This is a genomic window from Geoglobus acetivorans, assembly GCF_000789255.1.
In the GTDB taxonomy this organism is placed as follows: Archaea; Halobacteriota; Archaeoglobi; order Archaeoglobales; family Archaeoglobaceae; genus Geoglobus; species Geoglobus acetivorans_B.
On the sequence record NZ_CP009552.1, the window covers coordinates 824,265 to 877,851 of the forward strand.

73 protein-coding genes and 1 tRNA gene (2 of these 74 only partly in view) are annotated in these 53,587 nt (G+C 49.9%); 52 read left to right on the top strand and 22 right to left on the bottom strand.

Annotated elements, in window-relative coordinates; translation table 11 throughout:
• Positions 1 to 306, bottom strand: partial view of a winged helix-turn-helix domain-containing protein gene (locus tag GACE_RS04855; protein ID WP_048091645.1) — the 5' portion only. It extends 57 nt beyond the left edge of the window; only the first 306 of its 363 coding nucleotides appear in the window; the start codon lies at positions 304 to 306; its stop codon lies beyond the left edge, outside the window.
• 152 nt (positions 307 to 458) lie between these two features.
• On the opposite strand from GACE_RS04855, the gene GACE_RS04860 reads away from it, so the two are divergent.
• The 10 genes from GACE_RS04860 to GACE_RS04905 all read left to right on the top strand — a co-directional run bounded on the left by GACE_RS04860 (position 459) and on the right by GACE_RS04905 (position 4,199).
• Positions 459 to 656, top strand: a complete 198-nt coding sequence (locus GACE_RS04860) for a hypothetical protein (RefSeq protein ID WP_048091647.1) — start codon at positions 459 to 461, stop codon at positions 654 to 656.
• Positions 657 to 662: 6 nt separating this feature from the next.
• Positions 663 to 1,223, top strand: coding sequence for a hypothetical protein (locus GACE_RS04865; protein ID WP_148305932.1), 561 nt, complete (start codon positions 663 to 665; stop codon positions 1,221 to 1,223).
• A 2-nt stretch (positions 1,224 to 1,225) separates the two neighbouring features.
• The gene (locus GACE_RS04870) at positions 1,226 to 1,450 is read left to right on the top strand and encodes a hypothetical protein (protein ID WP_048091651.1); all 225 of its coding nucleotides are present in this window, start codon (positions 1,226 to 1,228) and stop codon (positions 1,448 to 1,450) included.
• Complete coding sequence (locus GACE_RS11675) at positions 1,447 to 1,632, top strand: hypothetical protein (RefSeq protein WP_048091653.1); 186 nt, start codon at positions 1,447 to 1,449, stop codon at positions 1,630 to 1,632. The genes GACE_RS04870 and GACE_RS11675 overlap by 4 nt, the downstream gene beginning before the upstream one ends.
• Entirely contained in the window at positions 1,629 to 1,907 is a 279-nt protein-coding gene (locus tag GACE_RS04880) for a hypothetical protein (RefSeq protein WP_048091654.1), read from the top strand. The genes GACE_RS11675 and GACE_RS04880 overlap by 4 nt, the downstream gene beginning before the upstream one ends.
• Entirely contained in the window at positions 1,891 to 2,214 is a 324-nt protein-coding gene (locus GACE_RS04885; protein ID WP_148305933.1) for a hypothetical protein, read from the top strand. The genes GACE_RS04880 and GACE_RS04885 overlap by 17 nt, the downstream gene beginning before the upstream one ends.
• Positions 2,215 to 2,345: 131 nt before the next feature.
• Positions 2,346 to 2,501, top strand: a complete 156-nt coding sequence (locus GACE_RS11680; protein ID WP_158413808.1) for a hypothetical protein — start codon at positions 2,346 to 2,348, stop codon at positions 2,499 to 2,501.
• A gap of 102 nt (positions 2,502 to 2,603) precedes the next feature.
• A complete protein-coding gene (locus GACE_RS04895) occupies positions 2,604 to 3,059 on the top strand; it encodes a hypothetical protein (RefSeq protein ID WP_148305934.1) in 456 nt (151 codons plus the stop codon).
• On the top strand, positions 3,059 to 3,544 hold the full coding sequence (locus tag GACE_RS04900; protein ID WP_048091661.1) for a type II toxin-antitoxin system HicA family toxin: 486 nt from the start codon (positions 3,059 to 3,061) through the stop codon (positions 3,542 to 3,544). The genes GACE_RS04895 and GACE_RS04900 overlap by 1 nt, the downstream gene beginning before the upstream one ends.
• 1 nt (position 3,545) lies before the next feature.
• A complete protein-coding gene (locus tag GACE_RS04905) occupies positions 3,546 to 4,199 on the top strand; it encodes a hypothetical protein (RefSeq protein WP_148305935.1) in 654 nt (217 codons plus the stop codon).
• Positions 4,200 to 4,212: 13 nt separating this feature from the next.
• Here GACE_RS04905 and GACE_RS04910 read toward each other — a convergent pair whose 3' ends face one another.
• Positions 4,213 to 4,641, bottom strand: coding sequence for a hypothetical protein (locus GACE_RS04910; RefSeq protein WP_048091666.1), 429 nt, complete (start codon positions 4,639 to 4,641; stop codon positions 4,213 to 4,215).
• A 190-nt stretch (positions 4,642 to 4,831) separates the two neighbouring features.
• Between GACE_RS04910 and GACE_RS04915 the strand changes: the two genes are divergently transcribed.
• The 20 genes from GACE_RS04915 to GACE_RS05000 all read left to right on the top strand — a co-directional run bounded on the left by GACE_RS04915 (position 4,832) and on the right by GACE_RS05000 (position 19,734).
• Positions 4,832 to 5,446, top strand: a complete 615-nt coding sequence (locus GACE_RS04915) for a hypothetical protein (protein ID WP_052400225.1) — start codon at positions 4,832 to 4,834, stop codon at positions 5,444 to 5,446.
• 63 nt (positions 5,447 to 5,509) lie between these two features.
• Positions 5,510 to 5,911, top strand: a complete 402-nt coding sequence (locus GACE_RS04920; protein ID WP_048091667.1) for a hypothetical protein — start codon at positions 5,510 to 5,512, stop codon at positions 5,909 to 5,911.
• A 198-nt stretch (positions 5,912 to 6,109) separates the two neighbouring features.
• The gene (locus tag GACE_RS04925) at positions 6,110 to 6,793 is read left to right on the top strand and encodes a hypothetical protein (protein WP_048091671.1); all 684 of its coding nucleotides are present in this window, start codon (positions 6,110 to 6,112) and stop codon (positions 6,791 to 6,793) included.
• Positions 6,790 to 8,592: a LamG-like jellyroll fold domain-containing protein gene (locus GACE_RS04930; RefSeq protein ID WP_084063666.1), complete on the top strand. Its 1,803-nt coding sequence runs from the start codon at positions 6,790 to 6,792 to the stop codon at positions 8,590 to 8,592. Before GACE_RS04925 ends, GACE_RS04930 begins: the two co-directional genes overlap by 4 nt.
• Positions 8,593 to 9,876, top strand: a complete 1,284-nt coding sequence (locus tag GACE_RS04935; protein ID WP_048091688.1) for a hypothetical protein — start codon at positions 8,593 to 8,595, stop codon at positions 9,874 to 9,876.
• A gap of 9 nt (positions 9,877 to 9,885) precedes the next feature.
• Entirely contained in the window at positions 9,886 to 11,541 is a 1,656-nt protein-coding gene (locus tag GACE_RS11210; RefSeq protein WP_052400226.1) for a S8 family peptidase, read from the top strand.
• 96 nt (positions 11,542 to 11,637) lie between these two features.
• Positions 11,638 to 12,066: a hypothetical protein gene (locus GACE_RS04945; RefSeq protein ID WP_048091690.1), complete on the top strand. Its 429-nt coding sequence runs from the start codon at positions 11,638 to 11,640 to the stop codon at positions 12,064 to 12,066.
• 27 nt (positions 12,067 to 12,093) lie between these two features.
• Positions 12,094 to 12,330, top strand: coding sequence for a hypothetical protein (locus GACE_RS04950; protein WP_318249303.1), 237 nt, complete (start codon positions 12,094 to 12,096; stop codon positions 12,328 to 12,330).
• On the top strand, positions 12,327 to 12,470 hold the full coding sequence (locus tag GACE_RS11685; RefSeq protein WP_158413809.1) for a hypothetical protein: 144 nt from the start codon (positions 12,327 to 12,329) through the stop codon (positions 12,468 to 12,470). Before GACE_RS04950 ends, GACE_RS11685 begins: the two co-directional genes overlap by 4 nt.
• The gene (locus GACE_RS04955) at positions 12,457 to 12,852 is read left to right on the top strand and encodes a hypothetical protein (RefSeq protein ID WP_148305936.1); all 396 of its coding nucleotides are present in this window, start codon (positions 12,457 to 12,459) and stop codon (positions 12,850 to 12,852) included. The genes GACE_RS11685 and GACE_RS04955 overlap by 14 nt, the downstream gene beginning before the upstream one ends.
• Entirely contained in the window at positions 12,842 to 13,567 is a 726-nt protein-coding gene (locus tag GACE_RS04960) for a hypothetical protein (protein ID WP_048091694.1), read from the top strand. The genes GACE_RS04955 and GACE_RS04960 overlap by 11 nt, the downstream gene beginning before the upstream one ends.
• Complete coding sequence (locus GACE_RS04965) at positions 13,564 to 14,982, top strand: hypothetical protein (RefSeq protein WP_148305937.1); 1,419 nt, start codon at positions 13,564 to 13,566, stop codon at positions 14,980 to 14,982. The genes GACE_RS04960 and GACE_RS04965 overlap by 4 nt, the downstream gene beginning before the upstream one ends.
• 95 nt (positions 14,983 to 15,077) lie before the next feature.
• Positions 15,078 to 16,010 (top strand): hypothetical protein, encoded by a 933-nt coding sequence (locus GACE_RS04970; protein WP_048091697.1) that lies wholly within the window; start codon positions 15,078 to 15,080, stop codon positions 16,008 to 16,010.
• 217 nt (positions 16,011 to 16,227) lie between these two features.
• On the top strand, positions 16,228 to 16,704 hold the full coding sequence (locus GACE_RS04975) for a hypothetical protein (RefSeq protein WP_048091698.1): 477 nt from the start codon (positions 16,228 to 16,230) through the stop codon (positions 16,702 to 16,704).
• Positions 16,685 to 17,929 (top strand): hypothetical protein, encoded by a 1,245-nt coding sequence (locus GACE_RS04980; protein ID WP_048091699.1) that lies wholly within the window; start codon positions 16,685 to 16,687, stop codon positions 17,927 to 17,929. Before GACE_RS04975 ends, GACE_RS04980 begins: the two co-directional genes overlap by 20 nt.
• Positions 17,904 to 18,773 (top strand): hypothetical protein, encoded by an 870-nt coding sequence (locus GACE_RS04985; RefSeq protein WP_048091700.1) that lies wholly within the window; start codon positions 17,904 to 17,906, stop codon positions 18,771 to 18,773. Before GACE_RS04980 ends, GACE_RS04985 begins: the two co-directional genes overlap by 26 nt.
• Positions 18,766 to 18,984, top strand: a complete 219-nt coding sequence (locus GACE_RS04990) for a hypothetical protein (RefSeq protein WP_148305938.1) — start codon at positions 18,766 to 18,768, stop codon at positions 18,982 to 18,984. Before GACE_RS04985 ends, GACE_RS04990 begins: the two co-directional genes overlap by 8 nt.
• Positions 18,975 to 19,118, top strand: a complete 144-nt coding sequence (locus tag GACE_RS11690; RefSeq protein ID WP_158413810.1) for a hypothetical protein — start codon at positions 18,975 to 18,977, stop codon at positions 19,116 to 19,118. The genes GACE_RS04990 and GACE_RS11690 overlap by 10 nt, the downstream gene beginning before the upstream one ends.
• A gap of 33 nt (positions 19,119 to 19,151) precedes the next feature.
• Positions 19,152 to 19,502 (top strand): transposase, encoded by a 351-nt coding sequence (locus tag GACE_RS04995; RefSeq protein ID WP_048091703.1) that lies wholly within the window; start codon positions 19,152 to 19,154, stop codon positions 19,500 to 19,502.
• A gap of 43 nt (positions 19,503 to 19,545) precedes the next feature.
• Positions 19,546 to 19,734: a hypothetical protein gene (locus GACE_RS05000; protein WP_048091705.1), complete on the top strand. Its 189-nt coding sequence runs from the start codon at positions 19,546 to 19,548 to the stop codon at positions 19,732 to 19,734.
• Between the two features lie 23 nt (positions 19,735 to 19,757).
• On the opposite strand, the gene GACE_RS05005 is transcribed toward GACE_RS05000, so the two are convergent.
• From GACE_RS05005 to GACE_RS05015, 3 genes are all read right to left on the bottom strand, one after another.
• Positions 19,758 to 20,837: an ORC1-type DNA replication protein gene (locus tag GACE_RS05005; protein WP_048091706.1), complete on the bottom strand. Its 1,080-nt coding sequence runs from the start codon at positions 20,835 to 20,837 to the stop codon at positions 19,758 to 19,760.
• On the bottom strand, positions 20,803 to 21,996 hold the full coding sequence (locus tag GACE_RS05010) for a tyrosine-type recombinase/integrase (RefSeq protein WP_048091708.1): 1,194 nt from the start codon (positions 21,994 to 21,996) through the stop codon (positions 20,803 to 20,805). Before GACE_RS05010 ends, GACE_RS05005 begins: the two co-directional genes overlap by 35 nt.
• A 137-nt stretch (positions 21,997 to 22,133) precedes the next feature.
• A tRNA-Ser gene (locus GACE_RS05015) sits at positions 22,134 to 22,216 on the bottom strand.
• A gap of 87 nt (positions 22,217 to 22,303) precedes the next feature.
• On the opposite strand from GACE_RS05015, the gene GACE_RS05020 reads away from it, so the two are divergent.
• Positions 22,304 to 23,110, top strand: coding sequence for an amidohydrolase family protein (locus tag GACE_RS05020; RefSeq protein ID WP_048091710.1), 807 nt, complete (start codon positions 22,304 to 22,306; stop codon positions 23,108 to 23,110).
• 3 nt (positions 23,111 to 23,113) lie between these two features.
• On the opposite strand, the gene GACE_RS05025 is transcribed toward GACE_RS05020, so the two are convergent.
• Positions 23,114 to 23,773, bottom strand: a complete 660-nt coding sequence (locus GACE_RS05025; protein ID WP_048091712.1) for a TIGR00266 family protein — start codon at positions 23,771 to 23,773, stop codon at positions 23,114 to 23,116.
• An 80-nt stretch (positions 23,774 to 23,853) separates the two neighbouring features.
• Between GACE_RS05025 and GACE_RS05030 the strand changes: the two genes are divergently transcribed.
• Positions 23,854 to 24,132: a MazG nucleotide pyrophosphohydrolase domain-containing protein gene (locus GACE_RS05030; protein WP_048091715.1), complete on the top strand. Its 279-nt coding sequence runs from the start codon at positions 23,854 to 23,856 to the stop codon at positions 24,130 to 24,132.
• On the opposite strand, the gene GACE_RS05035 is transcribed toward GACE_RS05030, so the two are convergent.
• The 8 genes from GACE_RS05035 to GACE_RS05070 are packed head-to-tail and all read right to left on the bottom strand — an operon-like array spanning position 24,106 to position 30,614.
• Entirely contained in the window at positions 24,106 to 25,422 is a 1,317-nt protein-coding gene (locus GACE_RS05035) for an AIR synthase-related protein (protein ID WP_048091717.1), read from the bottom strand. The genes GACE_RS05030 and GACE_RS05035 overlap by 27 nt on opposite strands.
• Before the next feature lie 4 nt (positions 25,423 to 25,426).
• On the bottom strand, positions 25,427 to 25,849 hold the full coding sequence (locus tag GACE_RS05040; RefSeq protein ID WP_048091719.1) for an EamA family transporter: 423 nt from the start codon (positions 25,847 to 25,849) through the stop codon (positions 25,427 to 25,429).
• Complete coding sequence (rlmB, locus tag GACE_RS05045; RefSeq protein ID WP_048091721.1) at positions 25,846 to 26,529, bottom strand: 23S rRNA (guanosine(2251)-2'-O)-methyltransferase RlmB; 684 nt, start codon at positions 26,527 to 26,529, stop codon at positions 25,846 to 25,848. The genes GACE_RS05040 and rlmB overlap by 4 nt, the downstream gene beginning before the upstream one ends.
• 35 nt (positions 26,530 to 26,564) lie before the next feature.
• Positions 26,565 to 27,002 carry an NUDIX hydrolase gene (locus GACE_RS05050; RefSeq protein WP_048091723.1) on the bottom strand — a complete coding sequence of 146 codons (438 nt, stop codon included), beginning with the start codon at positions 27,000 to 27,002 and terminating at the stop codon, positions 26,565 to 26,567.
• Positions 27,003 to 27,746: a hypothetical protein gene (locus GACE_RS05055; protein ID WP_052400227.1), complete on the bottom strand. Its 744-nt coding sequence runs from the start codon at positions 27,744 to 27,746 to the stop codon at positions 27,003 to 27,005.
• Positions 27,743 to 28,369 carry a MarC family protein gene (locus GACE_RS05060; protein WP_048091725.1) on the bottom strand — a complete coding sequence of 209 codons (627 nt, stop codon included), beginning with the start codon at positions 28,367 to 28,369 and terminating at the stop codon, positions 27,743 to 27,745. Before GACE_RS05060 ends, GACE_RS05055 begins: the two co-directional genes overlap by 4 nt.
• Complete coding sequence (locus GACE_RS05065) at positions 28,366 to 29,313, bottom strand: methionine synthase (RefSeq protein WP_048091727.1); 948 nt, start codon at positions 29,311 to 29,313, stop codon at positions 28,366 to 28,368. Before GACE_RS05065 ends, GACE_RS05060 begins: the two co-directional genes overlap by 4 nt.
• Positions 29,310 to 30,614 (bottom strand): phospholipase D-like domain-containing protein, encoded by a 1,305-nt coding sequence (locus GACE_RS05070; protein WP_158413811.1) that lies wholly within the window; start codon positions 30,612 to 30,614, stop codon positions 29,310 to 29,312. Before GACE_RS05070 ends, GACE_RS05065 begins: the two co-directional genes overlap by 4 nt.
• A 181-nt stretch (positions 30,615 to 30,795) precedes the next feature.
• Here GACE_RS05070 and GACE_RS05075 point away from each other — a divergent pair, with 181 nt between their 5' ends.
• The 12 genes from GACE_RS05075 (at position 30,796) to GACE_RS05130 (ending at position 41,106) form a co-directional block, all read left to right on the top strand.
• Positions 30,796 to 31,938: a DUF58 domain-containing protein gene (locus GACE_RS05075; RefSeq protein ID WP_158413812.1), complete on the top strand. Its 1,143-nt coding sequence runs from the start codon at positions 30,796 to 30,798 to the stop codon at positions 31,936 to 31,938.
• Positions 31,935 to 32,519: a hypothetical protein gene (locus tag GACE_RS05080; RefSeq protein ID WP_048091733.1), complete on the top strand. Its 585-nt coding sequence runs from the start codon at positions 31,935 to 31,937 to the stop codon at positions 32,517 to 32,519. The genes GACE_RS05075 and GACE_RS05080 overlap by 4 nt, the downstream gene beginning before the upstream one ends.
• The gene (locus tag GACE_RS05085; RefSeq protein ID WP_048091735.1) at positions 32,510 to 34,990 is read left to right on the top strand and encodes a transglutaminase domain-containing protein; all 2,481 of its coding nucleotides are present in this window, start codon (positions 32,510 to 32,512) and stop codon (positions 34,988 to 34,990) included. Before GACE_RS05080 ends, GACE_RS05085 begins: the two co-directional genes overlap by 10 nt.
• The gene (locus GACE_RS05090) at positions 34,987 to 35,904 is read left to right on the top strand and encodes a hypothetical protein (RefSeq protein WP_048091737.1); all 918 of its coding nucleotides are present in this window, start codon (positions 34,987 to 34,989) and stop codon (positions 35,902 to 35,904) included. The genes GACE_RS05085 and GACE_RS05090 overlap by 4 nt, the downstream gene beginning before the upstream one ends.
• Complete coding sequence (locus GACE_RS05095; protein WP_048091739.1) at positions 35,894 to 36,847, top strand: AAA family ATPase; 954 nt, start codon at positions 35,894 to 35,896, stop codon at positions 36,845 to 36,847. Before GACE_RS05090 ends, GACE_RS05095 begins: the two co-directional genes overlap by 11 nt.
• Before the next feature lies 1 nt (position 36,848).
• Positions 36,849 to 37,523, top strand: a complete 675-nt coding sequence (locus GACE_RS05100; protein ID WP_048091740.1) for a competence/damage-inducible protein A — start codon at positions 36,849 to 36,851, stop codon at positions 37,521 to 37,523.
• Positions 37,520 to 38,185 (top strand): 2,5-diamino-6-(ribosylamino)-4(3H)-pyrimidinone 5'-phosphate reductase, encoded by a 666-nt coding sequence (locus tag GACE_RS05105; protein WP_048091741.1) that lies wholly within the window; start codon positions 37,520 to 37,522, stop codon positions 38,183 to 38,185. Before GACE_RS05100 ends, GACE_RS05105 begins: the two co-directional genes overlap by 4 nt.
• Before the next feature lie 48 nt (positions 38,186 to 38,233).
• The gene (locus GACE_RS05110; protein WP_048091742.1) at positions 38,234 to 39,157 is read left to right on the top strand and encodes a manganese-dependent inorganic pyrophosphatase; all 924 of its coding nucleotides are present in this window, start codon (positions 38,234 to 38,236) and stop codon (positions 39,155 to 39,157) included.
• Between the two features lie 76 nt (positions 39,158 to 39,233).
• Positions 39,234 to 40,088: a universal stress protein gene (locus tag GACE_RS05115; protein ID WP_048091744.1), complete on the top strand. Its 855-nt coding sequence runs from the start codon at positions 39,234 to 39,236 to the stop codon at positions 40,086 to 40,088.
• Positions 40,085 to 40,543, top strand: coding sequence for an rRNA maturation protein (locus GACE_RS05120; RefSeq protein ID WP_318249305.1), 459 nt, complete (start codon positions 40,085 to 40,087; stop codon positions 40,541 to 40,543). Before GACE_RS05115 ends, GACE_RS05120 begins: the two co-directional genes overlap by 4 nt.
• Positions 40,533 to 40,766 (top strand): KEOPS complex subunit Pcc1, encoded by a 234-nt coding sequence (locus tag GACE_RS05125; RefSeq protein WP_048091746.1) that lies wholly within the window; start codon positions 40,533 to 40,535, stop codon positions 40,764 to 40,766. Before GACE_RS05120 ends, GACE_RS05125 begins: the two co-directional genes overlap by 11 nt.
• A complete protein-coding gene (locus GACE_RS05130; protein ID WP_048091748.1) occupies positions 40,759 to 41,106 on the top strand; it encodes a prefoldin subunit beta in 348 nt (115 codons plus the stop codon). The genes GACE_RS05125 and GACE_RS05130 overlap by 8 nt, the downstream gene beginning before the upstream one ends.
• Here GACE_RS05130 and GACE_RS05135 read toward each other — a convergent pair.
• The gene (locus tag GACE_RS05135) at positions 41,074 to 41,406 is read right to left on the bottom strand and encodes a hypothetical protein (protein ID WP_048091750.1); all 333 of its coding nucleotides are present in this window, start codon (positions 41,404 to 41,406) and stop codon (positions 41,074 to 41,076) included. The two genes, GACE_RS05130 and GACE_RS05135, sit on opposite strands and share 33 nt — an antisense overlap.
• A 35-nt stretch (positions 41,407 to 41,441) precedes the next feature.
• On the opposite strand from GACE_RS05135, the gene GACE_RS11695 reads away from it, so the two are divergent.
• Positions 41,442 to 41,609, top strand: a complete 168-nt coding sequence (locus GACE_RS11695; RefSeq protein ID WP_158413813.1) for a hypothetical protein — start codon at positions 41,442 to 41,444, stop codon at positions 41,607 to 41,609.
• On the opposite strand, the gene GACE_RS05140 is transcribed toward GACE_RS11695, so the two are convergent.
• Positions 41,578 to 42,126 carry a class II aldolase/adducin family protein gene (locus tag GACE_RS05140; RefSeq protein WP_048091751.1) on the bottom strand — a complete coding sequence of 183 codons (549 nt, stop codon included), beginning with the start codon at positions 42,124 to 42,126 and terminating at the stop codon, positions 41,578 to 41,580. The genes GACE_RS11695 and GACE_RS05140 overlap by 32 nt on opposite strands.
• An 80-nt stretch (positions 42,127 to 42,206) precedes the next feature.
• On the opposite strand from GACE_RS05140, the gene tmk reads away from it, so the two are divergent.
• A complete protein-coding gene (gene tmk, locus GACE_RS05145) occupies positions 42,207 to 42,821 on the top strand; it encodes a dTMP kinase (protein WP_048093677.1) in 615 nt (204 codons plus the stop codon).
• Positions 42,822 to 42,826: 5 nt separating this feature from the next.
• On the opposite strand, the gene GACE_RS05150 is transcribed toward tmk, so the two are convergent.
• Positions 42,827 to 43,672 carry a CBS domain-containing protein gene (locus tag GACE_RS05150; RefSeq protein WP_048093679.1) on the bottom strand — a complete coding sequence of 282 codons (846 nt, stop codon included), beginning with the start codon at positions 43,670 to 43,672 and terminating at the stop codon, positions 42,827 to 42,829.
• An 87-nt stretch (positions 43,673 to 43,759) separates the two neighbouring features.
• Positions 43,760 to 44,728 (bottom strand): replication factor C small subunit, encoded by a 969-nt coding sequence (locus GACE_RS05155; RefSeq protein ID WP_048091752.1) that lies wholly within the window; start codon positions 44,726 to 44,728, stop codon positions 43,760 to 43,762.
• Positions 44,729 to 44,844: 116 nt separating this feature from the next.
• On the opposite strand from GACE_RS05155, the gene pdo reads away from it, so the two are divergent.
• The 3 genes from pdo (at position 44,845) to GACE_RS05170 (ending at position 46,896) form a co-directional block, all read left to right on the top strand.
• Positions 44,845 to 45,531 (top strand): protein disulfide oxidoreductase, encoded by a 687-nt coding sequence (gene pdo / locus GACE_RS05160; protein ID WP_048091753.1) that lies wholly within the window; start codon positions 44,845 to 44,847, stop codon positions 45,529 to 45,531.
• 68 nt (positions 45,532 to 45,599) lie between these two features.
• A complete protein-coding gene (locus tag GACE_RS05165; protein ID WP_048091755.1) occupies positions 45,600 to 45,869 on the top strand; it encodes a hypothetical protein in 270 nt (89 codons plus the stop codon).
• Positions 45,870 to 45,921: 52 nt separating this feature from the next.
• Entirely contained in the window at positions 45,922 to 46,896 is a 975-nt protein-coding gene (locus GACE_RS05170; RefSeq protein WP_048091757.1) for an AbrB/MazE/SpoVT family DNA-binding domain-containing protein, read from the top strand.
• Positions 46,897 to 46,911: 15 nt separating this feature from the next.
• On the opposite strand, the gene GACE_RS05175 is transcribed toward GACE_RS05170, so the two are convergent.
• The 3 genes from GACE_RS05175 to GACE_RS05185 are packed head-to-tail and all read right to left on the bottom strand — an operon-like array spanning position 46,912 to position 49,595.
• On the bottom strand, positions 46,912 to 48,141 hold the full coding sequence (locus tag GACE_RS05175) for an ornithine cyclodeaminase (protein WP_048091759.1): 1,230 nt from the start codon (positions 48,139 to 48,141) through the stop codon (positions 46,912 to 46,914).
• A gap of 54 nt (positions 48,142 to 48,195) precedes the next feature.
• Complete coding sequence (gene trxA / locus GACE_RS05180; RefSeq protein WP_048091761.1) at positions 48,196 to 48,606, bottom strand: thioredoxin; 411 nt, start codon at positions 48,604 to 48,606, stop codon at positions 48,196 to 48,198.
• An 11-nt stretch (positions 48,607 to 48,617) separates the two neighbouring features.
• On the bottom strand, positions 48,618 to 49,595 hold the full coding sequence (locus GACE_RS05185) for a hypothetical protein (protein WP_048091763.1): 978 nt from the start codon (positions 49,593 to 49,595) through the stop codon (positions 48,618 to 48,620).
• Between the two features lie 135 nt (positions 49,596 to 49,730).
• On the opposite strand from GACE_RS05185, the gene GACE_RS05190 reads away from it, so the two are divergent.
• Genes GACE_RS05190 through GACE_RS05200 form a run of 3 tightly spaced genes read left to right on the top strand, consistent with a single transcriptional unit; the run spans position 49,731 to position 52,589 of the window.
• Positions 49,731 to 50,249: a GNAT family N-acetyltransferase gene (locus GACE_RS05190; protein WP_048091765.1), complete on the top strand. Its 519-nt coding sequence runs from the start codon at positions 49,731 to 49,733 to the stop codon at positions 50,247 to 50,249.
• Positions 50,250 to 50,298: 49 nt separating this feature from the next.
• Positions 50,299 to 52,047, top strand: coding sequence for a chloride channel protein (locus tag GACE_RS05195; protein ID WP_048091767.1), 1,749 nt, complete (start codon positions 50,299 to 50,301; stop codon positions 52,045 to 52,047).
• Positions 52,044 to 52,589 (top strand): UbiX family flavin prenyltransferase, encoded by a 546-nt coding sequence (locus GACE_RS05200; RefSeq protein ID WP_048091769.1) that lies wholly within the window; start codon positions 52,044 to 52,046, stop codon positions 52,587 to 52,589. The genes GACE_RS05195 and GACE_RS05200 overlap by 4 nt, the downstream gene beginning before the upstream one ends.
• Here the strand turns inward: GACE_RS05200 and GACE_RS05205 are convergent.
• Positions 52,571 to 53,587: the 3' portion of a phosphoglycerate kinase gene (locus tag GACE_RS05205; RefSeq protein WP_048091770.1), read on the bottom strand. Its footprint extends 222 nt past the window's final position; only the last 1,017 of its 1,239 coding nucleotides appear in the window; the start codon falls outside the window, past its right edge — the gene reads right to left on this strand; the stop codon is at positions 52,571 to 52,573. The genes GACE_RS05200 and GACE_RS05205 overlap by 19 nt on opposite strands.

Here is a 53,587-nt window from a genome sequence, read left to right on the forward strand (position 1 = left end):
AACTCCACTTTTGTAAACTCTCTCTATTTCCTCCAGCAGTTCCAGTATGCGCTTTCCTGTTTCTGTAAGCGAATACAATGCCCGAGGTCTCCTGACATTAGGATTCGGGTCTTTAACATATTCGACCTTAACCAATTTTAGATTTAGCAATTCGTTCAATCGCCTATTGAAATTTGATCTAACCAAACCAGATTTTTCCATGATTTCAGAATAAAAAGAGTTCTCACCTTCGGCTATTGATTTCAAAATTCTGAGGGCATAAGTGTCAAGATAGTCAATAAGTCCTTTTTTCTCTCTTTTGGGCATTACCCAATATTAAGAATTTTACTCTTTTTTAATATGTAGCACAAACTATTGATTTTAAGCACGGTTTTTGGTGTTTAAATCCCATAATCGAAACTTTTAAGTACTACCAATTACACCAATAATTGTACTAAAACACCAGAGGTGGTGCAAATATGGGTGCCGTAAAGGTGGAGATCCCGGACGGAATGCACAGGGAGATCAAGGAGCTGGTAAGACTGGGGAAGTACAGGAGCGTCGCCGACTTCTTCTACGTCGCCGGTCAGAAGGAGCTTGAAAGACTGAGGAACAACGGTGTGAGGTCCGTTCTCATCGACAGCGACGGTGACTGCGAGGTCGTTCAGGAGGGGTGATGTGGAATGAGGCGCGCTGCAAAGGTCGGGTTGGCTCTAATACTGTCTGCAATTCTTTTAACACAGCTGGCAGCCGTGCCTGGAGTAGCAGAGCATGGAAAAACCACCAAGAGGTATTTGAAACTCTTCGTCCATGAAAGCGGGAGAAATTACGCTAAGTGGTATAAGATATACATAGAGGATCGCTCCCTTTTGAGTTTCCTGCGAAGCACGAATTACGTAATCGAGCCGAAATCAACAGATCCAAAGGATTGGGTATATACTCTCAGAGAAAAAGGCCCTATTAGGATATACAAGATAAGTCGCTTTCTGGTATTCGAGACTACTGAGATAGTCTACGATGGCCCGTCATTTGACTATATTTCACCTACAGAGGTTCGCTCACGCACTATAAAGATAGATAACTTGCTGACTGTGAAAATTGAGCCGAGTTTAAGGACGTCCTGCTGGGTACTCTTGAACGGGAGGTACAAACCAGTTACTGGCGATGCTGTTGCCGTTATAGAACATCCTGAGTACTTCAAAGTCCGCGGGAGCATATACAAGAAGACCCTCGAGGAGGGTTAGACATGGAGGGTTCGATCGCCGAGAAAATAGCCGTCGAACTCGAGAAGATCTCCAAGGCCCTTGAGAACATCCCGACCCAGGGTTTCATGAGGCAGCTGCTGATCATCTACCTGAAGGAGAGGACCGGTCTTGGCAAGGGAAAGATCGAGGCCGTTCTTGACGGCATTGCCGAGTTCACGAAGGAGTTGCAGAAGGAGTTTCAGACCGGGGAGGTGCAGAATAGATGAGCTCTGTCGCCATCCCGGTGTCGAGACCGCAGCCCCTGACGGGCGAGCAGTTCGAGAGGCTCGCGAGCGAGTTCATCGACTGGCTCGAGAGGATCCCTGAACCGCTGAGGTTCAGAGAGGAGCCGGAGATGGTCGCCCTGATGTACGTCGCTTACAGGTTCAGAAGGGGGGAGCTGACGTGATCGCCGTCCCCCTCGACGCCATGCTGAGGAAGGTCGTCCTTGACGTCTTCAGATGCAGGGGCTGCAACGGGGAGGGAAAGGTCAAGAACCCCTATTTTGAGGTCTGCATGAGGGACGGGGACTGGGAGGACTGGGACTGCGACTCCTGCTACTACCGCGACGGCTGCCGTGACGGAGAGGTCCTGACCTGCCCCGACTGCCAGGGGGAGGGCTACGAGAGGCTGGACTGGAAGGAGTTCCTCAGGAGGCTGACTGAAGATGCAGACGACGAGTGACTTTAAGTTCGACAGAGACAAAGTGTACCTCGTCTATTTTGAAGAGATCCTCAATGAGTACTGGGAGACTGTAGATTACTCAGAATACTGCAGAGAGGAACCGAGGTTTACGTGGGAGAGGTACTTGAAAATAGAGTGTTTTGAGAGAGAAGGGGAGGCACTGAACAGAGCTGCTGAGCTCATTCATCTCGTTGACGGCGATTACAACATACAGTTCATAGGGGTGTTTAGGGGGAACAAGATGGTCTACGGTTCTGAGTACGTCCATAGAGTTGCTAATGAGCTATATCATGAGGTGACCGCCTGATGCCGCGGTGCCACAGCTTCACCGTCTGGAGCCCGTTCAAGTGCAGGCTCAGGAGGCCGCAGAGGTGCAGGCACTTCGACGCTGCTGAGGGCGTCTGCTCCCGGCCATGGAGGAAGAGGGTGGTGGTCTGAGTGCTCGTATGTCATGCGTGCGGCAACGTCGGCTGCTTCGAGCCGATTGACTTCATCCGGTTCGCCTGCTGCACCTGCGGGAACATAGTCGAGGTTCCCGAGCCCCTCAGGGGGGATGAGCATGCTCTCGAAGGGGGTAAAGATGTTTCTCCTTAATTTCGGTTTTTCCTGTCCGGAGATCGAGAAGGACATGGTGGGCAGAATGGTCTGCCTGAGCGGGGGACTCTGTGCCCCCTGGAACTGCAGGAGGTGTGGAAGGTGAGGTTCCACGTGGCCATGGCCCGGGCCGGCGCGGTCGTCGGCTACCGGGAGAGTGAGATATACGTCCACGTTCCGAAGTGCAGGCTCTCGACCTTTATGGCGGTCTGCAGGGCCGTTGTGGAGGAGTTCGGTGTTTCCGAGGACGACATCACGGTCACCACTCACGATTCTCGCGACTCATGGATCAGGCTCACGGTCCCGCTCGGGGCCGGGAAGGAGGTGATGGGAGAAGAGGAGGTTAAGGCCGCCTTGCGGTTCGACGGAGTTACCGACCTCGTAGCTGAGCCCAGAGTTGTGGAATCTGGGAGCGAGAAGGGCGAACAGAGCTACGTGAAGCTCGAGAAAGAGGGGAACAGGAAGGTCCTGGTGAAGAGGGACGGCAGCGTCTCGGAGATGAGGGACAAGCTCTCCGTAGAGAGGGAAGTGATAGGGACGCCGTGGGAGGTGGGCTGATGCAGGACGTTGACAGGCTGGTCGAGGAGCTGGTGCTCGCACTCCAGCCGGTGATCCTCGTCCACCCGATGCACCACAACCAGGAGCTGCCGGAGTGGCTGGTCAGGGAGATCAGAAGACAGAGGCTCATCGAGCTGGTGAGGAGGGAGGTGCACGGTGAGACTGTGGAGGAGGTCAGCGACGCCGAGGTCGTTGCCTACCTCTACACAGCCTCCCTTGCGGCACCACTCAGGACGGAGTACGCCAGGATATACCTGCACCTCGCCAGGAGGTTGCTCGGCGACAGGGCCAGGGACATCGACGCCCCGGAGAGCCTGACCGACTACGAGCTCGGGCTGCTGAGACGGCTGAAGAGGGAGCTCTACACCGCCAGGACGAGGAAGGAGAGGGAGATGCTCGGGTTCGTCAGGGCAGACAGGCTGCTGAAGGAGAGGGGAAGCGTGTTCTGTCCGAAGATCGGGTATTACCGGGTTGTGAGGTTATAGGATGGACACGGTTCAGTCCAAACTGAACTGGGATTTCTCAAGTCAAAAACCAAGAAAGCCCGTCCGATGCAGAGCGTGCAAGTATTCAGAGTATGTAGGAGTGAAGCATAACCCACAATCAAGAATAATATTGCTTTCCGAATACCAGGTATTCAGATGTAAGAACCCGAGCTCTCCAAACTACAGCAGACACGTCAGCGAAGAGGACATGTGCCAAGAAGGAGATGAGTTGGACTACATAAAATCAAAAGATGATCGCTGCCGAGTGTGTGGTAGGAAAACTCACACTCCACCATTCTGCGGACCTTCACATTACCACATTTACCTCGAGGAGCTGAGAAGGTGTGAGAACTGCAGGTACCTTGATGGAGGTGAATGTTCGCTCGGCAATGAACCCGACGATTGCAGCGATTTCAGAGCTAAAGATCTCTGCAAATTCATTCAGCGATTTATAGATGCTCACAAACCATTATGGGACAAAGTCGTCAGGAAGGATGAACTTCGCAGGTACATGGGTCCGAAGTGGGCGAGGGTGAGGCGTGGGGCAGTGGTCAGGCTAGTAGCCGTCGTGAACGGGAGGATCGGGGTTTTCAGGTACAAGGGAGAGGTGGTCTGGTGTCCGGTGAGGTTGCTGCACAGTCTTCAGAAGCCATAAACCTCTTTTCAGGCTACCTATTTTTGTGAGTCCACCATCGTCGTAGGATTAATACAAGGACAACTCCTATGGTGCCAAGTCCCACAAAATGCACGAACGATTGTAGCAAGCTTAATGCATTCAACACCCAATCATTCGAAAGTTTAAATGACTTCCCTCCAAAAAGAACCGCAAGTCCACCCATAATCCCTGCAATATAGCTAATAAAATATTGCTCCAACAAATCCTCTTTCCCAATTTTAATGAATTCTCTTTTTGCCTCTTTGTACAATAAACCAAAAAATATTAGCACAATACCAAGCAATCCAATTAAATTTACTGTGATGCCCCAACGGACTAATAGAAGATCATAATGGGTGATACCTAACCGGCTCATGAAGATTCCTGAGAAAAACACTATTAAAGAAAGAGCTATGGTCAAATCAGTCTTCCAACGATCCATAATTTCCTTCCTCTATGTCAAATATTAATCTTGCTCCTTCACTGGAACATGTCTGTTTAAAAAACCCAGACCCTTCATTTCTAAGCATAGAAATGTATGAAACCCCCAACCAGGAAACAGCAGAAAAGTCATAAGCTGACACCCCCGACCTTTTCAAGCCTTATTAACCTACATTTCTCAAGAGAATTGTATGCTGAACAACCTTCAGCCCATCCTGATCGAGCCCCCGGACGACCCCAGGTACAGGAAGAGGGAGGGTAAAAGGCCGAGCCACAAGCGACCCTTCAGAATTCTCAGGCCGATTGAGTACGAGCTTCTCAAGCAGGGTGCCAGAAAGAAGGAGAACCAGCTCAACCTCGATGTCTTACTGCTCACAGGACTGAGATACGAGGAGGCACGCAGGCTCCAGCAAAATCCGGAGTGGTTCGACGGCAACTTCATCAGGATCCCGGAGATGAAGGTGACCAGGCAGAGAAGGCAGAGGCAGAGGTGGGTCAGGCTCAGCCTGATAGGCAAAACCATCCTGCCGTTCTTCTTCGACAGCAGACCTCTGCCCGATCCCCACGTCTGGAAGGAGAACCTGGTCAGGTGGGCTGAGAGGGCAAACCTCGACCCTTCAGGGCTCGGGGCGAAGACCACTCGAAAAACATGGGAGAGCTGGCTGGTGTTCTGCTACCCACACAGGCAGATCGAGATAATCCAGAGCCAGGGGCACGGCCTGCTGACGGCCATAGAGCACTACATCAACATGCCGTTCACCGAGGACGACAGGAGAATGATGGAAAAATATTTGCATGGGTGGTGATATTTGAAGCAAAATTCTGATTTGCTGTAACATTTATATTTGTGCAAGGGAAAACAAAAATTCGTGAGTAAATCGGAGGTATTTAAAATTGCAATTTCAGCATTTGGTATTGGCCTTGGTATGGGTTTTGGCCTTCCAAGCTCGTACCAGATAATCGGATCTGTTATATTGTCTACAATAAATCAGATCATTGTGCCATACTTTTCGTTTTGGCTGGTAGCATTTTTATTATATGTTACAATCTTCATTTTAATATACTTGCATTATGACGAGACTTTTGCCACATTATACAGGATTTTCTGGATATGGGGCCCTACAGGATCCTTTAGCTGGATCGGTGGTGTTGTGGCGTCTCACAACCCCTATATTGGAATTCTGTTATTGTTTTTAGGAGTTCTTTTGGGATTAGCATTTAGATGGGCTGTCCCTCCTATAACAAAATACCTCATCTGGAGAGAATTTTGAGCCAGTTCACACCCCCCACCTTTTCAAGGCTTAAATACCTCCTTTTGACATAAATTGTCTGAGTAGCTGAAAAAAGCCGGGGAAGCGAGACCATGTTGGCCAGCGAAGACGGGTTGCCTGGCGTAAACTGTTTTGGCGTCTGTGGCCACCCTGGACTACCGCTGTTCTCCGAACCCCCGGCTTTCGGGAGGTGGTCGGTTGGATAGGGAAAAGGGTAACGGATTCCGGGAGACTCTGCCGGGCTGGCTTCTCCTCGCACTGATGGTCTCGTCCGTGATCACTCCTGTCGCCGCGGAGGATCAGGGATTCTTCGGCAGGCTCAAGCTGGCCTTCGACTACCTGAAGGACCCGGGCCTGCTCGTCAGCTACATCAAGAACGAGTTCATCAACCCGCTGCTCAAGAAGGACCCGTACAGCAGGTACAAGAAGATCAGCACTTCAGGCTCCGGCTCCACCTCAGCCGAGCCACCCTACATGAAGGATGTCAGGGAGAGGCTTAACGGCTACTTTGCCAAAATCGATGGCTACACCCTCTCTGAGAGCCAGCTGAAGACAATTAAGGACTCGGGCGTGAGGGACGTCACGCTCGCGGTCATGGACAGCAAGCGGACCTACTACGTCAAGCACGTCTACGTCTCCGGCTCGACGGTCAAGGTGGACGGTAAAGCCACCAGGAACATGGTCTCCATCACACCCAAGGCAGCCCACGAGCTGGTCCTCATGCTGGACAGCTACCTCGAAGACGGCAGCCTCAGCAGCGCCGAGCTCAAGAGCCTCGGCAACTGGGGCCTGCAGAAGTACAGGAGCGGGGACATCTCCGGCAAGAAGTCCCACATCGAGGCGGTTCTGAACTTCCTGCTTTCCGGAGGTGGTGAGGGTTGAGAAAAGCGGTCGCCCTTCTTCTCGCCCTCCTGATGCTCGTCAGCCCTGCACTGGCGGCGACGGTCGTTGTTCCGGGGCTTCCGCCCGTCGTCGTCCCAGACTCGCCGTACAGCGGTGCGGTGCTTCACCTGCCGATGGATGAGGGGACTGGCAATGTCACCTACAATGCGGTGAATCCGACTCTCAATAATGGCACATTGGTTGATGGAAACTCTACCAACACAGACGGCGTAACATTGCCAACTTGGGTTCCAGGAAAGCTAGGATATGCTTTGCAGTTTGATGGCGAGGATGATTACGTAGTTATTAGTGATTTCTCAGCTTCCGACCCGCAAAATGCAATCACTGTAACTATGTGGGCAAATCCTGCAGAAGGCACCACTCTTCTTAACAGAAGATCGGGTAATTTAGGAAGTATATCTACAGGTTGGGTTCACTGGGCTATAGGATACGGCTCTGACACAAAGTTTTATTTCCACCTTACAACATGGGATGGGACTTCGTCTGGAGGAAAAAGGACTATATCTTCGCAACCACATCAGCCGAACAACTGGTATTTTATAGCTATGTCTTATGATAGTACAACTGGGGAATTTAAAGGCTACATTAATGGAAAACTCGAAGCAAGTTTAGTCATTCCTGCTGGTGAGAGGATAATCTACTATGACTACAACGATCCCAATGCTGGAGGCATTGATAGGAGATTGTTCATAGGCGACTTTGACGGGTCTTATAGAGCTCCTGGTAAGAAGACAATCGACGAAGTAATGATCTTCAACCGCGCTTTAAGCGACGAGGAGATCCAGCTCCTCTATCAGCGCGGCGCCTCACACCGCTTCGACACCAACATCTCCATCAACCTCAGGCAGATCAGCGTACCGCGCCTCGACCTCGGCAGGGGCTCTGCTGCTGTTGAGGTCAGCTTCGATGTGTCAGCCGATGCCACCAACGTCTGGATTCCCGTTCCTGCGGCAGCAACGGACCTCAGCACCACGAGCTTCGCCTACGGCATAGACGGGAAGGTCCTCACCATAGACGACAACCGCTATGTCAACGCCTCATCTGTGAGCTTTAAGATCCCGATACGCATCGATTCTGCCACAGAATCCGAGCTGCCGGGCGAGCTCTACCTCGATAGCGATTCGAAAACCTTCGAGTTCAGGAAGAGCGTCCGCATCTACAATCCGAGCGACATCAGCATCATGGCGACCCTCAGCATCGACCCCTCGGCGATAGGCATCGCCAACGCGTACCTGGACGGCAGCCCCATGAGCCTCTACAACGGCTCGCTGATCTCCTCCGTCATGCTGAGCCCCAGCGAGTCCAAGGTCATGGAGCTGACCGCTTCGCTGCCGGTAAGCAAGCAGGAGATTGAGTTCCGCTCAACCCTCGACGACTTCCTGGAGATAGACAGCTTCGACGAAGCTTACAGAATGGCCCAGAGCGTTGCTGAAGGCAAGATCGACACAATGACAAGGGTGATAGCAATCGAGACCCTGGACTTCAGGAGCTTCGGCAACCGCAGCGTCGTCATCCCGCTTGATGTCAAGGCGAAGGACATCATCGAAGCCAGAACCCTCACGGGCTCGAAGGAGCTCCTGGAAATCAGGGAGGGGAAGGACGGCAGGGCGGAGATAGTCGTCCCGGCAACCGCCTTCAACGGAACGGCCTTCGACATGCATCACGCCGAGGTCAAGGTCATCTACAACAAGAAGCCAGCCTGGTGGGAGGGCATCCCGTTCCTGAAGAGTTTGAGCGGATTTTTTGAGTTTCTGAAAAAGCTGTTCGGAGGTGGATGAGTGGTGAGGAAGATGTTGGTGGCCCTTGCGGCCGTTGCGATGCTTGTGTTGGTGCTGCCTGCGGGTGCTGCGACGATAAGCTACAGCTTCGATCAGGACACCATCGTGCCGACCGACTTCGGTGAGGAGATAATCAACGGCAACGCTGCGAACCTGACCATCACGGTTCTGACCAACAGCAGCAAGCCCTTCACAGCCAGCTCGTTCTCAGATCCGGCAAACACGACCATAAACGTGACGGTGCAGTTCCTCGACTCCCTCGGTCTCGCCGTGGACGTCACGGGCGATGGCGTCGAGGACACCTTCACCGCAGCAGAGAACGCAACCAGCCCCGGGACTTACGAGGTCTCCCTGAACCTCTCCGCAAGGCCCGGTGAGTACACCATGTCCATAAGGGCCTCTGCCACGGACTCCAGCACCGGGACTGTGCTGGAGGAGGGGAGACTGGATGTTCAGGTGTACATCTCTGAGCCCTACTGGGTCACGGTGTGGGCGGACGAGGGAGAGAAGCTGACCCTCGGCTCCCTGAGCTTCGAACTCGATACCGTCAACGACAGGGGTGCAGTTGTGGTGCTCGGCAGCAATCTCGTCACGCTGAGCCCAGACAGCACCACCGGGGAGATCTTCACCAAGGTGGACATCGACGGCGATGGAATTGCGAGCGACTGGATGTTCATCAAGAAGACCGACAGCGGTCCGAGCGAGGTCAAGTTCTACAGCAGGAACGACATCCTCCCCCAGCTGGAGGATACCATAAAGGTGAGCGGAGACAGCGTTACCAGGGACGCATGGCTGAAGAACGGCAACAGCTACCGCCAGCTCATCCTGTGGGATCAGTCACCGCTGAGCTGGATCAAGGCGGTTGACTACTACATAATCCCGTCCAAGAACGCCAGGGACTGGAAGGAGGGCTGGGGTGCAGGGTACTCGGGCAAGGTGACCGTCATCAAGAGGACCACGTGGCTCGGGCTGATCAGCAGCGATGAGGAGGTGTTCGAGGGCAACATGTTCGGCAGGAACGTCGGTGACGAGGTCATGAAGCTGTTCGGCAGGTGGGCAGGGAACAAGGCAAGGTTCGGCTGGGGATGGGAGGTCGTGCAGGGAATTGCCAGGATGGTCTACCCGAGCAACTACGAGCTGAAGTTCAGAAATGCAGCCATTCCGGCAGAGCTTGAGTTCAGGGGCAAGTTCGTCATGCCGACCCTCTTCGGGGAGGGTGTGGACTGGAACGCCCTGATCGTCGGGGACGACACATCAGGCACAGGAAACACCACCAGCACGTGAGGTGGGAGCGTGAGACTCCTCCCAATTTTTTTAATCCTGCTGCTCGCAGCCTACCCCGCGGCGGCGTTCGATTTCTCGTCGGTATTCAAACCACTTGACGACCTCTTCAGGAAGCTGAACGAGCTGTTCTACAGGAACGAGATCATAGAAAATCTCGAGATGTTCAAAACCAACTACGAGCTTGTAAACGGCATATACGTTGAAAAGACGTCGTGGGGCATAATCTCAGGCTCATCCGTCAATTTTACCGATCCCGATCTGAGCACCCTCGCCGCCCAGCCCGAGGTGGGTGTGATAGTCCAGTTCAAGAGGCTGCCCTCCCTGGACACGATCTACCAGATAGCCGCCATCCTCGGAGCTGAGGTCTACCACATAGACAGGGGCATCAACGCCGCCATCTTCAAGCTCGTCGACAAGCCGAAGCTGAAGCAGTTCATCCTGCAGAACGCCAGCAGGTTCGACGTCGCGAGCGTGTACGTCGACTTCGTCATGAGGGTTCCCGAGAGGCCCAACCCTCCGAACCCGCCTGCGAAGCCTGAGAGGCCTGAAAGGGCTCCAGATAACAGGACCAACAACACCATCGAGAGGCCAGACTACCGCCCCTGGGTCGGCAACCCACACAGGCCTGTGGAGCTCCCACCCCAGGCGGAGGGTGTGAACAGAACCGTCAGGGAGGTTGTGATTGAGAGGAAGCAGGCCGAAAATGCCGTGTGGAACGACAAGCTGATCGCAGCCTCGGACCTCTGGAAGGAGAACATCACGGGCAGGCAGGTCGTGATAGCAATCCTGGACACGGGGGTCGACGAGAACCACCCGATGCTGAACGGCTCTGTCATAGGCGCGATAAGCTTCGTGGAGGGTGAAAGCCCGCATGACTACAACGGACACGGGACGCATGTGGCGGGAATAGCTGCAGGCAGGCCGGTGCAGATAAACAAGGACGGCAGGCTCGTGTGGGTGAGCGGAGTCGCCCCAAACGCTGCCATCCTGAACGTCAAGGTCCTGGACAGGAACGGTGCGGGCTCGCTGAGCACGGTGATAAAGGGGCTGGACTACGTCGCCGAATGGCACGACAGGCACCCCGACGTCCCCATAGTGGTCAGCATGAGCCTCGGGACCCCGTTCGGCAACCCCTCTGACCCTGTCAGCCAGAAGGTCAACTGGCTCGTCAGGGAGAAGAGGATCCCCGTGGTTGTCGCTGCTGGCAACGAGTTCCTGGTGATAGACAGCCCGGGTCTTGCCGAGAACGCCATCACAGTAGCAGCAGTGGACAGCCAGGGCAAGGTGGCGTCGTTCAGCGGTAAGGGTCCGGGGACAAACTGGAAGGACATCAAGCCGGACATCGCCGCTCCTGGCGTTAAGATCCCGTCGGCGAGGGCGAACTCGAGGGACCTCATCGAGATGTCAGGAACGTCGATGGCGACTCCGCACGTCAGCGGCGTCGTGGCGTTGATCCTGGAGGAGAACCCCGACCTGAAGGACAAGCCTGAACGCATTAAGGAACTGCTTGAGGCTACGGCCAAGGACGACCCATCACAGCCCGAGATCTGGGAGGGGGCGGGCATAGTCGATGCTTACGCTGCCGTGAAGAAGCTGCCGAAGAGGACGGGCTTCGCCCTCAGCTCCCCGCTCGACTGGGTGAAGAGCCTGTTCGGAGGTGGGTAGGTTGTTTTGGTTAGTCTTGTACATTCTGCTGCTTCCCATAGCAGCTCTGAGGGATCTGAAAGAAAACGTGTCTAAACTTTGCAGGAGGTGGAAGTAATGGAGTTGGATTATGGTCTGGTGTGGGGGTACGTGAGCAAAACATCGGCATTTTCTGCACTGTCTCTCGGAGGTATTGTTAGCGTGGTCTGGGCCATTGCCCTGCTTGTAGCACTGTATTATGTCTGGAGCAACGGAGTTCTGTTGAATTACATAATCTATGGCATACTGAACTTGGTCTTCGCGATTGCTGGCGTGGTTTTAGCAGTAATTGTAGGGCTGGTCCTGTTGATACTCGGCCCACTGGCCATCTTGGCAGCGGTAGTCGTGGCCACCCTCCCGGTACTGTGGTACAGAAGCAGACTGACAGACTCATGGGTCATGGCGATCTTGTGGGTTGGAGCCACCGGGATTGCGTCAGTGATAGGGCTATCGCCACTCGTGGATGCGTTCTTCTTCGTAAACTTTGCAGACGGGGATTACTGGTGAAAGGACATGCTCTTCGTGGGGTTGCCCTTGCCAGCGAGACTGATAATTGCACTGCTTTATGACTTAGTGGACGCGTTAAACATGGTATCAGTTCTCGGTGATATCGGTGAGGGCTTTGGTGGTGGGCTGGTAGGGTTCCTACTCACAGGCAATCTCAAGGCCACCCTTGCGGTGGCAATTGACGGGATCCTGCCACCCCCATTTGATTTCTTCCCCACAGCCACGACGATAGTCATAGCAGATGAAATGGGGTGGTTGGAGTGAGGCTCGTACTCATACTGTTGATCGCCTTGCTTGTACTTGCATTTCTGATTAAAGGCCCTGAAACGACTATTGAGAACATCATCACGGCACTTGTGATAGCGCTGATTGTGAGGGTGGTGATAGCACTTGCCGACGATTGATTTGTCTCTGGTTTTGCTTGCAGTCTACATAACAGCAGTTATAATGACTGGAATATTCAGCAGCTGGGAGTATGCAGCATTTCTATCTATAGTTTTCTCGTTCCTACCGCTCCTGTTGATACCGAACGAGTACATAGCCTTCCTGCAGATTCCCCTGATCGAGGATAAGTTATTCGTCGTGAACAACCTCACGGTGCTGCTGCTGTTCAACTCCTTCATAATAGCATACGCATTCAGCGCATGGGTCAGAACGCTGTTCGTGCTGATTTTCGTTCTGACAGTCATGCATTCGACAGGCTTATTGCAGAGCATTCTTGGCCAGATACTTCCTCTCGAACTCATAACTGACTGGGTCAAGGAGGCGATCCAGAATGGCCTATAATGCTGAGTTATCCTCAGCGACATCTGATGGAATGCTTGTCTGGAGCCTCGTCATCACAATCTTCCTGGGCCTCTACGGGAACTTCAGGTTCAGGGAGGGCGATGCCGCTGAGGCCGTTATCTCGATCGGGGCCGCCACTCTCATCCTCCTGATCTCCTGGGCCACCGACTACTACAGGGCCGTGTGGATAGGAGGGGCGATGCTCGGTGTGAGCGTCATGATGTACTTCACCGCCCACAACGAGGGCTTGCTCCAGCCCCTGCTGTTCTGGACGGGTGCGGGCCTGATCTTCGTCTCCGTCATGGGCTACTTCGCCCCCGTAACCCTCAGCTCGGACACGAACTCGTTCGTGCTCGGCATCGCGATAATTGGGGCGATCATGCTCGTGGACGTGAACCTGGACCGCTACATGCACTCCTACGAGCTCGTCCTGATCTTCGGGCTGGCCGTTGCAGGGGCGGCCCTGGCGGTCTTCACCTACGGAATCCACCACGCGTGGTACGGTCTGGCGATGATGTACTCCGCCTTGGCCCTCGCCCTCCTGGGGGTTTACACCAAGGTGGTTGACCCGCTCTTCATGGCAGGGTTCATCATCCTGCTGGACGACCTCGTCGGCCACAGCACCGTGGATCCCGAGCCCGACCTCACACCGCTGTGGTTCCTGCTGGGCTTCGTAGGGGCTTCGATCTACCTGGTCTGGAGGTGGAGGGAGTGAGTATCGGAAAATTTAGTTTTTATTACAGAGTATGCGTGACAGGCTTTGTATTGTTGTGGTTGAGCATGATGACATCTACTGCAATTGCAGATGACTCCATTCAGTTGTATCCCCCATTCACGATTCCGAACCAAATAGTTCTCGACAAAAAACCACAGCATCTGTACATCGTTGTATTTGGTGGAACTTACACAAGTGGATCAAGCAAGGTCAATCCCTTTTCAACTAACTTGGGGGCAACAGCAATGTACAGAATTTTTGATCCGAAAGGTGGTGTTATAGCCTCTGGTCAGCTTACGTTTAACGACTCCCTGAGCGCATTTGTTGGAGAAGTTAGCCCAACACTGTTCAGAGTTCCAGGGGCATACAGAATTGTGGCAACAGTATCGGCAGATGTTGATGGAGACGGGCAAATTGAATCTTCCACATCCGAGTCGTCACTTAAGGCACTCTTCAAGTACGGAGCTTTTATAAGACTTTCTGAAAACGGAGTTAATGCAGTTGCGCTCACTAATAGTGTTCTCAAGGTCAAAAGAGTTGGACCATCGAGTGTAACGTTCGAACTCTCCGGTAGAGATATTACGCTTAACCCCGGACAGAGTTTGGATTTGAGCATCTCCAAAATGCGGGCAACATTAATCATAGATAGCATAACATCCTCGAACGGAACCCACTATGCTTTGGCAACCCTCACGTATCCTGTGGAGTTAGACTTGTTGAGCTTGATCAGCTTGCCAGTAAACACGAGTACGAGTCATCTAACATTGAGAGACTCTGATAGAATGTTCAGATATGAAGAAAAGCATCCCATTGTAGTCCTGTCGAAGGATGGAGGTTCATTCAGGGCAAGATTATCAAAAGATGGGGCAGTTGAGTTTTCTCAGCTACTATATTCTGGATTGTTCGGCCTGATACAAGTATTTCAGGACTTCCGAATTGAGCCGCCTTCCGCGAATGTTAAGTGGTACGTAACAATGAGGGCAGGAATCAGTTTTGCAAATTGGGCAGCGGCAGGATTTCCGCTTGGGTTTACAGAGGCGCTCGACGCACTGATTGTCTGGGAGAGCGAACCGCACATACAGGTTAACTGGAAGGCAGAAAAATGGAGGCAAATCGTCATCTTTGCCACTAAAATAGCGGAAAAAGTGCGCGAATACGTTGATTTGATAGTTCCAGATATGATAGAGGAGAGTTACTTTAATTTCAATATTGTGGGTGGTTATTGGACAAAACTCTTCGCAGAGCATTATGATGAGGCTGTATCAGCTTATGTAGTGGCTGCCAGCTGGACTATTGGAGATATAGAAGGGCTGGAATTCAATTGGGACCAGATGTGGAGTGCGTTAAGGAGAGGTGAGATTATCGTGTCGGTTGATTTCATAATAAAGGAGGTCGCACTTGAGTTCAGGATGTGAGTCCCAGATGGTGGTCTAATGGCGAGGCTGAACGGTAAGACCGCCTACTTCAGGAGGATATCCGGCAGAAGAAGAAAGAGGGAGGGGAAAAACGTATGGAGGATATTAGAGCGGAGCTTGAACAGCGAGTAGCCGAGGAGAGCAGGATAAACGCCGTAGCGAGGTGGATATACAGGCACAGCAGGGCGGTGTTCAGCTTCATTGCAGTCCTGTTCACCTTCAGCGTCTTCTTCCTGTTCAACCCTGAGTACACTGCCCAGGGTCTGGGGGCGTTCGGGGAACTCCTGGGACAGCTCCACGCCGAGCTCGCGGAGAAGAGGTTCAGCGTCTACCAGCTTGCCGCGTTGATGGTCTTCCTCGCGTTCATGACCCTGATGGTGATCGAGTCCGCGAGGGCCAGGACGATCAGGATTATCTCTGCAAGAAACCCGGAGCACGAGCTCTACGTCAGGGTCAAGCCCCTCATAGGGGTCAAGCTCCCCTTCGTCCCCGAGAGGAGGAAGATCAAGCCCATGATCGTCGAGACCGAGTACGGCTACATCGTCTACCCGTCGAAGTCCCTGCTCAACGCCCAGTGGAACGGGGAGAAGCACTTCATCCCGAAGCATGCGAAGCTGAGCTTCGGGAACGTGTGGGTAGTGGCGGCGAAGCTCCCCGACAGGCCGAGCTGGGTCGAGAAGATCGAGACCGCGAAGGGGACTGTGGACGTGGACTTCTACCAGTGGGAGTTCGACCCGCTCGGAAACCTGCTCGCCGAGAGGGCTCAGAAGGAGATCGAGACCCTCCGCAACACCCTCGAGACGATAGAGAAGCAGCTCGAGCAGGGCTGGAAGCTGGCCAGCAAGATCGCAACCGAGCCGGAGGAGTTCTTCGACAGGATCAAGGAGAAGGAGAGGAGGAGGACGGTCGAGATCATCGACGTCGTCGGCTCGACGGTGTTCAAGGAGATAACGCAGACCATCAGGCAGGCCTACCGCTACGCACAGGCGACGCAGAAGAGGGAGAAGGAGGCTGAGGACTTCACCTGATCACGCTCCTCCGGCCCCATCCGCACAGGCGGGAAGGCGGGGCCGGTGGGGAAAAAGCTTCAGGAGGTGGTCGCCGGGCCTTCGGAATTCGGGACCGCAGGGCTGGTGTGACCGTGTGAGAAGTGAGTGAGTGTTAGCAACCCGGAGGTGATGCGGAATCGAGAAAAAAGGTAGCCTGGGCTATGTTTCGGGAGAGAAGTTCATCGAGCTTGCCGAGTTGGATGAGGAGGCATTCAGGAGGCACGTGGAGGAGTACGGCAAGCAGGTGTTCGCCGAGGACAAGATCAGGATACTCGAGCAGGCCCTCGAGTACGCGACGAGGGCGATCGATCTGTACAAGAAGGCGATAAGGGTGCGTGAGGACAGGGAGGGTGTGTACAGGGAGCTCAGGGCGATCTTCGACAACAGCACGAACCAGCGCGTAAAGGTGGTGATGTTCCTGACCGCGACGGACAGACCGCAGTCCCTCACGTCAATATCGAGGGCCGTTTTCGGCGACGAGAGGAAGCTCTCTACGGTCGTGGACATCGTCAGGGTGCTGGAGAGGCTGGGGGTGCTGGAGGTCAGGAACGGGGACAAGGGGAAGGCCATCTCCATGGACCCCGTGCTGAGGGACGCCCTGCTGTCCCTGTTCAGGGCCACTTTCATGCAGGCACTCGAGGAGGTGTGCGGGGATGCTGACGGTTCTGCATGACACCCTTTACAGGAGGGGCAACACCCCACCCGCGGACGTGGAGCGGGACGACGGCGAGTCCGGAAAGTCAGCGGTGGGCATCAACGAGAGGGGGAGGTTCGTCAGAGTCAGCAAGGAGGTGAGGCACAGGGCGATACTCGGGGTCACGGGGGCGGGCAAGACCACTCTTGCCCAGACCCTGAAGGAGGTCGACCTGCACAGGAAGAGGAAGGTCGTGGAGATCGAGCCGAGCCTCGAGGCCAAGTGCGAGGGCATCTTCATGAACCTGCCGAACGGCGACCCGGAGATGGTGAAGATACTGCAAAGGGACTTCGACCTCGAACCGAGGCCCTTCAAAACAATCGCATACACCCCTCCGACCCAGCACTACCTCGACTTCATCGAGGAGTTCCCGGAGATGGAGCGGTTTTTCAGGCCCATAAGGTTCACCGAGGAGGAGATGAAGCAGGTTCTGACGAAGATACTGCCCGGGGGACCGATCGAGAGGATGCTACTGAGGACCTACCTGGAGAGGCTGGAGGGCGAGTCGCTCGAGAACATAATAGACTTCCTACAGGGCGACGACGTCCCGGGCTACATGAGGTCCACTGCAACCAAGATCATGTACATCGCCAGCCTCGGGGTCGTCTCGGAGGAGGGCGTGTCTCTGAGGAAGGTTCTCAGCGGGAGGCACGCGAGCGTGATCACGTTCGCCTTCGTCGAGGATCCCCTCGACCGCTTCATGTGCTCGCTCATCTACCTCACAGCCATCTACGAGACCTGGAAGGGGATGTCCCACAGCACCATACTCAGCTTCTTCGTCGCGGATGCGAACCTCTTCGCCCCCTCCAGGAACAAGGACCTGCTCGACAGCCTGTCGAGGTACCAGCAGAGGGCGAGGGCACAGCTTCAGATCTACGCGAGGATCAGCAGGGCGCAGCGTGTTGCCTGGACCCTCGACTTCCAGAGCTGGCAGGATATCGATGACGTTGTGAAGGAGCAGATGACCGAGCGGTTCTTCAAGCGCTCGTGGAGCGAGGAGGTTGCGAAGATCCTCGGTCTGGAGCAGTCCGAGCTTCGCAGGCTCGGCAAGCCATACGCCTACTTCCACAACATGCGCTACCTCCAGAAGATAAAGATCCGCCCTCCAATGAGCAGGAAGGCGAGGGAGGGGCAGTACACGCCGTACGATTTTGTGAAAGAATACAGGAGGTTTGAGGATGAGGACGCTACTTTTGATATTTAGTCTGATTGTTGCGGCTCTGTTTGCTCCTGCCATTGCGGAGAACGTTACGGAAGTGAACAATACCTCGATCAACGTTACCGCAGCTGAAAATCTCAACGTGAGCCTTGTTAATACCACGGTTCCGATCAACGCAACGGGCAATCTGACCGCCCTCAACGGCACCGTCGCGGTAAATCAGCATAATCAGACCGTGAACCGGACCGCCAACACCTCGGTTAACCGAACCGAAGTCGAAAGCAATGGCAATCAAACTGCTGAAATGAGCGTCGAGGAGCTTGTAAATATCCTCCAGTCACAGCTTGAGGAGCTTAAAAAGCAGAACGAGATCCTGAGGGAGGAGAACAAGAAGCTCAGAGAACAGATTGCGAACCTCACAAAGAGGCTCGAGGAGCTCGAAAGAAAGCCGATAACCTGGGAGGATGTGGAGCAGACCGTTGATGAGTACTACATACAGTTCGCGTACTGGACCGGATGGCTCTGGCCCACGCTGACGTTCTTCCTGATATACAGGTACAGGAGGCCGGCGAGGGAGGAGGAGGCGGAGAGGATACAGGAGGCGGTAGAGAAGCTGACCAGGGAAAAGCAGAGGGAGTGGTACAGCTTCCAGATACGCAGGAGGGGCATCGAGTCCGTAGCGGAGGACGAGACCGAGCTGGCGATATTCAGGGCGCTCGGCGTTCACACAGTCGGAGACCTGCTGAGCATGAGCGAGAGCGAGCTGGTGGAGGCGTTTAAGAGCAAGTACCAGCCGACAGCAGACCTGCTCGAGCACTTCAGGAGCAGGCTCAGGGAGATAAGGGAGCAGCTTAGGAGCGAGGTCGAAGGAGGTGAAGTGCATGCTTGACCTGATCTTCAGCGTCGCCTTCGTTTCCGTAAAGGTTTTGGGGGTCGTCCTGGCGCTGCTCGGGGCAGGCTACCTGATATTCGACAACCTCTTCCTCTCAAGGATGGGCAGGAGGACGGCGGTCAGGGTCGTCGTGGAGGGGAGGGTCAGCAAGAGGGAGATCGTGAAGGCCATAGAGGAGAGGGGATACAGGGTGGTGAAGTGGAAGTGACACGGGAGATCCTCCTCGATATCCGGCTGTGGTTCATCGTGGCGGGACTCCTCATAACCGCATGGCTGCTCGGAAGGGGGCGGTCCATCGCATGCGATGACACCACCACCATTTTCAAACTTCAAATTTTGTAACACAGCAACGTCTCTCTGAGAGGGTGCTGGCGGATGGTCGTGGCAGTAAGCGAGGGTGAGCTGAAGCTCATCATACACGCGGTCCGCGACGTCCTTGGGGATGTGAGGAGGGAGCGGAGGGGGAGAGGTAGAAAGCCACATGACCCCGTGCTGCTCACGGCCCTGACCTACATGATGATCCGCAACGGGTGGAGCCTGAGGCAGGCGGAGAGGTGGTGCAGGGAGAACATGGAATTGCTGAGGCGGTTCGGTTACGACAAGGCCAACCCGCCGAGCTACGTGGCGTTCAAGCGCACGCTCGACTCCATGGATCCGAAGATGATACAGAGGATTTCAGCTAAAATCAAGTACTTGAAGGGGGAAGTGAGGACATTGTGGTTTTAGTAAGATAAAGTTATTATATTCAAATTGCTGAGTGTGGTATGACATGAGATTCAAAATCTTGAATTTAAAGGTATTCAGCAGATCCCTTAGTGGTGCAGAACTAAAGGACTTGATGGCAGAGGATTTCGATTATTTAAATGATGAATCTTTTGAATGTGAAATTGACGAGAAATATATTATAAAACGAATCAATGAGGATTTTATAATCAATGGTGCCACAGGCTATGAGTGAGTTTATTTTGAGATTTGGCTTGTCTAAAACTCCCTCAGCGCCCCGAGCACCACATCCGAATCGTACCTCTTGTAGACGTACCTCGTCTTGCCCCTGCCCTTTCTGTCGAAGATGAAGTCCACCAGCCTGAGCCTCTCCAGCTTGTTCAGGATCTCGTAGAAGCGCTGGTAGCTCATCCCGACCTCCTTCTGGAAGAACCTGTAGAGGTCTCCCGCAGCGACCTCCTCGTCGAGAAGGTAGACGATCTTCAGCACCTCCCTCTCGTCGGAGTTCAGGGCGGAGAGGGACTTTGCGAGGAATATCTTTGCCCCTCCGGCGTAGACGGCATCGACGTCCTGCACCTCCACCCTCCTGCTGCCCCTCCTCTCGGCGTTGAGGCCCGCGGCCCTCAGCAGGTAGATGCCGAACCTCAGGTCTCCAGAGTCGCTGGCCAGCTCCACCACTCTCTCGAAGGCCTCGTCGCTGAACGCACCATCGGCGAAGCCGTGCTCCACCCTCCACCTGAGTATGTCCCTCATCTCCTCCCGGCCGTAGAGCGGGAAGTGGACTGTGGTGTAGTGGAATATCGCCCCCACCTCCGGGCTCAGCGCGAGGGGGAACTTTATGTCCGTGGCGATCGCCACTACCCCGAGCTTGACACCGTACTCCTCGGGGGCCTTCAGCAGCAGGTACAGCAGCTCGTTGACGACATCGATGGAGATGAAGTTCACGTCGTCCAGCACGACGACGAGCGGGCGGTCGAGCCTCTCCATGGTCTTCTGGAAGAGCTTGATGTACGGTATCCCTGTCTGCGGGGCCTGATGGCCGCAGACGTCCTCGAACACCTTCGCCATTATCCTGTAGGCGGTCGCAAAGGCAGGGCACCTCACGTATGCTGCCCTGACACCCTCTGCCTGTGAAAGGACGTATCTGACCGAGGAGGTCTTGCCCGTCGCCGGAGGTCCGAGGCAGAGCGTGTGGACCGGGCTCCCTCCCCTCAGGGCCGGCATCACGCTGGCTGTCAGCTGGCTGAGCTGGCCCTCCCTGTGGAGGAGAACGTCCGGGATAAAGTCAGGGTCGAACACGTCCTCACTTCTGAAGATCGTCTCGTCCCACCTGAGCATTCTTCCTCAGCTCCTTGTAGATCTGCTTGATCATCTCAATCTCCTGCATCATCGACATAAACTTTGCCAAAAATTCTGGGTTGGAGAGGAGCTTCATCGCCTCGGCCTTCTGCCTCTCCCACTCCTCGACCTCCTTCAGAGCATCCTCGTTCAGCGGCAGTCCGCACCTTGAGCAGAACCTCGACTCCGCATCGTTGATGAAGTCGCACCTCGGGCACTTCCTGACCTCCAAATCTTTGCTATCATTCTCGGTCTTGAGGCCATAGAGGTTGAGGATCGCATTTTCCACGTCCTGATCTGCGAGGTGTATGTAAACCCTGGTCATCTTTGTCCCGGGAACCCAACCCATAAATTTTGCACCGACAATTTCCGGAACCTGTTGAAGCAGCCTGGTGGCTCTCGTATGGCGGAAGAGGTGAGGGTAGATTCTCTTTTTGATGCCTGCTCGTTTGGCTATTCTTTTAAGCTGGGCTCTGATGTCATTGTACTCTACATGTTGCAGGCGATTCTTGCCGCTAAGCTTTACCCACAATGGGGCCTCTGGATCGTCTTTCAGTGGATGGTCCTTCAGCCACGCCGCGAGATACTGTGCGGAGAAAACTACTCTCAGCTTTCTCCTGTGCTTCTTGCTCGAGGTGTTCCGAAGAGAGAACCAAACCACAGCCCCGTATTCGTCGAAAATCACGTCCTTAATTTTCATGCTTCCGATCTCACCTATTCGAGCACCTGTCTCGTAAATCAAGGATAGAAAAGCCCTATCCCTCGAATTCTGACAAGCGCTCAACATCTTCTTGAATTCCTCTTCGGTAATCAAATCAGCAGGAGACAGCTTATTCTCCACATTCCCAAGCGAAAACCAACTTACGAGCTCCTCCTTACCCAACCATTTGAAAAACTTCTTGAGAGTTTTCTTAACTTCAAAAACAGTGCTGTCGGAAAGGTCTCCTCTGTTACATAGAATCTGATAATGGTTTATAACTCCTCGAACGTCCGATTTGTCGAATTCAGTAAGCTTTTTTCCTTCTGCTATATCCCTGATGCGCTTCAAGTATTCAACATAACTTCCGATTCGGAGTTCCGATAGCCCTTCTGCAAGCAGGTCGTCTGAAAACTCTTTAATTACATCATATTCATCCGGATAGTGTTTCTTGAATCTCATTAAAGCTGCTGATAGTTTTTGATCAGAGTGAAAAGGCATAATAACACCTCGGCTCGAAGAATATCAAAATATACGCCTCTCTTGAAGTCATGATGATGATGTTCTTAGAATTCTGGGATATGAACCAGAAGAGAATACGCCGGGGCTGGGACTTGAACCCAGGAGCCCGAAGCGGGCACCGGCTCTCAAGGCCGGCGCAGTGCCTCTCTGCAACCCCGGCTCAATCTGCCATTTAATGAATATGGTTTATGAACGTTTTGGTTAAAATTCGAATGTTTTTTATTTTATCGAAGATGAAAACAGAATAATGAATATTGACTTCCACGTGCACGTTTACGAGACCGCCTGGCACCCATGGGTGATGGAATTTTTAAAGAGATCAAATCCAAGCTTCGATTTCAGCAGAAAAATCACAAGAGAAAGGCTTCTAAAAATACTGGACGATGCTGGAGTGGATTATGCAGTCGTCCTGGCAGAAAATGCCCCATCAGTTACAGGAATCGTCAGAAATGATTTCGTGGCAGAATTCTGTAGAGAGAGCGAGAAACTCATACCCTTCGCCTCGATTAATCCCAACACCTCCCCAGACATGGTAGATGAGCTTGAAAAAGCCTTTGAAATGGGATGCAGAGGGCTCAAACTTCTCCCATCATACATGTATTTCTACCCCAACGAGAGCAGAGTTTACAGGCTTTACGAAAGGTGTGCTGATCTGAAAATTCCCGTAATGTTCCACACAGGCACATCCGTGTTCAGAAACGTCAGACAGAAGTTTGCCGATCCGATTCACCTGGATGATGTCGCCGTTGATTTTCCTGACCTGACCATCGTGATGGCACACTCGGGAAGGGGAATATGGTATGATACTGCCTTCATGCTTGCAAGGATTCACGACAACATTTACCTTGAAATCTCGGGCCTTCCACCGAAAAAGCTCCTTGAATACTTTCCAAGACTGGAAGAAATTGAGGACAGAATAATATTCGGCAGCGATTTTCCTGGCGTGGACATAAAAAGAAACATTGATGGAATTCGCTCCCTTCCAGTAAAAGAAAAAACGAAGAGAAAAATCCTTGGGCTCAATGCCGCAAAAATTCTGGGGCTGAAAAAATAGAGGTCAATCTCTGCCAGGGATGAGTGAACTCAGCCATCCAATGTAGTCTGACACCGATCTCGTCTGAATCCAGACCTTTCCATTGCCTTTAAATTTCGCCACCAGACCTTCCCCGCTCAGTATGGTCGCCTTCAGCCCGCCCGACCTGGAAATCGTGAAATCGAGACCTGACTCAAACGCAACTATATGTCCCGTATCGATAACCATTTCGCCATCGACCTCCAGCTCCTCAATGCCGCCAAACGATGAAAGGAATGCTTTGCCTTCACCCTCGATTTTCAGCAGTATCATGCCCTCACCGGCAAAGAATGACCTGGCCCCTCCCCACTTGCCTGTGATGTTCAGACTGGGAGAGCCGGCAAGAAATGCCCCGCTTTGAGCATAGAGTGTTCCGTTAACATCCACAGCCACCACATCTCCCTGATATGGCGGAGCGAGTCCGAGAACTGCGTTATCCTTCTCCGCGACGAATCTGTTCACAAAGAACGATTCTCCACCTATTGCCCTTTTTAATCCGCCAAGCAGACCTCCTTTCATCTCGGTTTTCAGTTTTACGCCACCCATAAAAACCATTGCACCGGTTTCAGCTATTACCTCCTCTCCCGAATCAAGCACGAGCTTCAGGAGAGAATAGCTGGGTTTTGAGAGAATTTCGTACTTCATCAATCGGTTGTAACCCCATCCATATTTAAAGTTATGCGGAGACTCCAAATGTTTATTTTCTTCAAGGTGAGCATTAAAACATGGATTTCAGAGAGATTCTTGAAAAAATCAGGAAAAGGTATTACGAAACAGACCTGAAGTCCAGCGAGCTTTTCCTTCTTGCAGTTTTCTTCGAAGAGGCTGGAGAGCTTGCTGAAGCCGTGAGGAAGAAAGATGCTGAGTCCATAGAGGAGGAGCTTGCAGACTGCCTGTTTATGATTCTGAGTCTTGCAAATTACTTCAATGCTGACGTCGAGAGAAGGCTGATTGAAAAATACATAGAAAGCGATCCATCAGGAAGATGGGACCTTCCTTCTTAGCCTCTCTACAACCCTTTTTCTTTTTTCCACCGCTTTGTGAAACGCCAGATCCACCCGGGCTTTCATTTCTTCAAAGTCCTCCGGATACTCTTCTCCAACGAGTTTCTTTATAGGGGTGTATGCGGATTCCCTGAATCTCGGTTTAAGGGGTTTTGTCTCTCCGTCCTCCACCGCAAAGGCTCCCTGGCCAGTTTCAACCCATCCGACGACATCCGCATTCACTCCCGCTTTTCGAATGATGCCAAGAACGTCCTCTGCAAGACTTTCCGGACAGATGACCATCAGAGAGTCAATGGATACACCCATGAAATCTATTTCGAGCTTTTCAAGCATCTGAAGCACTCTCCCATTGATCAGGCCTCTGATTTTCTCAGTGTCAAAGTACAGGGCCGTTCCGCTTGTTTTTGAGATCTCCTCAGCGTCCCCCCTTATTCCCCCATTGGTAACATCGGACATCGCATGTATGCTCCCCACAACATCAGACTCTATCAGTGCCATGGCGGCAAAGATGAAGTCCAGATTCACGGTTTCCTCAACAACCTCATGCATTCCGTAATAAATCGCAGCCGTGGCGACTGTTCCTCCTCCGGCTCCCTCTGTTAGAATTATCACATCTCCGGCTTCAGCATTCCTTCTCGGAGTTATGTGCTTAGACACGCCAACACATCCCACTGCCCCGGTCATTCTCTCCCCAATGACCATGTCACCCCCTATCCTCAATGTGCTCCCTGCAACGAGCGGTACGTCAGTAAGCTCGCTGACGGCGGTTATACCTGCGAGATGATCGAAGATTTTGGAAACGTCACCATCGTCGGCCACATGGATGTCGGAAAAGAGAGCTACTGGCCTTGATCCCATGACCAGAACGTCCCTCATTGCGGCCCTCGTTACATGAAACCCCGCAATGAAGGGAAATTCCGAAAGCCTTGAGTGAATACCATCTATGGCAACCGAAATGTAGTAATCCCCTGCTCTCACAACACCCGCATCATCCAGGTCCTTTGAGCTCACGACCGCATCGCCGCACATTTCGGCGATCTTCGAGTGAACGTAGAAATCTCCAGTTCCCCTGCTGCCCACTCCGAATTTACCCATTGAAACGTTGCTCCTGTAGTAATCCAGCAACCAGTCAGTTCTTGAATAAGCGTTCTGCACCTCAACAATAACAGCTCTGGCAAGCCTAACCGCACCTTCCTCACTGATGTCCTTGAACTCCATGATGCGTTCCGCCAGCTTTCTCTCAAGCTCCGGGTCATCAATGTGTTTTCTTGCATAACCCTCGATATCCATTTTTTCACCTCTGAATCAGGATTAAACCTGCCACGATAAGCAGAGTGCCGAGAATCACATTCTGAAAGTTGAAGCTCTCTTTGAGAAGCATGGCTGAAAAAATTACGGTGAAAAGCGGGTAAACTGAGGTTACCGGAATGGTCTTGGAAACGCCGATCTTCTGTATTGCCGTGAAGTACACTATCATTGCGATGCCTCCAGCTATCGCTCCTGCGGCAAAAAGCAGTGAAACGCTCCTGGCGTTCAGTTCCTGCGCTTTGAACTCTCCCGATGCTGCAAGAACGAGAGACATGACAATAACAGCACCGATCGACCTGATCAGAGTTGCAGTGTAAATGGACATTCCCTCAGATATGCCGAGCTTGTCCAGTATTGGCACAAAACCCCAGAGAACTGCCGCCATGATGGCATAAACGATTCCGTTCATTTCAACCTCCTCCTGAACTCATACATGAGTACTGCAGATGCAGATGATAAATTCAGACTTCCCACATTTCCGTATCCCGGTATTTCAACAATTTCCTCACACTGCTTTTTGACAGGGTTTGAAAGTCCCCTGTCCTCGCCTCCAACAGCAATTGCCAGTGGTGGGCCCATAAAAGCATTTTCAATTTTCTCGCCACCGATTTCAGCACCCACCGCATGAAATCCCTGTTTTTTCAGGTTTTTGATTGTGTTGGCAAGGTTTGCAACCCTTGCGATGTCGGCATGAAAAACCGCTCCGGCGGAAACTTTCACAACAGTCTCGTTTATCTGGGCGCTCCGCCTTTTGGGTATAATCACTCCTGAACATCCGAAAAATACCGCATTTCGTATGACTGCTCCGAGGTTCTGCGGATCCTGAACAGAGTCAAGCAGCAGCAGAAAGCCGCCCTGTCTGACGGCTTTCTCAGCCACATAATCGACATCCCTGTATTTTATCGGAGATACTTCCGCCACAATTTTATTTTCGATATTTTTAACGGCGTAAACAGGAACACCTGCTTTTTTTGCTGTTTGGATTAGCTTTTTGAGTCTTTCAGATTTGAAATCCGGATCGAAATAAATTTTGTTGACCTTTCCCGCTTTCAGGGCCTCTGAAACGCTGTTTATCCCAGAAACACGCATACAGAATAATTACCTGAACGGATATTTATACTGTGCTATCTCAAATACGTCCCGGTTACAGCCCCCTCAATTTTAGCGGCAAGTTTTTTGACAAAGTCAACCACATCAACGCTTTCAATGTCGTCAAGCTCAACCCAGGCAACTTCCTCGGCATCGCTCATGGCTCTGGGTTCCCCGGTTATTTCCGCAAAGAAGTCAATTATGACGTAGTGGTACTCAACCACCCCATTTTCGTCAAGTATGACTTCATCCGTAACACAGGCAACGTCCTTTACAACCACTTCCACACCAAGCTCCTCTCTTATCTCCCTCTCAAGGGCTTCTTCAAGCCTTTCGCCCCTCCTCACAAGGCCACCTGGCACGGACCACTTGCCCTTATTCGGCTCATTCGCCCTCTTAACGAGAAGTATTTTTCTGTCCCTGACAATTACGGCCCCAACACCAACCAGCGGTCGCTCAGGGTAACGTCTCATTTAAATCACCGACGCAAGAGCTATTGCTCTGGCAAAACCCTCAGACGTCTGACTTCTGCTCGTATCCACCAGCCGATACGGGATGTTGAAGTACACCGCACCATATTCCCTTCCGCTGCCAAGATAGCAGAGACTTCTGAAAATCAGGTTTCCGGATATGCCATCCGGTGCTATAACCACACCCTCTCTGACAGCCTCCTCCAGTTTTATCTCGTAATTCCTGCCACCAACCAGTTTTGCGACCAGTTCAGCTTCGGCAAGAGTTCGATCAACTCGCTCACTCCTGCCCAGATCTCCGTACCTCCCACCTGCAAGAACCGCAACGCCGGCATTCAGTCCGAGCTTTTCTGCAAGTTCTCTGGAAAAACCGGCCAGCATCACTTTTTCCCGAACGCTTTCTCCCTCATCAACGCCAACGGGAGACAGCAGAAAGAGATAACCGTCTGCATCTTCAAGAACCGCTACCCTCATGGGACTGAAGCTTTTCCTGAGCAGTCTCAGAAGTGAGGACGCTCTTGCGGTGCCCCTGACGGCAGAATAAACCCTCCCCTTCTCGAGCAATTCGATAAGCTTCCTTTCCGTCTCCTCACCCTCATCAACCACAACAACATCTGCAAATTCAGAGGCTAGATCAACCGCATTCAGGACCCTCTCCTCACTTGTGCTGTCAAACCGGTAAAGTCCTATCGCCACCCTCTTCCTCCTGTCCAGCCTCTCCCTGATGAGAGGGTGAAGATAGATCATAACCCGCTCACCTTGCTTATTATGCCGTCGAGAATGTACTCAACGCTGATTGCTGCAAGAAGTATTGCCATCACTCTCGCAATTATGTCTGAACCGCTCCTGCCGAGTATTCTCATCAGGAGAAGGGAATAAACATGCGTGAGTCTGACTATGACATAAACGAGTACCACCGCGAGAACCACCAGCATTTTGCCAACCAGGTCTACCCCGGACGAGAGAACAACAACCGCTGTAATCGCCCCCGGACCACTGTAGAGTGGAAGTGCAAGCGGAAACACCGCAATAGAGTCTATATCGGCGCTGCTCTTCCCTTTCTCCTCATAAATTTCTCTCGACTTCCTGCCAAAGAGTATGTCAACGGAAATTATGAACATCATCAAACCGCCGGCTATTTTCAGAGCCTCAATCGAAATTGAGAAAAACTCCATTACTGCCCAGCCGGCAAACACGAATATTATGAGGATGACCGCACCGATGAGCGTTGCTTTCTCGGATATCCTTTTCACAAGCCTTGCGTCCATGCCCTCCGTCAGAGCCATGAATGTGGGGATGTTTCCGGGCGGGTCGATTATGATGAAAAGTGTGGTAAAAGCAGTTATGAAAAACGCAAAGTAGTCTGTCATAGCAATCTTCTCGCCTCGTTTATATTTTCAAGGAGTTTCACCGCATGCTCCTGAGACGGAAAGCTGAAGAGTCCGCAGTCCGGTCCGATGTACTTCAGTCTTTCACCAAAGAGTCTCTGAGCTTTGAGTATCCGCTCCTTTATAACCTCAGGACTTTCGATTGTGTCAATCGCCTTCAGTATCTCATTTTTATCCTTCCAGGCATTGCTCCCTGTCCTTGCGTTGTATTCTGCAACTATGCCATCAATATCACTCCTTGCAATGCCAACACGTACATACTTGTCGGCGGATTCAAGCTCCTCTCTATCAACAAACTCCATTGCCCTCTCATCTTTCGCCGATTCAATACCCACCACATTTATGGATTCAATACCCAGAATTTTGGTGTAGTAGAGCGGCGAATGGAGATGTATCTGAACGTCTCCATCAAAATTTATGTTTTCATAGGCAATCTCAAGCTGGTCTTCGGTTGGCTGCAGTTCAGGGTTTGTTCCGAGACTTGGTTCATCGAGGCTGATGCACCTCACCACAGCTCCATCAAGGTTTTCCACAAACCTCCCTACAGAAATGGAAATCTTTTCGAGAACGTCATCGTAAATTACCGGACCGAACTCACGATAATACAGCTCAAACGGCCCGGTTATGCAAACTCTCAGCTTGTCAACGTCCATTTCCAGTAAGGCCTCGACCTCTCCTATCCTGGCAAACTCCTTTTTGATCAGATATACATCCTCCTGATACTCGGGATTCTTAATTAAATCGAGAAACATCCGGTTCATATCCCTGAACTGAGGATACGTGGGAAGGTCAACACCGGCGTTAACCTTCATCAGAAACGCTCTCCTCACCATCTCGGCATACTCTCTGGAATGAAGGTTTTCCCCAATCCAGTCGCGAGATATTCCCTCGGGGAGAGGAAAACTTCCGATTTCATCGAAAATCATTTTTCCACCTCCCTTCTGCTTTTTATGTCCATGATCAGGGCCCAGGCAACCTTGGGGTCGATGGTATCATGGTCGAGAGATATCGAGTCCTCTGACCCCCACACAGCCTCGAAAAATTCCTTGGCCTTCTTTGCCAGTGCAGGGTTTTCGGCATAAAAACCTATTTCATAGTTCTCATAGAGCCCTGTCTGGGACAGGTTGGCGGTCGTTACAAGAACCTCCCTCTCATCAACGATCACCATCTTTGCGTGAATGTTGTCGTTGAGCTTGACACTTCCCGGAGGGAACATCTCGAGGAACCTCTTAAGTGTGAAAAACTGTTTCCTGTCCTCCTGAACATCCTCAACGTTTTTGTAAACGTCTCTTCTGTAACTGGGCCAGGTTACAATTCTGAATTTCACGCCCTTCCCCATCAGGGGCTGAAGTTCTGCAGTGAGCCAGTCAGTGTAGTAAATGTGCGGAGAGGTGATCAGAATTTCCTTCTCAGCATTACGTATCATTTCCTTCATTTTGGATAGCAATTCTCCACTCCAAGGAGGGTTCTTGACGATATCATGCCTTTTCAGCCTTTTTTCGATTCTGAGGTTGTAGTAAAACAGCCCAGTGAAAGCAAGAACTGTGAGAGCGGCACCCATGATGTTCAGGAGGTAAAAATTCGGCACCTTTTCAAAGGTTACATAGACGCTTATCTGATCGGGTGGGTTTATGAAGTCCCAGTCAATGCCGTCAATCCTGTTCAGTGATTTGTAATAGAACTTTGAGTTGGAGGAGACGGTCAGAATGTTGTAATTTGAGAAGAGCGAATCGGGAAAGTCAAGGAATATTCTGAACCTCTCAACATTGTACCCGAATCCCCTGAAATATGAAGGGAATTCATAGGTTCCAAAAGAGTACGTGTTTTCGCCCAGAGCTTCCAGTGCGTTTTTGAGCTCCCTCTTTATGGTTATCTGATATTCCTCAAAAGGTCTCAGCGTTTTTTCTATCTTTATGACGGCATATCTTCTCCCGTTCTCATCCGTAGTACGGGTGAGCTTGTAATAACCAGAAGGTTTCTCGTTAACCCCGACAACCTTGGCCATGTCAGATTCAGGAATGGTCAGAACGAAATTCAGCACCTCCACCTGATTTTCGTTGGTGTTCTTGAACTTCAGGGTAAACTCGTCCTCAACAAGGTCAACTGAAATCATCTTGTAGGTTATTTTCGCATCCACTGTTATATTCTGGCCCTTAACAGGAAATGCAAGCATGGCCAGAACAACTGCAGCGAGGATAATCCAGTCCATGTTCCGGAGAGATCTCATCACCACCACGAATAACATAGAAAATGTCCAGTATTTTATATTTACCATGTAAAAATTGGACTGACAGGAAAGTGATACGGGATTTATTCAATCAGAAATTCAGCCCTCTTAAAGAATCCGGTTAACCCTGACAACGTTATGTCAAAAGATTTATCTGCTTTTTTTCAAAAGTATGCTGGAGATGCAGATCATCGAGAAAAAACTCATGGAGTCTCTGATCGCAGTAATACTTCTCTCGGTCCTCGTCATATCGGAAAAATTACTCTACCTCGCAGTAATACCCGCCATATTTTTCCTGTTTCCCGCCAGGATGCTCGTGAGGGTTGAGAACTTTCATTTATCAGGTCCAGTTTACGTTGGTGACGAATTCCACGTACGGGCAGATTTCACAGTCCTCGGATTCGGATACGTGAGGATAAAATACGATGTGGAAGACTCGAGTGAAAACCACTCTGATCATGTTACGGGAGGATTTGTCCCGTTTTTCAGAAAATTCAGTCTAACCTGCAGGGGAAAAGTTACCAGAAGAGGGTTGAGAAACTTCGGAAAATTCAGTCTGGTTTTCGAGAACCCGTTTTTAGTCAATCGAAGAGAGGACGTTATCGACCTGGAAAAATTTGTAGAAATTAAGGTCAGAGTTAGGAAAATCAGAAAAATCGGAGCCAGAAGGGTGAAAACGAAAAACAGCATACCGGACATAGACAGATCAAAGATAGGTGTTCCGGGTACCGATTTCAGAGAGGTCAGGCTTTACCATCCCGGCGATCCTGTAAAATTCATCAACTGGAAGGCTACGGCAAGAAAGGGAGAGGTGCTCGTCAATGATTTCGAGGTGGAAGGCAAAAGAACGATCTGGCTTCTGATAAACACAACAGAGGATGCATACTCTGACAGCACGTACCTGGACAGTGCCCTCACACTCGCCGCCTCACTGGCATACTTTTACACAAAAAGAGGACACAAGGTCGCTCTGACCCTGACTGGCTCTGGAAAAACCGTTTATCCGGATTATGGAAGAAAACAGTTTATGAGAATTCTAAAGGAGCTCAGCAATGCCGAGTTTTCAGGAAAATCCGTATTGAACACATTCTCCGAGGCAAAGAAGCTGATGCTGTATTACCAGCCACACATCATATACATCACATCACCGTTCGACAGCCTGAAAATCGGGAAGGAGCTTGCCAGGACAGGTCTTACGTTCAGGATTGCAATGTGCCGTGGCAAACAGCCGGAGAATGAGATTGCCGGATTGATCCTGGGTTGCATTACAAAAGAGAAAATCAAATCGGGAGCCGAACCGGAAAACAGGCTGGTGGTGGTATGAACTACAGACACCTTTCCCTCACACTTGCAGTGATATCCGGAATCGTTTCGGTCAATCATTTCATACAAACGCCTCTTTACGGATTCGTAAAGATGTTTATCCCGGATGCTGTGGTGTACACCATCGTCGCAATACCGGTAATCGCCTACCTGGCCAACAGGTCTGTTTTCAGCATCCCGTATTTCATAGTTCTTTTAATGCTCACCATTCTACCATCGGCAACAGGATTCGAGGTTTTTGAGGGCATCCTGGATAGCATATACTATCTTGGCTTCAGAGACATTTCAAAGGAGATAGCAGGTTTGCTGAACTTTCCATTTTCAATGGAAACCGCATACATCATATTTTCTGCGTTTATAGTTTCGGTGTTTGCAGAAGGGGTGGAAAATCACAGGGTGTTTGAAAGCAATCACGGAAAGGGCTACGGCTATTTGCCGACGTTCATGCTCGTTCTCGTAATCCTGGCCGCCTATTACAACATCCTCAGCGGCATTCCCCGTCTGGATGCAGGATTCGTGCAGGCACTCATTGCAGCATTTGCAATTCTGATGGCGCTCTGGGCAATGTGGTGGTGGAAGTGAAGAGTCAGGCAATGGCAGTTGCAGTGATACTTGGAATTCTGATTCTCGGATCGTTTCTGAGATCACTGGACTTCAGCAACACAGGTCTTCCGGGTCTAATCGGGGAAGGGCTGTTCACATCCAGCGGTCCGGAAAACCAGTATCCCGTCAGTCAGGACGAGGTGAGCGTTGCAAACACGAACAATCCAGTGTGCATGCCCATTTTCACAATCTCAGGACTGGACGCTGAACACACACACCTCAGAACGGATGTCAGCTCAGAGTACAGGGACGGAAAGTGGATCATTGAGGACCTGAGTTATTCCGACAGTCCCGGAGCCGAGCTGGGCAAAATCTTTTCAGTAACACCTCTCGCAACCATCGAGTCAGTTCCTGTACCGAAGGATACAGTGTCGATTTCGCTCCCGTCAGGATACAACAGATCAGCAGGCATATTCAACGTGGAGGGCAACGTAACCAGATTTTACGGAATATACGTCTCAGACCTGAGAACAAACGAGAATGCTGCCCTCGCAAAGATTGATCTCGATCGGGAAAAATTTGAAAGAATAAAAACTCTTGCCGAGGAAATCACAAAAAATGCCACAGGCGATTATGAAAAAGCCAGATTGATTGAGGAATACCTGAAGTCCTCTTACGAGTATTCACCGTACTTCAACGACAGTGGCGACATGATCTATGACTTTCTCTTCGTTGAGAGAAAGGGAATATGTGTTCACTTCGCCTCGGCGTTTGTGGCACTCGCAACCGCAGTGGATTTGCCCGCAAGAGCGGTTTTTGGATACCTTGCAAAGCCGGTATCGGGTGAACAGGTTGTTTATTCATGTCAGGCACATATGTGGGCCGAAGTCAAAATAGGAGACAGATGGATTGAATTCGACCCGACACCACCTTACAGACTGAGGATCCCCACTGTGACCTCGATCACATCCTGGAGCAGTGAAATCTTAGCCGGTCAGCCTTTAAACGTAACCGGGACGGTGAAGCTGAAGGATGGCAGAGCCGTTGAAAACGGTTACGTGGAAATATACCTGAAGGAGAGCAAGAACTCAAGCTCAGGTGAACTGATTGGCATTTCACCCATCACCAATAGCAGCTTCAGCCTTTCGAAGGTCGTAAACGAGACAGGTAAGTTCAGCATAGTTGCCCACTATACCGGAAGCCTTCTTTATTCAGATTCGTGGAGCGACCCTGAAGTTGTCGTTTACGAAAAAACCGAAATACTGACCAATCTGGATGACCCCATCCCAACAGAATTCCTGCTGAAGGGCAGCGTAACGTGCAGTGCAAGCCAGAACGAAAGTCTGGTGATGGTTTACATAGACGGAGTAAACAAAACCATTTTAACGGAAAATAACGGTTCATTCTCGATCCCCGTGAAGTTATCTGAGGGCGAACACGAAATAAGAATTCTGTTCCCCCGCCAGGATTTGTGTGCTGAAGCCAGCGTGGAAAAACATGTTCGTGCAGGCACTCTGAAAATTGCAGCCGAACCTTCAGAAATCACTGCAGGAAAGGAGAGCACGATAGCAATCCACGTTGACTTTAACGGGGAGCCCTATGAGGGGCTGATTGAGGTAAACGGTGAGATCTACAGAATTAACGGAACGCTGAATCTCACTCTGAAACCCGAATCTCCCGGACCATACACGCTCAATTTCAGAACCGGTGGGGTTGAAACCAGCGTTACGCTATCTGCCAAAGCCAGGACGATCATCAAGGCAGAGGAGAAAAACGGTTATCTCGAGATCAGGGTTTCGGATTCATTTGGCAACAGACTCAACGGCACCATATTCGTCAACGAGATGCCCGTTGAACTCAAAAATGGTGTTGCTGTCACTGAAAAAACTGGCGGGGAGGTGAGAATAAATTACCCCGGAGACAGATACCATTTTCCGGCGGAAATCAAATATTCCCCGGCAAACTTGTTCATGTACCTGATTCCGCCAGCTTTACTGGCTCCAGCCATTTACGCCTATTATTATCGCTTCCATCCGAGACTTGAAGTGAAGCTGAAAAAAGAGTATCCCGAACTTCCCGATATATGGGGAGTTGGCGAGGAGATAGAGATTTCGGTCAGATCAAACTTCCCATACACCATAACCTCCGACAGCAGAATCCTGAGCAACAGGGTTGCTTTCAGTTCACCGGGGCTGAAGGAGATCACCGTCAGCGCAATTAAAGACGGGAAAATAAGGAAAAAAACGAAAGTTGCAGTTCTAATAGTGGAGGATTACGGTAAAGGTGTTGAAGAGGTTTACAGAATGTTCGAAAACGAGATACGAAGGAGAGGTGTAGATCCCGAAAATTTAACAGCGAGAGAGATCATGGAACTCGTAAAATCTGAAAAAAGAGAGAAGTTTCTCAGGCTGTTTGAACTCTACGAGTATGCTGGAAAAAGAGAATATTCCAGGCAGGAGTTTGTAGAGGCGTTTGAGATCTATACCGACCTGAGGAGGAGTTTGAAATGAGATGGATCATCGGAGGAGCAGGCATAGTCCTGATGGCCGTGAAATACATTCAGACTGGAGATTACATGCCAACCATAATCCTCACCGGGCTTCTGGTCATGTATGAGATTCTCAGCAGAATTGGCAGGCTTGAAGTTGTGAAGGTTCCCGTGGCATTTGCAGCAGCCTATTACTTTTTCAGCCAGAGTGGTGAATACCTGGTCACCGGTTCCGATAACTTCACAATCCTGTTTTCAGCTGGACTGGCCCTTACCGCATTTCCAGCAAGATATCGCTGGGGTGCATACCTCTCCCCGGCAGGCATAGCGTTAATCGCAGCATCGCTCCTATTCATCCCCGAATCCGTTCCCCTGTACAGATACAGAGTTATGCTGTCGGCGATTACAGGCTTCCTGGCGATTACGTCCGTTCTCAGTCTCTTCTCAGAAAAATTCGAATTTCTCGTATCGCAGAGGTTCGCAATAGGATTTATTGCAGGGCTTGCAGGCATCTACTACACAGAACTTCGTCCGATACTTGCTCCGGGGTTAAAGAGCCTTGGAGACTGGCTGATAGTCGCAGGGGCAATTTACTACCTTGCAGGAAAGCTCAGATTCGAAATAGAGGAAGAAGTGGAAAATCAGGAGAGGATGGACTTCGAAACTCTGGCAGAGAGAGCAGAAAAAGAGTATCTGGAAAACGGAGATCCGCTACCCCTCGCAGTCCTGATTTCACACACATTCGGTAAGGCAGGTGTTTCGCCTCTCAAAGCTGAACAGGTGTTGCGTGACCTGATCCCTCCTGAAAAGATGCCAAAATATGCATTCGGCTTTGAAAAGGCAATAATCCAGTCAAGAAACAAGAAAAGGAGGCTTAAAAAACTTGAAAGTATTAAAAACAAAATGAAAGAGGCTGGTGGGGAATATGGAGACTGAGGTCTTTGTTAAAAAGTCTGAAGAAATTCTGGAAGTCGTTTCAGAGTATTTTGTGGGAAAGAAAGACGTGATAAAGAGAGTTCTTGCAGCGGCTCTTTCAAACGGGAATGTTCTTTTCGAGGACTTTCCGGGACTCGGAAAGACTCTCCTTGCGAAAGTTTTCGCCAGAGCCATCGGAGCAGACTACAGCAGAATCCAGTTCACTCCAGATTTGCTCCCTTCAGACATTACCGGAACCAAAATACTGAGAGACGGAAAATTTGTGCTGCAGAAGGGGCCAATATTCACACATGTTCTGCTTGCCGACGAGATCAACAGAAGTCCACCAAAAACTCAGTCAGCTTTGCTTGAAGCAATGGAGGAGAGGCAGGTTACGATCGAGGGTGAGACTCTGAGATTGCCCGAACCCTTTTTTGTTCTTGCAACCCAGAACCCGGTGGAACAGGAAGGCACTTACCCCCTGCCGGAAGCCCAGATTGACAGATTTCTGATCAGACTGAAACCGGGATATCCGGAAAGTGTCGATGATGAAATGGAAATTCTCAGAAGGAGGATTTCATGGAAGATGGACGATCCGATTGAGCTTGTAAAGCCCGCAGTGAGTTTGCAGGAATTCAGAGAAATGCAGATGATGACGGAAAACGTTTTTGTAGATGAGAAAATACTTAAGTATATATCCGAAATCGTCAGAGCAACCAGGAGTCATGAGATGGTTGAGATTGGATCAAGTCCGAGAGGGGGTCTTGCTCTGCTGAAAATGGCAAGATCTCTGGCGCTGATGGATGGCAGGAACTACGTAATTCCGGATGACGTTAAAAGCGTTGCAGTTGACTGCCTTGCCCACAGAATAATGCTTAAAATAGAATACGAAATAGAGGGAGAAAATCAGGAGAGGATTGTGGAGGACGTGCTTAACAGTGTGAAGGTTCCAAAAGGTGAATGAAATGAAATTTGCCATCTTGGTTGTTGGAAATGAAATACTGAGTGGAGAGGTTCAGGAAAGTAACGCAAATTACATTGCCAAAAAGCTCACCATGATGGGACACAGGGTTGAGAGGATAGTTACGGTTCCGGACAAAGTCGAGGACATTGCTGAAGAACTGAAAAGGTTGCTCAGATACGATTTTGTCTTCGTAACCGGAGGTCTCGGAGCCACACATGACGACGTTACCGCTGAAGGAATTGCAAAGGCAATCGGGAGAAGGCTCATTCACAGCGATGAGGTGGAAAGATTCGTGAAAAGATGGACTGACAAGAGAGAGGTTATAAACAAGGTCTCTCAGGTACCGATGGGCGCAGAGATAATAGAGAACAGTGTTGGCGTTGTTCCGGCATTTGTGATTGACAAGGTTGCAGCACTGCCCGGTGTGCCAAACGAGATGAGGGACACATTCGGAAAGATCGTCAGAAGGTTCTCCAAGGAAGATTACCATGTGGATTACCTGAGAATCGATGGGTATGAGGAGAACATAGTGAACCAGCTCCACAAGGTCGTCGAAAAGTTCCCTGAAGTTGAGATAGGGTCGTATCCGAAACCAGGGTACGTGCTTGTAAAGTTTTCAGGAAGGGACCCATCAAAGGTTGCAGAGGCAAAGAAATATCTTGAGAGCCTGCTATGAGAAGACCGTTTGTTTTCATAAATTCTGCAATGAGTCTTGACGGAAAGATAAGCAACGAGAGAAGAGAGCAGGTGAAAATCTCAAGCCCTGAAGATTTTGCAGTGGTTGACAGGCTGAGGGCAGAAAGCGATGCGATTCTTGTCGGGATTGGAACCGTCCTCTCTGATGATCCAAAACTCACCGTGAAAAACCCCGATCTGAGAGAAGAGAGGGTCAGACAGGGATTGCCGCCAAATCCGGTGAGAGTGGTGGCGGATAGTCTGGCCAGAACACCCCTCAATGCCCAGGTGCTTAACAGAGATGCCAGGACAGTAATTGCAGTTTCAGAGCAAGCTGACGGGGAGAGGATAGAGAAACTAAGGAAGAAGGCCGAAATACTCATCGCCGGAGAGAAAAGAGTGAATCTGAGAGCCCTGATGGAGTACCTGTGGGAGGCAGGCGTGAGAAAGCTGATGGTCGAGGGAGGAAGTGAGATAAACCATTCACTAATCAAGGAGGGGCTTGTGGACGAAATCAGAGTTTTCTATTCCGGGATTGTTATTGGTGGTGCTGATGCCCCCACCCTTGTATCAGGAAAATCTTTTGATGTGCCTGTAAAGTTCAAAATAAAAAGCTGCGAGATTCTCGGCAATGGCGTTGCTGTCGTGTGGAGTTTGAGATAGCTGAAATCCTGGAAAATTTTTTTAAGATGATGAGTGCAAGCAAGTAGCATGATATATGTTATCGGACATAAAAATCCGGACACAGACAGCATATGCTCAGCTATCGCTTATGCAGAACTTAAGAAAAAGCTTGGCGTTGACGTAAAAGCGGCCAGAAACGGAGAAATAAACCCTGAAACCGCATTTGTACTGGAAAAGTTCGGTTTCGATGTACCGGAACTTGTTACTGATGGCACGGATAAGAAGCTGATTCTCGTCGATCACAGCGATGTTTCCCAGTGTGTCGAGAATCTGGACAAGGCTGAAATCGTCGAAATAATAGACCATCACAAGATTGGTGACGTGACCACTCCAAACCCCATATTCTTCCTCGCAATGCCTGTGGGCTCCACAGCGACTGTTGTCAAGACACTTTACGACTATTACAACGTGGAAATCAGCAAGGAAATTGCAGGAATTCTCCTCTCAGCAATCCTCAGCGATACGGTGATTTTCAAATCACCGACAACAACGGAGAAGGACATCAATGCTGCTGAGGAGCTGGCAAAGATTGCCGGAATTGAGGATCTGAACACGTTTGGCATTCAGGTAAAGTCCAAGCTCTCAGATGTTGAGAAACTTACCGCTGAGGAAATAATAACGAGAGACTTCAAGGATTTCAACATGTCCGGGAAGAAGGTGGGTATAGGACAGATAGAGCTCGTGGACCTCAAGCTGATAGAGGAGAGGATTGACGAGCTTCTCCAGAAGATGGCAGAGATAAAGGAGGAAGGCAGCTACAGCGGAATCTACCTCATGCTCACAGACATAATCAGAGAAGGTACTCTGCTCCTCGCCATCGTGGACGACGAGAAGGTTGTTGAAAGAGCGTTTGGCAAGAAGCTCGAAAACAGCAGAGTCTGGCTGGACAAGGTTATGAGCAGAAAGAAAGAGATAGTCCCACCACTCGAAAGCGCATACTCTGCTGGCTGATTATTCCCTTTTTTTCACTGCTGAAGATTGGATAACTTCGAAAAAAATTTTAAGATGGTGCTGCATTTTTGATAGCATGATAAAAAAAGTCCTTTTCCCGACAGATTTCTCAAAAGCGAGTGAAGAAGGTATTTGTGTTTTTGAGGACCTCAAATCTGTGGGGCTTGAGGAGGTAATAATAACGCATGTCATAGACCTGAACAGGCTCATCGGTCCTGTTTCCGGAATCGACATTCCCGCGGTAATACACGATTACGAGGAGGAAAGCAACCAGAACCTCAAAAAGTTCGCCGAACTTATAGAAAAAACGGGTGTGAAAGCGGTTATAGACGACATAAGGATGGGCGAACCATCATCCACAATATGTGATGTCGCTGAAGAGAAGGGCGTTGATGCAGTGGTAATCCCATCCCACGGAAAGGGTCTGCTCGCAGGAGTTCTCCTCGGCAGCGTCTCTGAAGGAGTCGTGAAGAGAAGCAAGAAACCGGTTCTTGTCGTGAAACTGACTGCCCAAAATAATGGAGAGATCAGAAAGGAGTTCGACAGACTTTTCAGCAGGATACTGTTTGCCTACGACTTTTCCGAACAATCAGACCGGCTCAAGGAATACGTTAAACTGTTCGCAGAAAAAGGCGGATCCGACGAGGTTATGATTGTCCACGTGATCGAGAAGGGTGAAGAGCTGTCTGACGAGCAAATAGAAAAACTTGAAAGCATCAAAAGGGAATTCGAGAACGCTGGTGTTTCAGCAGACCTGTTCATTGAAAGCGGAACTCCGTACAAAGAGATTTCAAGACTGGTAGATGAAAAACTCGCTTCACTCGTCGCCATCTCCAGCACGGGGAAGGGTCTGATCAAATCTCTGCTTGGAGGCACTGCCGATAACGTTGTGAGGAGGAGTAAAGTACCGGTATTCGTTTACAAGCAATGATAACCCTTACAACCTCAAGGGATCCGTCCCAGAGGACCCGGAGCTTTGCAAAGGTCATCTCAAGGTACATGAACTGGTATTACCTGCAGAGAGGTAAGCTCAGCATGGAGGACCTGTTCGAGAAATCGGACAGAATTGTGCTCATAAGAGAGATAAAGGGAAATCCAGCGTTCCTGGATCTGTACACTGGAAACAAAAAATCCATGACGATGAGGATCAACGTGGGAACAATAAAGAAAGAAAAAATGGACGACAGCCCGGTGTACTTTGCAGGCAGACTTCCTTTCGACCCGGTAATACTCGGAGCCATGCCAAAGATAGATGCTGGAGAGAAGCTCGCAAGAAAACTGAATCTGAAAAAAATTGTATATGCAAGAAAGGACGGGAAACTTATCTTCACATTCGATGGCAGGGAGGTTCTCACTGTAAAACTCCTCGGGGTCTATGAGGGCTAAAATCGAGATCTCCGGAAAAAAGGACTGGCTCAGAATCCTGAAAGAAATATTTGTTGAGAAGCCAGAAGATAGAAGGAGCAGAGCGAAAGTTTATTTAACCGATGAAAAATTCGTAATTGAGATAATAGCCGATGACCTCATCGCTCTGAGAGCGAGTGTCAACTCGTATTTGAGGTTGATTAGAGCCTGTATCGGTACATTAGAGGTGATAGAAAATGGGTGAATTACCTCCTCAGGTTCAGAATCTGGCAGGACAGCTTCAGCAGGTTCAGCAGCAGCTGCAGCTGATAATCTCACAGAAGGCTCAGCTTGAAGGACTGATCAAGGAGGCGAAGGATGCACTTGATGAACTGCAGAAGTCCGATTCGGATGTGGCATACAGGGCAGTAGGAAACGTTCTCGTCAAGCTCAAAAAAGAGGAAATCGAGAAGGACCTCCAGGAGAAGATAGAAACCTACGAAGTCAGAAAGAACATGCTTGAAAGGCAGGAAGGAAAGCTGAGGGACAGACTGGCAGAACTGCAGGAAAAGCTAAGATCTGCTCTTGGCGTTCAGGCTGGCTAATATTTTTTCAAGTATTTTTTCATCAATATCTCTGCTCACACGCATAAACCTCCCATCCCAGGCAATGTAGCCCTTATCAAAAAACCAGGCGTTGCGGAATGGATAGAGTCTCTTTTTCCTGCCGCCAAACTCATTCATCAAACCTTCATGGATATTCAGCTCATTCTCGAATCTGACCACGAAGGACAGGTCATCTCCAACCGATACGACGTTCTCACTCAACCTTCTCAGCTCGGACTGAAGCTCTGCTGGGCTGCCATCAAATGACTTTGCCATTCTCAGAAGTTCGAGCAAATCCATAACAGTTAAAAGTACGGTGCCAGTTAAAAATAATTGTGGAGGAATACTATGCTCGTCTGATTGTCAGATTCTTGGGAGGGATACTGCTCATATTCATCTCTATCTTTGCCCTGATAATAAACCAGCCACTGCTAACAGCGGGCGGAATTGCTGTAGGACTCTACCTTTCGGTTACTGCTTACAGAGAAGGGAGTAAACTCTGACAAGATAGTAAACCTTGCAGGAGTGTTCCACAAAGCTCGCCAGTTTGAACGCATCCATAAAAGACCGGCCTGCGGCATAGATCCCGTGACCCTTCACAACGGCAAAGCCATTTTTGCGTATTTCATCAGAAATCAGCTCCGCATACCTTTCCGTGCCAAATTTTCCCTCGATGAACCTGATCTCTCCCAGAAACATCCTGCCCTCCAGGTCAACAGGGATTAATCCGTCCTCAAGGAGGGAAAGAGCGACATTGTATGAGCCGTGGCAGTGCAGAACTGCTCGAAAGTTTGTTTTTTCATATACCTTCCTGTGAACCTCAAGGTCCGATGAGGCGCTCCTGTCAGTGCCCCTGAAGTCCACCCTCACAAAGTCATCAGGAGTGAGCTCATCGAGAACCGCTCCGCTTTTTGTGATAACCATCTCTCCACCATCCACAAAACTCAGGTTACCGCTCGATCCATCAATCAGATGCTGTTCTGCAAGTTTTTTACCGACCCTTATCGCCTCGTCAATCACATCAACTCAATGAAACCGATGTATTAAAACCGTTGTGGGTTGCAGGAAAACAGTTTTATTTTGGGAACAGATTCAGGAACATGGGTTTTCTCATTGCCGTTGAGGGAATAGATGGTGCAGGCAAAACCACAATCGCAAAACACATAAAGGAAATTCTTGAGGATTTCGGATTCAGAGCTGAGGTTCTCAAGGAACCGGGTGACAGTGTTTACGGAAAGATGATAAAAAACTCTGAGAGCAGATTTCCTCCAGAAAAGGAACTTGAACTGTTCATTCTCGACAGAATCGAGGACGTGAACAAAAACATACTTCCAAAGGTCAATGCAGGGATATGCGTTATCATGGACAGATATTACTACTCAAACGTGGCATATCAGGGTGCTCTCGGAATAGACCCGGAGGAAATCCTTAGAAAAAACGAGGAAATTGCACCAAAACCGGACCTCACCATACTGCTTGATGTCAGTCCAGACATTGCTCTTAAAAGAATTCAGAAAAGGCAGAAGATTACGCCTTTCGAGGAAGCAGAGTATCTTGAGAGGGTGAGAGAGCTGTATCTCAGCATAAAGTCTGAAGAAATCAGAGTGGTTGACGCAGGCCAGCCTCTGGATGATGTAAAAAGTGAAGTGTACCAGCTTGTGATGGAACTCATATCATCAAGGGGTTCGTTCTTTGAAATGGCAATGAGAAAATAAGGGAGTTATATTTCAACCTGCTCAAACACTCCCAGCAGGTCCTTGTCGGAAATCATTCCGACAAACCTTTCGTTGAAATCGAGAACCGGCAGGTAGTCCAGATCGTTACCGATCATCTCTTTTGCAACCTTTGATACGCTGGTTTGTGGATTCGCAAATACAGGCGTTTTCATGAACTTCTTTACAGGTTCCTTAGGGAGCTTCAGAACACTGACCTCAAAGTACTTGACCGAGTAATCCCTTATGCCCTCCCAGGCCCAGGTATCGTCGCTATCACTTGAAGATGCATACTCCCTCGATTCTATGAAGTCCTCAATCAGAGACTCGGTGAGCAGAATTTTTTCATCTACAATACCAACAACCCTCGCGTCGCTGTCGAGTACAGGGCACGCCTCCGCATTGGCAATCCTCATCATTTCTCCAGCGACATTCAGAGGGGTCTCTTCCCAGACAGACGTTGTTGAGTTCCTTATGTATTCCTTGATCGGTATCTCCACATTCTTTTCGGCCAGAACCTTGACAATATCTCTGACCGTGATGATTCCGACAAGCTCGTCACCATCGACCACCGGCAACCTCCGGAAATGTGTGGTATTCAGGATGCGTATAACCTCCTTAACATCAACATCAGGTGAGATGTATGTCGGATCAGGAGTCATTAACAGAGCAAGCTGATCCTCATCTATTTTTCTCAGGATGTCCTTCCGTGTAACAATTCCGGCAAGCTTTCCGTCCTTGAGCACAGGTACGGCTGAAATACCGTATTTTTTAAAGAGTTCGAGGACACTTTCCCTTGTTGAGGGCAGTTCTTCATAGATCACATCCGGGTTCATAATTTCCTTCGCCTTCATGACAGTTATTGCTGGAGTTGCATCATCAATATATATTTTACTCAAAAAATGGTTGTTCGAATCTGAATAACGGAAATGAAATTAAAATCAACCCTGCTTTGCTCTCTTCTTACCAACCAGGGTTAAAAACGCCAGAAATGAGTTGAGCTGGATTCTCTCGTGTGCTCCTTCCGTCAGTCTGAAATCGATCTCACCAAGCTTTTCCACGAGAACAACCTTCAGGGACTCGTCAAAGCCTGAAGAGATTATTTCCCTGTACATCTGGGAGACTATGTCCTCACCACTCATCCCGTATTCGATCATTAGCCTGTCAAGGTAATCCCTTGCAGAAAGAAAGTCACCCTTTAAAGCGGTCTCAATAAGATTTTTCAGCTCTTCCGGTCGTGCTGTAGCGGTTATCTGGTAAATCAGATCAGCTGTAACCCTTTCACCCAGCGCCGAAGCTCCCTGCAGAGCGTTAATCGCCTTTCTGAAATCCCCTCCAGATACGTAGATCAACGCCTCAATGGCCTCATCATCGATGTCTATTCTCTCCTCCTCACATATCTCGAGTAACCGTTTCCTCATTGCCTCAGTGGGAACCGGCCTGAACTTGAAGACTGCACACCTGCTCTGGATGGGCTCGATAATCCTGCTGATGTAGTTGCAGCTGAGGATAAACCTGCATGTTTTTGAGTACATCTCCATTGTTCTTCTGAGGGCAGCCTGAGCGTCAGCTGTTAAGGCATCCGCCTCATCCAGAAATATGATTTTGAATGGAGCCGAAATCGGTGCGGTTCTTGCGAATTCCTTTATCTTGTGCCTGACAACATCAATTCCTCTTTCATCACTCGCATTCATCTCGATGAAGTTGTCCTGCCACACATCACCGAAAAGGTCTCTCGCAAGGGCTATGGACGTTGCCGTTTTTCCTGTGCCCGGAGGGCCTGCGAAAAGCAGATGCGGAATGTTTTTCTTGTGAACATAACCCTTAAGACGCTGAATCACCTCATCCTGACCGACAACTTCATCGAGGGTCTTCGGCCTGTATTTCTCAACCCAGATTATCGTGTCCATCACAGATTCAAACAGCGAACGAATATTAAAAACCTTCTGAGTCAATTATGCACCGGCCCACAAAAGCGGCAGGGTATTATATTTCCAATTCGAATTTCGAAATAGGGTGATACACAATGGGATTGCTGAAAAATGAAGATAAGGAATATCTGAAAAGGGAGTTTGAAAACGCCCTGAAAAACGATGTCAGGCTGATTCTGTTCTCCAGTGAGGATGAACACTGCATATACTGCAAAGAGACCAGACAGCTCCTTGAGGAAGTATCAGCGCTATCGGATAAGATACTGCTGGAGGTCCATGACATAAAAAGCGAGGATGCAAAGACGATGGGTGTCGAGCACACACCAACAATCGTCATAACAGACAGTGACAGCAGGCTGGGGTCGAGGATAAAGTTCATCGGGATTCCGTCGGGATATGAGTTCACAACGCTCATCAAGGACATCATGTTCATCTCGTCCGGTGAACTTGAGGTGTCTCCGGAAACAAGGGAGGCGCTGAAGGACGTAAACAGCAAACTTCTGATTGAGGTTTACGTAACCCCGAGCTGCCCGTACTGTCCAAAAGCCGTGCTCGTGGCTCACCAGTTTGCGATGATAAGTGAAAACATAGAGGGTGTTATGATTGAAAGCCTCGAATTTCCATCGCTGGCTGACAGATGGAGCGTTATGGGTGTACCGCACACGGTCATCAGAAACCTCGATAAGGGCAATGTTGTTCAGTTCGTTGGTGCATATCCAGAAACGCATGTTATCAACTTCGTGAAGGATGCGGATGAGGGCAAGGATGTCGACATGAGATAAACCCCACTTTACTTTTCTTTTCATGGCCCCAACAAGTATTTAAATAACCTTCCGACAAAACACATTCAATGGATGAGTTTGAAGAAATAATTGAGATAGAAATTGACGAAGAGGAGTTTGAAACTGAAGATGATGCCAGGCTTGCAGAAATTTACAAGCTTGCGGTAAAGCTCGTGGAGCATCTCGAAAGGCTGAAAAGCCAGGAGCTGAAGGAAGCAACGTCCCTGATGATAATCAGGGAAATTCTCTCGGACGACAGAATTCTGCTCGGCCTTGTAACCAAGATGATTCAGGATCTGTCCCTTGGCTATGAGGACGACCCTACGTATTCTTCCTGAAAATTTTTGTGCCAACGGTAAAATATTTTAACCTCTTTATATGCATATTAATGTGGAAGTGCGCAAACTTCAGCTCATTGGCGGATCAAGTTTCATGGTTAGCCTGCCGAAGAACTGGATTAAGAAAAACAATCTCGACCAGGGCGACGACATAATTCTCGACATTGATGAGGATGTAATCAAAATAATGCCAAAAAAGTATTCTGAGGAGAGCAAGGTTGTAAAGGCCATTATTGAGAAGCTGCCCGCTTATGATGAGAGATTTTTGAGGCGCTTCATCATCGCGCTGTACATACAGGGGCTGGACGAAATAGAGATCAGGGACAAGATGCTCTCCCCCAAGCTCGTGAGCAGGATCAGCGGGATCGTGCATGAGATAATAGGATTTGAGGTAATTGATGCTCAGGAAAATTCGATTGTGCTCAGGAGTCTGACCACAGCAGAATTTGACATAATAGGTGTGCTTAAAAGAATGTCCCAGATCGTTCTCGGCATAATAGACAGCATAATAGACAGCATCAATATCGATGACAGGGAGGGTCTGAAAGAGATCCAGAAGCTCGAGGAGGACAGCGACAGACTGTACATGCTGGCCGTCAGACTTGAAAACAGGGTTATAAGGGACCTGATGTCCCCGTCAAAGTGGAGCGAGACAAGAAATATACTCGGAATGAGAATTGTGGCCAAGACCCTTGAGGAGATATCCGATTCACTGTATGATTTCTCTGATGCCCTTTACTCGCTCGACAACTTTTCAGAAGATTCGAAACAGTATCTCGAGATCCTCTCAAGAATTGAGGACGTGTTCAGGAAGGTCATGGACTCGTACATGAAATCGAGCACCGAAGCGGCGAATGACGCCATTGACATTGCCGATGGAATAGAGAACGACCTGCTTGCAAGCATCAAAGAGGGCAGGGAAAACCCGACAATAATGTATCCGCTCATAGACATATCCAGGCGGATCAAGAGCATTGGAGAAATAGCCATCAACAAATCAGTGAGGGAGCTAATAATAACGAAATAATAAAGTAATCAAATTTCAACCCTCTTTTTCCAGCTCCTTTATGTTCTCATACAGCTCAGGTAAGAACAGCCCAACGTCGGTTACGATTCCGATGGCCTGATGACTTCCTCTGTCAACCAGCTTTGTAACAGTGGATGGATTTGAATCCACACAGATGGTTTTCACAACCGAGGGAAGGAGATTTCCAACCGCTATGCTGTGAAGCATCGATGCCAGCATTATCACCATATTCACACCCTTGAGAGCGTTCTTCATGGCCTTCTTTGCCTCCATTGTATCGGTTATAACCTCAGGTAAAGGTCCGTCATCCCTTATCGAACCAGCAAGAATGAAGGGGACGTTGTTTCTGACACATTCATACATTATGCCATCCCTTACAATGCCCTTCTCAACAGCCTGCTTTATACCTCCTGCAGCAATGATTTTGCTGATGGTGTGAATGTGATGCCTGTTTCCACCGGGCACGGGCCTTCCCGTCCTTATGTCCATTCCGAGAGACGTGCCGAATATGGAAATCTCCATATCATGAACAGCAAGAGCGTTTCCGGAGAGCAGGACGTCAACATACCCGTCCCTGATCATTCCGGCCAGAGCATCCCTCGCACCCGTGTGATCCACCGCAGGCCCTGCAACAACAGCTATTTTACCTCCGTTCCTCTTCAAATTAACGATTTCATTCGCTATCGCCTTTATCACGTTTGGAGTTGGTCTTTCAGTCGAGACGTGCCCGCCCATGAACTCAAATGTTGTCGACTTTCTCGGTCTCTCTGGAGGGATTATCTTGACACCCTTCTCGCCAACCAGAACGAGGTCTCCTCGCTTTATCTCATTGAGGAACCTGCAGCAAGCACTTTTTCTTTCAGGATCCACAACAATGACTCTGTCCATTCCAATGTCCTCCACCTCAATCCATTCGCCGTTCAGCCTTACGAAGGTGGGATTGTTTGTGGTTACGTAGAATCCATCGGGAAGCACCCTGTCATCGGGGGCCTCAGCAAATTCGGCATCCTCAGCATCGGCAACCCTCGCACCGAGTTTGTGAAGTTCCTTCAGAAGCTCATCCAGATGGTTCTCATCCCTCCCAAAAACGATGAGCCTGGCGTAGCTGGTATCCTCTTTCCTTTTTCCAATCCTGAATTCTGTTATCTCAAATTCACCGTCAAGGTCGAGAATCAGGTCAAGAACCTTTGGCAGTATGTTGGAATCTATAAGATGGCCCTCAAATTCAACCTCTCTTGCTATCATCAGGCAGAGTTTGATGGAGAATACAAAAACATTTTTGTTAAAAATTTGGAAAGTTCAGACGTTTCTATCCACCCATCTCTTCAGCTCGGCTTTCGGAAGTGCTCCAACAACCTTGTCAACAGGTCTGCCATCCTTGAAGAAGATCAGAGTCGGAATTCCTGTGATCCCATACCTGCTGGCGATCATCGGATTCTCGTCGGTGTTCAGCTTTGCAAATACAACCCTGCCGGCATACTCCTTCGCCAGCTGTTCGACAATCGGAGATATCATTCTGCACGGCATGCACCACTCCGCCCAGAAATCAACCACAACATTGGCATATTTTTTCAGAATCTCATCAAAATTTGATGCATCCACCTTTATCGGGTGATCAACAGCATTCTGAACAGGCTGATCGTCCTTATCACCGATCTTTTGCATGAGTTCCATCATTCTCTTCTGCCGGATTTTCTCAATCTCGTCCATAAGGCTAAATCTCAGCCACATACATTAAAAATTTTTGCTGGATTGAAATCTTCATCAACCACGATTATTCCCATATCCGATGCACATCTGTAAAAATCCTCCAGCTCAACGTTCAGCCAGAGTTTCACATCCTCAAAGAAGGACTTTCTGATAGCTCTGAAAGACCTGCCGGTTCTCTTTATCTTCTCAGAGTTTCGCACAATCTCCTTTCTAAGCCTCCATCTGGCAATTTTTCTGCTCTGAACGGATAAGATTGCCTCCTCAACACTCGTCCCATCTATCACGGCTCTCAGCACAATTTCGGCGATGTGGTTTATTCTGTCCGGAACGCCTATCACATCACCCCTGAGAAGTATCTTCCTCCTCTCAACAGAATATCCTTTTTCCATGAGTCTTTCATATATCAGCGCTGTGGTGCCCCTCTTGTTACCGGTTTTGTCAACAATTCCCCCTATGATGTAGCAGTCCGCTTTTTCCCCACCAAACTCTTCATCTGCACCTGGATCGAGCAGTATTACCCTCTCCGGTCTGATTTGGTCAAGAAAATCCTCAACAGAAGGGTAATGCTGTGCGGAAGTGCCTGTATCCATTCCCGCCACAACATACCTCTCATCCCACATGAATTCCCTCACCACTCTCAAGGTCCAGTTAACCTGCTTTTTGAGGCTCCTCAGCTCCTTCTCGCTGTGCATTCCGGCAAGAGAGCAATCAACAACCAGATATGGAAAATCTCCCAGTCTGTCCTCTATCTCCTCCCTGCTAATCCCCTCACGGCTCTTCCAAGCAACATACCTGCAGGCATCGACCCTGTTCCCATCAAGATCAAAAGAGAACCTTCCCTGACCCTCAAAAATTCTAAACTTTCCCGAAACAAAATTTCTGGCAATGTATGCAATCGGGTCTTCACCCAGCACCTTTCTGGAGTTTGTTGATATGCATTCTATCCCCCTGCTCCTCAGGAACTCCACGAACAGATGCTTTAACCTCACGGGAGTTGCTGAAATGCTCGGCTATAAAATAATTTCAGGAGCGGGAGAAGGTGTGGTTTATATATCTGTTTTGTAATAACACTATTAATAATTTCGAGTAAATAATAAATACTTCTGCTGCGTAAATTAATGCAAATGATGTCTTCAGAAGTGAAAAGGCAGTTCCTGGAATTCAAGCCAGTTACTTTCAGGGACAGGAAAGGGGACGAGGTCACCATCAGACAGTACCACCATGAAGAGGACAGGGAAAGGCTGATCAGCATGTACGAGAGCTTTTCCCCGGACAACAGATGTCTCGGACTCCCGCCGTCTACGAGAATAGCCATTGAGAACTGGATAGACTACCTTGCAGAAAATGGATTCGCAATTGTTGCGGAGCTTGGAGGAAAGCTGATCGGACACTGTGTTATTGTCCCAACAGCAGACTGGAAAAAGGTGGACCTGTCAATATTCGTCCACCAGGACTACCAGGACAGAGGGATAGGGCAGGCCCTCCTCGGGCAGATAATAGACTACGCAAAGAGAATGGGTTTCGACGGAATAATGCTTGTAACGGAGAGGGACAACCACAGGGCCGTCCACGTCTACAAGAAATTCGGATTCAGAATAGTCAATCCGGAGCATGAGTTCGACATGTACCTCCAGCTCAGGTGAAAGGAAAAATGAAAAAATTTTTACACAACACCCCACATAAGGCCCAAACGTGAGAATATCCTACTCAAAAGGTCATTTCCTGTTTCTCGTCGTTCTCACGGGGATCGTGTCAGGATTGGGAGCCATTGCGCTGTATCTGTTAATAGACATGACCAACGCATTCTTCGTAGGGTCTCTCGGCAACCTTACACTCCCTACACCGGCAGGCGAACCCGAAATGTTTTCGTTCAGCTTTTCCGGCATCAGAATCCCGTATTACATCCTTCCGGCCATTGGAGGTCTGCTGAGCGGATACATCGTTTACACCTTTGCACCGGAAGCAGAGGGTCACGGGACTGATGCGGTGATAAAAGCGTTCCACAGAGAGAGGGGTGTGATCAGGGCAAGAGTTCCATTTGTCAAGGCACTGGCAACTGCATTCACCATAGGCACAGGAGGGAGCGCAGGAAGGGAAGGGCCCATCGCGCAGATAGGCGCCGGTTTTGGCTCAGTACTTTCCACATTTTTCGACCTAAGCGACAGGGAAAGGAGAATCCTGCTGATCTCCGGTGTTGCGGGAGGTATAGGTGCAATTTTCAGATCTCCCCTTGGAGGGGCGCTTTTTGCCGTTGAAGTGCTTTACAGGAGGGATACCGAAACAGAGGGTCTGATATATGCATTTCTCTCTTCGATAATTTCCTACACCGTGTTCGTTGGCTTTCTGTACTCAATGAGGCATTCGATGCCAACAAGCATCTTTGCCACGCCCTCCTTTGCACTTACAGGCTTTGAAGAAGTTCCGTTTTTCGCACTGACCGGCCTTCTTTCCGCCATTGTGGGTATAGTCTACATCAAGACCTTTTACTCCGTTCACAACATATTCAAAAATCTGAAAATGAAAAGCTGGATGAAGCCTGTGGCTGGAGGCCTGCTCACCGGAGCGATAATCTACCTCATTCCTCCGGCCATGGGCATGAGCTACGGCTACGTTCAGCTCGCAATAGACGGAAAACTGACGGTGATCATGGCGCTCTCACTTCTTTTTGGAAAAATACTCGCCACCTCGTTTACCGTGGGCAGCGGAGGAAGTGGAGGTGTCTTCGCCCCATCGATAGTAATCGGCAGCATGGTGGGTGCACTGACGGGTTTCCTCGCCCAGTCCATACTGCCGGACTGTTCCCTTCCCATAGGAGCCTTCGTACTTGTGGGAATGGGCGCATTCATCTCCGCCATCGCAAAGACGCCTATAGCAAGCATCATAATGGTTCTCGAAATGAGTGGGGGATATGAGCTTCTTCCGGCAATAATGACTGCCTCGGCCATTTCATACCTGCTCTCAGGAAACTACAGCATTTACAGCGAGCAGGTTGATACGAGAGCCGACAGTCCGGCCCACAGAAGGGAAATGATTAAGGACGTTCTGGAGAACCTCACCGTGAGGGAGGCCATGAGTTCAGAAAACCTGATAACCGTTTCGCCGAACAATTCCGTCGATGATGTGCTGCAGCTTATACAGCTCACAGGCCATCTGGGGTTCCCGGTTGTCGATGAGGGAAAGCTCATAGGCGTTATAACGCTCAGCGATATCAACAGGGTTTCCGATGAGATGAAGAAGAACATAAAGGTGGAGGACATCATGACCCGCAACCCCCTCGCAGTTAAGCCTGATGAGAACCTTGAAAAAGCCCTCAAGCTTTTAATCGCAAAGGACATCGGAAGGCTGATGGTTGTGGACGATGCGGGCAGGCTGCTGGGAATAATAACCAGGAGTGACATAATGAAGGCACATGCAAAGGAGCTGACGAGGCTGGGGTTATGAGATTCATAGTTGCAATGACAGGTGCATCAGGCCAGATTTTTGGAGTCAGGCTTCTCGAAATTTTAAGGGACCATGCCGAAATCCATCTTGTGATCTCCTCTGCTGCGAGAATCACGGCAGAACATGAGCTTGAAGTTTCCCTGAGCCAGATTGAGAAACTGGCCGATTTCGTGTATTCTGAAGACGACATAGCCGCAGGGATTGCAAGTGGATCCTTCAGGCACGACGGCATGGCAATCGTACCCTGCAGCATCAAAACGCTTTCATCAATTGCCTACGGGATGGCGGACAACCTCATAACGAGGGCCGCAGATGTAACCCTGAAGGAGAGGAGAAAACTCGTTCTGGCAGTTAGAGAAACCCCACTCCACATAAATCACCTGAGGGCAATGGTGAGGGTTACGGAGGCGGGAGGAATAGTCATGCCCCCCGTACCGGCATTCTACATCAGGCCGGAAAAAATAGAGGACATTGTTGACCATTTTGCTTCGAGGGTTGCGGAGATTCTCGGTGTGCAGGTAGATTACAGACGGTGGGATTGACTCCACTTCTCATTCCAGTACTTTCTGATGGTTTCCAGAGCGACCAGCTTTTCCCCGCTCAGGAACCTTATGCTCGCCCCACCTCCCGTGGAGATGTGGCTCACCTTGTCCTCAAGTCCCGCAAGTCTTGCCGCAGATGAAATGTGTCCTCCACCCACCACTGAAAATCCAGCCCTTGATACTGCTCTGAGAATCTCAAACGTCCCGTAGGCAAATTCCTCTTCTTCAAAAACTCCGGCGGGGCCATTTATCACGGCAATGTCATAGCTCTCAATTTCCTTTGAAAACATCTCCACCGTCTCTCTCCCAATATCCTTTATGGGCGGTTTGTCATCCATCCTGAAGAATTCCTCCACGGAAATATCAACCCTCTCCCCACCGATTTCACAGCCAAAATCCACGGGAAGGACTATCCTGTCCTCATAGCTCTTCAGCAGCTTCTTCATTTCCGAGTCGTCAATGCCCTCTTTGTTATCCTCCACGATCCTGATGTTTTTCTCTCCGAGGTCGTATCCCATGAGCATGAGGAAGTAATTTGCAACAACACCTGTGAGATAGACCCTTTCAGCAATCCCCTTCTCAAGAACGTTTTTCATGACGTTAACGGAATCGCTTATTTTCGCTCCGCCGAGGACGAAAGCCTTCTCACCCTCACTGCCGAGCGCATTCGATAAGGCTCTGACCTCCTTCTCCACCAGCCTGCCTATTACAGAGGGCAGAACGACGGGAAATCCCACAAGACTCGCATGACCTCTGTGGGATGCAGAAAAAGCATCATTGACATAGAAATCAAAATACCTGTAGAGTTTTGATACAATATACGAGCTGGCATGCTCTTCGGGTGTTTTTTTCAGCTCCTCCTCGGAGTAAAACCTGACATTCTCAAGCAGGAGTATATCGCCGGCATCCATTTCCAGAATCCTCTTTACAGCGCATTCCGAAAAGACCTCATCAACGTACTCTACTTCCCGGTTAAGCAGCCTTGAAAAGATTTCAGC

What these genes read in the sequence shown, in the direction of transcription:
- GACE_RS04860 (WP_048091647.1), top strand. Translation starts at nt 459, where the DNA reads ATGGGTGCCGTAAAGGTGGAGATCCCGGACGGAATGCACAGGGAGATC.
- GACE_RS04865 (WP_148305932.1), top strand. Translation starts at nt 663, where the DNA reads ATGAGGCGCGCTGCAAAGGTCGGGTTGGCTCTAATACTGTCTGCAATT.
- GACE_RS04870 (WP_048091651.1), top strand. Translation starts at nt 1,226, where the DNA reads ATGGAGGGTTCGATCGCCGAGAAAATAGCCGTCGAACTCGAGAAGATC.
- GACE_RS11675 (WP_048091653.1), top strand. Translation starts at nt 1,447, where the DNA reads ATGAGCTCTGTCGCCATCCCGGTGTCGAGACCGCAGCCCCTGACGGGC.
- GACE_RS04885 (WP_148305933.1), top strand. Translation starts at nt 1,891, where the DNA reads ATGCAGACGACGAGTGACTTTAAGTTCGACAGAGACAAAGTGTACCTC.
- GACE_RS04900 (WP_048091661.1), top strand. Translation starts at nt 3,059, where the DNA reads ATGCAGGACGTTGACAGGCTGGTCGAGGAGCTGGTGCTCGCACTCCAG.
- GACE_RS04905 (WP_148305935.1), top strand. Translation starts at nt 3,546, where the DNA reads ATGGACACGGTTCAGTCCAAACTGAACTGGGATTTCTCAAGTCAAAAA.
- GACE_RS04910 (WP_048091666.1), bottom strand. Translation starts at nt 4,641, where the DNA reads ATGGATCGTTGGAAGACTGATTTGACCATAGCTCTTTCTTTAATAGTG.
- GACE_RS04915 (WP_052400225.1), top strand. Translation starts at nt 4,832, where the DNA reads ATGCTGAACAACCTTCAGCCCATCCTGATCGAGCCCCCGGACGACCCC.
- GACE_RS04945 (WP_048091690.1), top strand. Translation starts at nt 11,638, where the DNA reads ATGGAGTTGGATTATGGTCTGGTGTGGGGGTACGTGAGCAAAACATCG.
- GACE_RS04960 (WP_048091694.1), top strand. Translation starts at nt 12,842, where the DNA reads ATGGCCTATAATGCTGAGTTATCCTCAGCGACATCTGATGGAATGCTT.
- GACE_RS04970 (WP_048091697.1), top strand. Translation starts at nt 15,078, where the DNA reads ATGGAGGATATTAGAGCGGAGCTTGAACAGCGAGTAGCCGAGGAGAGC.
- GACE_RS04980 (WP_048091699.1), top strand. Translation starts at nt 16,685, where the DNA reads ATGCTGACGGTTCTGCATGACACCCTTTACAGGAGGGGCAACACCCCA.
- GACE_RS04985 (WP_048091700.1), top strand. Translation starts at nt 17,904, where the DNA reads ATGAGGACGCTACTTTTGATATTTAGTCTGATTGTTGCGGCTCTGTTT.
- GACE_RS04990 (WP_148305938.1), top strand. Translation starts at nt 18,766, where the DNA reads ATGCTTGACCTGATCTTCAGCGTCGCCTTCGTTTCCGTAAAGGTTTTG.
- GACE_RS04995 (WP_048091703.1), top strand. Translation starts at nt 19,152, where the DNA reads ATGGTCGTGGCAGTAAGCGAGGGTGAGCTGAAGCTCATCATACACGCG.
- GACE_RS05000 (WP_048091705.1), top strand. Translation starts at nt 19,546, where the DNA reads ATGAGATTCAAAATCTTGAATTTAAAGGTATTCAGCAGATCCCTTAGT.
- GACE_RS05005 (WP_048091706.1), bottom strand. Translation starts at nt 20,837, where the DNA reads ATGCTCAGGTGGGACGAGACGATCTTCAGAAGTGAGGACGTGTTCGAC.
- GACE_RS05010 (WP_048091708.1), bottom strand. Translation starts at nt 21,996, where the DNA reads ATGAGATTCAAGAAACACTATCCGGATGAATATGATGTAATTAAAGAG.
- GACE_RS05020 (WP_048091710.1), top strand. Translation starts at nt 22,304, where the DNA reads ATGAATATTGACTTCCACGTGCACGTTTACGAGACCGCCTGGCACCCA.
- GACE_RS05025 (WP_048091712.1), bottom strand. Translation starts at nt 23,773, where the DNA reads ATGAAGTACGAAATTCTCTCAAAACCCAGCTATTCTCTCCTGAAGCTC.
- GACE_RS05030 (WP_048091715.1), top strand. Translation starts at nt 23,854, where the DNA reads ATGGATTTCAGAGAGATTCTTGAAAAAATCAGGAAAAGGTATTACGAA.
- GACE_RS05035 (WP_048091717.1), bottom strand. Translation starts at nt 25,422, where the DNA reads ATGGATATCGAGGGTTATGCAAGAAAACACATTGATGACCCGGAGCTT.
- GACE_RS05040 (WP_048091719.1), bottom strand. Translation starts at nt 25,849, where the DNA reads ATGAACGGAATCGTTTATGCCATCATGGCGGCAGTTCTCTGGGGTTTT.
- rlmB (WP_048091721.1), bottom strand. Translation starts at nt 26,529, where the DNA reads ATGCGTGTTTCTGGGATAAACAGCGTTTCAGAGGCCCTGAAAGCGGGA.
- GACE_RS05050 (WP_048091723.1), bottom strand. Translation starts at nt 27,002, where the DNA reads ATGAGACGTTACCCTGAGCGACCGCTGGTTGGTGTTGGGGCCGTAATT.
- GACE_RS05055 (WP_052400227.1), bottom strand. Translation starts at nt 27,746, where the DNA reads ATGATCTATCTTCACCCTCTCATCAGGGAGAGGCTGGACAGGAGGAAG.
- GACE_RS05060 (WP_048091725.1), bottom strand. Translation starts at nt 28,369, where the DNA reads ATGACAGACTACTTTGCGTTTTTCATAACTGCTTTTACCACACTTTTC.
- GACE_RS05065 (WP_048091727.1), bottom strand. Translation starts at nt 29,313, where the DNA reads ATGATTTTCGATGAAATCGGAAGTTTTCCTCTCCCCGAGGGAATATCT.
- GACE_RS05070 (WP_158413811.1), bottom strand. Translation starts at nt 30,614, where the DNA reads ATGAGATCTCTCCGGAACATGGACTGGATTATCCTCGCTGCAGTTGTT.
- GACE_RS05075 (WP_158413812.1), top strand. Translation starts at nt 30,796, where the DNA reads ATGCAGATCATCGAGAAAAAACTCATGGAGTCTCTGATCGCAGTAATA.
- GACE_RS05080 (WP_048091733.1), top strand. Translation starts at nt 31,935, where the DNA reads ATGAACTACAGACACCTTTCCCTCACACTTGCAGTGATATCCGGAATC.
- GACE_RS05090 (WP_048091737.1), top strand. Translation starts at nt 34,987, where the DNA reads ATGAGATGGATCATCGGAGGAGCAGGCATAGTCCTGATGGCCGTGAAA.
- GACE_RS05095 (WP_048091739.1), top strand. Translation starts at nt 35,894, where the DNA reads ATGGAGACTGAGGTCTTTGTTAAAAAGTCTGAAGAAATTCTGGAAGTC.
- GACE_RS05100 (WP_048091740.1), top strand. Translation starts at nt 36,849, where the DNA reads ATGAAATTTGCCATCTTGGTTGTTGGAAATGAAATACTGAGTGGAGAG.
- GACE_RS05105 (WP_048091741.1), top strand. Translation starts at nt 37,520, where the DNA reads ATGAGAAGACCGTTTGTTTTCATAAATTCTGCAATGAGTCTTGACGGA.
- GACE_RS05110 (WP_048091742.1), top strand. Translation starts at nt 38,234, where the DNA reads ATGATATATGTTATCGGACATAAAAATCCGGACACAGACAGCATATGC.
- GACE_RS05115 (WP_048091744.1), top strand. Translation starts at nt 39,234, where the DNA reads ATGATAAAAAAAGTCCTTTTCCCGACAGATTTCTCAAAAGCGAGTGAA.
- GACE_RS05120 (WP_318249305.1), top strand. Translation starts at nt 40,085, where the DNA reads ATGATAACCCTTACAACCTCAAGGGATCCGTCCCAGAGGACCCGGAGC.
- GACE_RS05125 (WP_048091746.1), top strand. Translation starts at nt 40,533, where the DNA reads ATGAGGGCTAAAATCGAGATCTCCGGAAAAAAGGACTGGCTCAGAATC.
- GACE_RS05130 (WP_048091748.1), top strand. Translation starts at nt 40,759, where the DNA reads ATGGGTGAATTACCTCCTCAGGTTCAGAATCTGGCAGGACAGCTTCAG.
- GACE_RS05135 (WP_048091750.1), bottom strand. Translation starts at nt 41,406, where the DNA reads ATGGATTTGCTCGAACTTCTGAGAATGGCAAAGTCATTTGATGGCAGC.
- tmk (WP_048093677.1), top strand. Translation starts at nt 42,207, where the DNA reads ATGGGTTTTCTCATTGCCGTTGAGGGAATAGATGGTGCAGGCAAAACC.
- GACE_RS05150 (WP_048093679.1), bottom strand. Translation starts at nt 43,672, where the DNA reads ATGAAGGCGAAGGAAATTATGAACCCGGATGTGATCTATGAAGAACTG.
- GACE_RS05155 (WP_048091752.1), bottom strand. Translation starts at nt 44,728, where the DNA reads ATGGACACGATAATCTGGGTTGAGAAATACAGGCCGAAGACCCTCGAT.
- pdo (WP_048091753.1), top strand. Translation starts at nt 44,845, where the DNA reads ATGGGATTGCTGAAAAATGAAGATAAGGAATATCTGAAAAGGGAGTTT.
- GACE_RS05165 (WP_048091755.1), top strand. Translation starts at nt 45,600, where the DNA reads ATGGATGAGTTTGAAGAAATAATTGAGATAGAAATTGACGAAGAGGAG.
- GACE_RS05175 (WP_048091759.1), bottom strand. Translation starts at nt 48,141, where the DNA reads ATGATAGCAAGAGAGGTTGAATTTGAGGGCCATCTTATAGATTCCAAC.
- trxA (WP_048091761.1), bottom strand. Translation starts at nt 48,606, where the DNA reads ATGGACGAGATTGAGAAAATCCGGCAGAAGAGAATGATGGAACTCATG.
- GACE_RS05190 (WP_048091765.1), top strand. Translation starts at nt 49,731, where the DNA reads ATGATGTCTTCAGAAGTGAAAAGGCAGTTCCTGGAATTCAAGCCAGTT.
- GACE_RS05200 (WP_048091769.1), top strand. Translation starts at nt 52,044, where the DNA reads ATGAGATTCATAGTTGCAATGACAGGTGCATCAGGCCAGATTTTTGGA.